This is a genomic window from Pseudomonas sp. PDM01 (assembly GCF_014852325.1).
In the GTDB taxonomy this organism is placed as follows: Bacteria; Pseudomonadota; Gammaproteobacteria; order Pseudomonadales; family Pseudomonadaceae; genus Aquipseudomonas; species Aquipseudomonas migulae.
On record NZ_JACVBK010000015.1, the window covers coordinates 1 to 57,671 of the forward strand.

The 57,671-nt window shown below is 57.6% G+C and carries 41 protein-coding genes and 3 pseudogenes (1 of these 44 running past the window's edge); 35 read left to right on the forward strand and 9 right to left on the reverse strand.

What is annotated here, in order from left to right; all coding sequences use genetic code 11:
• The first annotated feature begins 221 nt into the window (after window positions 1-221).
• From recC to IB246_RS27780, 7 genes are all read left to right on the forward strand, one after another.
• Window positions 222-3,674, forward strand: a complete 3,453-nt coding sequence (gene recC, locus IB246_RS27750) for an exodeoxyribonuclease V subunit gamma (protein WP_008040801.1) — start codon at window positions 222-224, stop codon at window positions 3,672-3,674.
• Window positions 3,671-7,363 (forward strand): exodeoxyribonuclease V subunit beta, encoded by a 3,693-nt coding sequence (gene recB / locus IB246_RS27755; protein WP_008040805.1) that lies wholly within the window; start codon window positions 3,671-3,673, stop codon window positions 7,361-7,363. The genes recC and recB overlap by 4 nt, the downstream gene beginning before the upstream one ends.
• A complete protein-coding gene (gene recD / locus IB246_RS27760) occupies window positions 7,360-9,468 on the forward strand; it encodes an exodeoxyribonuclease V subunit alpha (protein WP_008040807.1) in 2,109 nt (702 codons plus the stop codon). The genes recB and recD overlap by 4 nt, the downstream gene beginning before the upstream one ends.
• Window positions 9,469-9,588: 120 nt before the next feature.
• The gene (locus IB246_RS27765) at window positions 9,589-10,164 is read left to right on the forward strand and encodes a YfiR family protein (RefSeq protein ID WP_008040808.1); all 576 of its coding nucleotides are present in this window, start codon (window positions 9,589-9,591) and stop codon (window positions 10,162-10,164) included.
• The gene (locus tag IB246_RS27770; protein ID WP_008040810.1) at window positions 10,161-11,429 is read left to right on the forward strand and encodes a diguanylate cyclase domain-containing protein; all 1,269 of its coding nucleotides are present in this window, start codon (window positions 10,161-10,163) and stop codon (window positions 11,427-11,429) included. Before IB246_RS27765 ends, IB246_RS27770 begins: the two co-directional genes overlap by 4 nt.
• The gene (locus IB246_RS27775) at window positions 11,429-11,929 is read left to right on the forward strand and encodes an OmpA family protein (protein ID WP_008040811.1); all 501 of its coding nucleotides are present in this window, start codon (window positions 11,429-11,431) and stop codon (window positions 11,927-11,929) included. Before IB246_RS27770 ends, IB246_RS27775 begins: the two co-directional genes overlap by 1 nt.
• 78 nt (window positions 11,930-12,007) lie before the next feature.
• Complete coding sequence (locus IB246_RS27780; protein ID WP_008040812.1) at window positions 12,008-12,799, forward strand: CatB-related O-acetyltransferase; 792 nt, start codon at window positions 12,008-12,010, stop codon at window positions 12,797-12,799.
• Here IB246_RS27780 and IB246_RS27785 read toward each other — a convergent pair.
• On the reverse strand, window positions 12,738-13,685 hold the full coding sequence (locus tag IB246_RS27785; protein WP_008040813.1) for a LysR family transcriptional regulator: 948 nt from the start codon (window positions 13,683-13,685) through the stop codon (window positions 12,738-12,740). The genes IB246_RS27780 and IB246_RS27785 overlap by 62 nt on opposite strands.
• Window positions 13,686-13,834: 149 nt before the next feature.
• On the opposite strand from IB246_RS27785, the gene IB246_RS27790 reads away from it, so the two are divergent.
• A complete protein-coding gene (locus IB246_RS27790; protein ID WP_008024085.1) occupies window positions 13,835-15,361 on the forward strand; it encodes a CoA-acylating methylmalonate-semialdehyde dehydrogenase in 1,527 nt (508 codons plus the stop codon).
• A gap of 10 nt (window positions 15,362-15,371) precedes the next feature.
• Window positions 15,372-16,259: a 3-hydroxyisobutyrate dehydrogenase gene (gene mmsB / locus IB246_RS27795; RefSeq protein ID WP_008040816.1), complete on the forward strand. Its 888-nt coding sequence runs from the start codon at window positions 15,372-15,374 to the stop codon at window positions 16,257-16,259.
• A gap of 100 nt (window positions 16,260-16,359) precedes the next feature.
• Here the strand turns inward: mmsB and IB246_RS27800 are convergent, their stop codons facing one another.
• The 3 genes from IB246_RS27800 to IB246_RS27810 all read right to left on the reverse strand — a co-directional run bounded on the left by IB246_RS27800 (window position 16,360) and on the right by IB246_RS27810 (window position 19,280).
• Window positions 16,360-16,704, reverse strand: coding sequence for a cupin domain-containing protein (locus IB246_RS27800; protein WP_008024653.1), 345 nt, complete (start codon window positions 16,702-16,704; stop codon window positions 16,360-16,362).
• Window positions 16,705-16,870: 166 nt separating this feature from the next.
• Complete coding sequence (locus IB246_RS27805) at window positions 16,871-18,274, reverse strand: amino acid permease (protein WP_008024654.1); 1,404 nt, start codon at window positions 18,272-18,274, stop codon at window positions 16,871-16,873.
• A 103-nt stretch (window positions 18,275-18,377) separates the two neighbouring features.
• Complete coding sequence (locus IB246_RS27810; RefSeq protein WP_008040817.1) at window positions 18,378-19,280, reverse strand: LysR substrate-binding domain-containing protein; 903 nt, start codon at window positions 19,278-19,280, stop codon at window positions 18,378-18,380.
• Between the two features lie 222 nt (window positions 19,281-19,502).
• On the opposite strand from IB246_RS27810, the gene IB246_RS27815 reads away from it, so the two are divergent.
• A complete protein-coding gene (locus tag IB246_RS27815; RefSeq protein WP_008040819.1) occupies window positions 19,503-20,267 on the forward strand; it encodes a sulfite exporter TauE/SafE family protein in 765 nt (254 codons plus the stop codon).
• Here the strand turns inward: IB246_RS27815 and IB246_RS27820 are convergent.
• Window positions 20,257-20,571: a putative quinol monooxygenase gene (locus IB246_RS27820; RefSeq protein ID WP_008024657.1), complete on the reverse strand. Its 315-nt coding sequence runs from the start codon at window positions 20,569-20,571 to the stop codon at window positions 20,257-20,259. The genes IB246_RS27815 and IB246_RS27820 overlap by 11 nt on opposite strands.
• A gap of 162 nt (window positions 20,572-20,733) precedes the next feature.
• Between IB246_RS27820 and IB246_RS27825 the strand changes: the two genes are divergently transcribed.
• The 9 genes from IB246_RS27825 to IB246_RS27865 all read left to right on the forward strand — a co-directional run bounded on the left by IB246_RS27825 (window position 20,734) and on the right by IB246_RS27865 (window position 29,822).
• Entirely contained in the window at window positions 20,734-21,324 is a 591-nt protein-coding gene (locus IB246_RS27825) for an NAD(P)H-dependent oxidoreductase (RefSeq protein WP_008040820.1), read from the forward strand.
• 120 nt (window positions 21,325-21,444) lie between these two features.
• Complete coding sequence (locus IB246_RS27830; RefSeq protein WP_008040821.1) at window positions 21,445-22,356, forward strand: LysR family transcriptional regulator; 912 nt, start codon at window positions 21,445-21,447, stop codon at window positions 22,354-22,356.
• Between the two features lie 103 nt (window positions 22,357-22,459).
• Window positions 22,460-23,353 (forward strand): NAD-dependent epimerase/dehydratase family protein, encoded by an 894-nt coding sequence (locus IB246_RS27835; RefSeq protein WP_008040822.1) that lies wholly within the window; start codon window positions 22,460-22,462, stop codon window positions 23,351-23,353.
• A gap of 218 nt (window positions 23,354-23,571) precedes the next feature.
• A complete protein-coding gene (locus IB246_RS27840; RefSeq protein ID WP_008040823.1) occupies window positions 23,572-25,017 on the forward strand; it encodes a SulP family inorganic anion transporter in 1,446 nt (481 codons plus the stop codon).
• 311 nt (window positions 25,018-25,328) lie between these two features.
• A complete protein-coding gene (locus IB246_RS27845) occupies window positions 25,329-26,678 on the forward strand; it encodes a gluconate:H+ symporter (protein ID WP_192227665.1) in 1,350 nt (449 codons plus the stop codon).
• Window positions 26,679-26,693: 15 nt separating this feature from the next.
• Window positions 26,694-27,554 carry a MurR/RpiR family transcriptional regulator gene (locus tag IB246_RS27850; protein WP_008029861.1) on the forward strand — a complete coding sequence of 287 codons (861 nt, stop codon included), beginning with the start codon at window positions 26,694-26,696 and terminating at the stop codon, window positions 27,552-27,554.
• A 1-nt stretch (window position 27,555) separates the two neighbouring features.
• Window positions 27,556-29,031 (forward strand): N-acyl-D-amino-acid deacylase family protein, encoded by a 1,476-nt coding sequence (locus IB246_RS27855; RefSeq protein ID WP_008036567.1) that lies wholly within the window; start codon window positions 27,556-27,558, stop codon window positions 29,029-29,031.
• 156 nt (window positions 29,032-29,187) lie between these two features.
• Window positions 29,188-29,556 carry a glyoxalase superfamily protein gene (locus IB246_RS27860; RefSeq protein ID WP_008036566.1) on the forward strand — a complete coding sequence of 123 codons (369 nt, stop codon included), beginning with the start codon at window positions 29,188-29,190 and terminating at the stop codon, window positions 29,554-29,556.
• Window positions 29,557-29,624: 68 nt separating this feature from the next.
• Entirely contained in the window at window positions 29,625-29,822 is a 198-nt protein-coding gene (locus tag IB246_RS27865; protein ID WP_008036564.1) for a FitA-like ribbon-helix-helix domain-containing protein, read from the forward strand.
• Between the two features lie 178 nt (window positions 29,823-30,000).
• On the opposite strand, the gene IB246_RS29140 is transcribed toward IB246_RS27865, so the two are convergent.
• Together IB246_RS29140 and IB246_RS29145 are read right to left on the reverse strand one after the other, a co-directional pair.
• Entirely contained in the window at window positions 30,001-30,864 is an 864-nt protein-coding gene (locus IB246_RS29140) for a methyl-accepting chemotaxis protein (RefSeq protein ID WP_411736724.1), read from the reverse strand.
• A 42-nt stretch (window positions 30,865-30,906) separates the two neighbouring features.
• Window positions 30,907-31,920: pseudogene (locus tag IB246_RS29145) on the reverse strand (methyl-accepting chemotaxis protein); the annotation flags it as partial.
• 258 nt (window positions 31,921-32,178) lie between these two features.
• Here IB246_RS29145 and IB246_RS27875 point away from each other — a divergent pair.
• Window positions 32,179-32,850 carry a histidine phosphatase family protein gene (locus IB246_RS27875; protein WP_008036560.1) on the forward strand — a complete coding sequence of 224 codons (672 nt, stop codon included), beginning with the start codon at window positions 32,179-32,181 and terminating at the stop codon, window positions 32,848-32,850.
• 8 nt (window positions 32,851-32,858) lie between these two features.
• Window positions 32,859-33,722, forward strand: a complete 864-nt coding sequence (locus IB246_RS27880; protein ID WP_008036558.1) for a phosphatase PAP2 family protein — start codon at window positions 32,859-32,861, stop codon at window positions 33,720-33,722.
• Window positions 33,723-33,742: 20 nt separating this feature from the next.
• Here IB246_RS27880 and IB246_RS27885 read toward each other — a convergent pair whose 3' ends face one another.
• Both IB246_RS27885 and IB246_RS27890 read right to left on the reverse strand, forming a co-directional pair.
• Window positions 33,743-34,003, reverse strand: a complete 261-nt coding sequence (locus IB246_RS27885; protein WP_008029850.1) for a DUF6124 family protein — start codon at window positions 34,001-34,003, stop codon at window positions 33,743-33,745.
• Window positions 34,004-34,636: 633 nt separating this feature from the next.
• Window positions 34,637-36,043 (reverse strand): DUF2252 domain-containing protein, encoded by a 1,407-nt coding sequence (locus IB246_RS27890; RefSeq protein WP_008036555.1) that lies wholly within the window; start codon window positions 36,041-36,043, stop codon window positions 34,637-34,639.
• An 83-nt stretch (window positions 36,044-36,126) separates the two neighbouring features.
• On the opposite strand from IB246_RS27890, the pseudogene IB246_RS28810 reads away from it, so the two are divergent.
• The 14 genes and pseudogenes from IB246_RS28810 to IB246_RS27950 all read left to right on the forward strand — a co-directional run.
• A pseudogene (locus tag IB246_RS28810) lies at window positions 36,127-36,234 on the forward strand (transcriptional regulator); the annotation flags it as partial.
• Window positions 36,235-36,252: 18 nt separating this feature from the next.
• Window positions 36,253-36,367 (forward strand): annotated as a pseudogene (locus tag IB246_RS28815) (hypothetical protein); the annotation flags it as partial.
• A gap of 320 nt (window positions 36,368-36,687) precedes the next feature.
• Entirely contained in the window at window positions 36,688-38,298 is a 1,611-nt protein-coding gene (locus IB246_RS27895; protein ID WP_157222752.1) for a hypothetical protein, read from the forward strand.
• Between the two features lie 953 nt (window positions 38,299-39,251).
• Complete coding sequence (locus tag IB246_RS27900; RefSeq protein WP_192230223.1) at window positions 39,252-40,079, forward strand: NUDIX hydrolase; 828 nt, start codon at window positions 39,252-39,254, stop codon at window positions 40,077-40,079.
• 356 nt (window positions 40,080-40,435) lie between these two features.
• Window positions 40,436-42,628, forward strand: coding sequence for a type I Zorya anti-phage system protein ZorA1 (gene zorA1 / locus IB246_RS27905; RefSeq protein ID WP_047579510.1), 2,193 nt, complete (start codon window positions 40,436-40,438; stop codon window positions 42,626-42,628).
• Window positions 42,629-42,641: 13 nt separating this feature from the next.
• Complete coding sequence (gene zorB1 / locus IB246_RS27910; protein ID WP_154863532.1) at window positions 42,642-43,385, forward strand: type I Zorya anti-phage system protein ZorB1; 744 nt, start codon at window positions 42,642-42,644, stop codon at window positions 43,383-43,385.
• Window positions 43,382-45,010 (forward strand): type I Zorya anti-phage system protein ZorC, encoded by a 1,629-nt coding sequence (zorC, locus tag IB246_RS27915; RefSeq protein WP_192230225.1) that lies wholly within the window; start codon window positions 43,382-43,384, stop codon window positions 45,008-45,010. The genes zorB1 and zorC overlap by 4 nt, the downstream gene beginning before the upstream one ends.
• Window positions 45,010-48,258: a type I Zorya anti-phage system protein ZorD gene (gene zorD / locus IB246_RS27920; RefSeq protein ID WP_192230227.1), complete on the forward strand. Its 3,249-nt coding sequence runs from the start codon at window positions 45,010-45,012 to the stop codon at window positions 48,256-48,258. Before zorC ends, zorD begins: the two co-directional genes overlap by 1 nt.
• Window positions 48,259-48,459: 201 nt before the next feature.
• Window positions 48,460-49,743, forward strand: a complete 1,284-nt coding sequence (locus IB246_RS27925) for an HNH endonuclease (protein ID WP_192230229.1) — start codon at window positions 48,460-48,462, stop codon at window positions 49,741-49,743.
• A 375-nt stretch (window positions 49,744-50,118) separates the two neighbouring features.
• A complete protein-coding gene (locus IB246_RS27930) occupies window positions 50,119-52,887 on the forward strand; it encodes a class I SAM-dependent DNA methyltransferase (RefSeq protein WP_106116479.1) in 2,769 nt (922 codons plus the stop codon).
• Complete coding sequence (locus tag IB246_RS27935; RefSeq protein ID WP_192230231.1) at window positions 52,884-53,945, forward strand: PDDEXK nuclease domain-containing protein; 1,062 nt, start codon at window positions 52,884-52,886, stop codon at window positions 53,943-53,945. The genes IB246_RS27930 and IB246_RS27935 overlap by 4 nt, the downstream gene beginning before the upstream one ends.
• Complete coding sequence (locus tag IB246_RS27940) at window positions 53,942-56,059, forward strand: DEAD/DEAH box helicase (protein WP_070413325.1); 2,118 nt, start codon at window positions 53,942-53,944, stop codon at window positions 56,057-56,059. The genes IB246_RS27935 and IB246_RS27940 overlap by 4 nt, the downstream gene beginning before the upstream one ends.
• Window positions 56,052-57,242, forward strand: coding sequence for a GIY-YIG nuclease family protein (locus IB246_RS27945; RefSeq protein WP_192230233.1), 1,191 nt, complete (start codon window positions 56,052-56,054; stop codon window positions 57,240-57,242). The genes IB246_RS27940 and IB246_RS27945 overlap by 8 nt, the downstream gene beginning before the upstream one ends.
• 396 nt (window positions 57,243-57,638) lie before the next feature.
• A protein-coding gene (locus tag IB246_RS27950) for a P-loop NTPase fold protein (protein WP_192230235.1) crosses the window boundary here: on the forward strand, window positions 57,639-57,671 show its beginning. The gene runs 1,764 nt beyond the window's last position; 33 of the gene's 1,797 nt are visible here — the first part of the coding sequence; it begins with the start codon at window positions 57,639-57,641; the stop codon falls past the right edge of the window.

Below are 57,671 nucleotides of genomic sequence, written 5' to 3' on the forward strand. Positions count from 1 at the left end.
CAGTGAAACGATGCATCGCCGATGGTAGTGTGGGGTTTCCCCATGTGAGAGTAGGTCATCGTCAAGATTAAATTCCGAAACCCCAATTGCGAAAGCAGTTGGGGTTTTGTTTTGCCCGCAGGAAAGTTCGTACAGCATTACCGGACAGCTCCCGGCTGTCACAGTCCCCCGACAATGCTAAGGTTCGGCCCTAGCTTTTGTATTTCTCCAAGGAAGCCTTTATGCCGGACGCGACGTCCCTCAGTGCTGGTTTTATGGTGGTTCACGGTAACCGCCTGGACGAGCTGCGCAGCCTGGTGGTCAGCTGGATGCGGCGATACCCGCTGGCTCCCTTGGAAAATGAAATCGCTCTGGTGCAGAGCAACGGCATCGCCCAGTGGCTAAAGCTGGCACTGGCGGAAGACCCGGAAGAGGACGATATGGGCGGCTGCGGAATCGCCGCAGCCATCGACGTGCAGTTGCCGGGCAGCTTCATGTGGCAGCTCTATCGCATGGTGCTTGGTCGAGATGAAATTCCCGCCAAGTCATTGCTCGATAAGGCCCCGCTGACCTGGCGACTCATGCGGCTGCTTCCGCAGTTGATAGGTCAGCCCCACTTCGAACCTCTGCAACGCTTTCTGACCAATGACACCGATCTGCGCAAACGCTATCAATTGGCCGAGCGACTGGCAGACCTGTTCGACCAGTATCAGGTGTACCGAGCCGACTGGCTTGAAGACTGGGCTGAAGGTCGTCATCAATTACGCAACGGTCGGGGTGAAGCCAAACCCCTGACCCCGGCCAACTGCTGGCAGGCGGAATTGTGGCGTGCGTTGTTGCTGGATGTGGGGGAGCAAGGCATGTCGCAAAGTCGTGCTGGCGTCCATCAACGATTTATCGAGCGCATTAACAACCTCGATGTCGCCCCCGACGGATTACCATCCCGAGTGATCGTTTTCGGGATTTCTTCGCTTCCCGCTCAGGCTCTGGAAGCACTCGCCGGACTGGCCCGTTTCAGCCAGGTTCTGCTTTGCGTGCACAACCCGTGTCGTCACCATTGGGCGGACATCGTCGCTGATAAAGACCTGTTACGGCATCAATACAAACGTCAGGCTCGCAAGAGTGGCATGCCGGTCGTGCTGGATTCTCAAACCCTGCATCAGCATGCACATCCGCTGTTGGCAGCGTGGGGTAAACAAGGGCGGGACTACATTAATCTGCTAGACAGCTATGACGATCCCAACAGCTATCGCTCGGCGTTTCGTGATGGGCGCATTGATCTGTTCAGTGACAGCCAGCCACAGAACCTGCTGAACCAGCTGCAGGACGACATCCTCGAATTGCGTCCTCTGAATGAAACGCGCGAACGCTGGCCGGCAGTCGATACAGACGCGGATCAATCGATCCGTTTTCACATTGCCCACAGTGCTCAGCGCGAAGTAGAGATACTTCACGATCAGTTGCTCGCACGCTTCAGTGCTGATCCTGGGTTAAGACCGCGCGACATTATCGTGATGGTTCCGGACATCGACAGTTATGCACCGCATATTCGTGCCGTGTTCGGCCAGCTTGAACGCCATGACCCACGCTTCATTCCATTCACGCTCGCAGATCAAGGCCAGCGCGGTCGTGACCCGTTGCTGATTGCTGTCGAACACCTGCTCAAACTGCCCGACAGTCGCTTCCCCGTCAGTGAGATCCTTGATCTGCTGGACGTTCCAGCGTTGCGCGCTCGCTTCGGTGTAGAGGAACGTGACCTGCCGACCCTGCATCGCTGGATCGAAGGCGCGGGCATCCGCTGGGGCATGAGCGCCGAGCAACGAGCGGGGCTTGGATTGCCGCAGGAACTGGAGCAAAACAGTTGGCGATTCGGCTTGCGGCGGATGTTGCTTGGGTATGCAGTCGGCAGCGCCGGTGCCTGCCAAGGTATCGAGCCCTACGATGAGATTGGTGGTCTGGACGCCGCGCTCATAGGTCCATTAGTGGCGCTCCTGGATGCGCTTGAAATTGCTCACCAGGAACTCACCCGACCTGCGCCGCCCCTGCAATGGGGGATGCGCCTGCAAGCGTTGGTGCAGTTGTTTTTCCAGGCCAGTAATGAGCACGACGACTACTTGCTTGCCCAGCTCGAAGAGTTGCGTGAAACCTGGCTTGAGACCTGTGAGTCTGTCGGTCTGCATGACGAGTTGCCGTTGACCGTTGTTCGTGAAGCCTGGCTCGCCGGTCTCGATCAGGGGCGCTTGTCCCAACGTTTTCTCGCCGGTGCAGTTAACTTCTGTACCCTGATGCCCATGCGCGCGATCCCGTTCAAGCTGGTCTGCCTGCTCGGGATGAATGATGGCGATTATCCGCGTGCGCAACCGCCACTGGACTTCGACCTGATGGGCAGCGATTACCGTCCGGGTGATCGCTCCCGGCGCGAAGATGACCGCTATCTGTTGTTGGAAGCGCTATTGTCAGCGCGTAACCAGCTCTACATCAGTTGGGTTGGCCGCAGCATTCGCGATAACAGCGAGCGCCCGGCTTCTGTGCTGATTGGCCAACTGCGCGACCATCTGGCCAGCGGATGGCGACTGCAAAATGCCGATGAAGACTTGCTTGAGGCAATGACTCAGGAGCACCCGTTACAGCCGTTCAGTGCCCGCTATTTCCACGAAGGCGATGACTTGTTCAGCTACGCCAGCGAATGGCAGGTGCTTCATCATGCTGTTGAGTCGGCAGCCGATAACGGCATCCTCGCCCCCTATGTTCAGGAAGAGCCGCTAAGCCTTGGCCAACTGCAGGACTTTCTGCGCAACCCGGTGCGGCACTTCTTCAGTCAGCGGCTGAAGGTGTTCTTTGAAGCGGCTGAAGTGCCGCTTGCCGATGAGGAGCCATTTGTCCTCGACGCGCTGCAACGCTACAGCCTCAGCGACAGTTTGCTCGACGCCGCGCTGGAGCATCTGGATCAGTCCGATCAGGCGTTGGAGGCGCAGGCCAAGCGTCTGCAAAACAGCGGCCTGCTGCCCATGGCCGGCTTTGGCGAATGCCTGCAACGGGAATTGATCGAGCCATTGCCGGATCTGCTGCAGCGTTATCAACAGCTTTTGGCCCTATGGCCGACACCGCTCACCAGCGCTTTACCTGTGAGTCTTGAGCTGCAAGGGCTGCGCCTCGAAGGTTGGCTCAGCGGTCTGCATCAGCGAGCTGACGGTGGTTTGCTGTCGGTCACCACGATTCCCAACAGCATCGGCTCGATCAAGTCTCGCAAATGGCATCGTCTGACACGGTCATGGGTCAATCATCTGGTTGCCAGCGCCAGTGGAATGGCCATGACCACTGCGCTGGTGGCCAGTGACGACAGCCTGTTGCTCGGCCCAATGGAAAAGGATGTTGCATTCCGAACCTTGAGCGACCTGCTGATGGCCTGGCAAGCAGGCATGCGCCAACCTCTACCCATTGCAGTAAAAACGGCGTTTGCCTGGCTGGCCCAGACTGATCCTGCCAAAGCCGACGCCGCTGCTCGTAAGGCCTATGAAGGCGACGGCCTGACCACTGACGGCGAGCGCCGCGAAAGTCCCGCGCTCGCCCGGCAGTTTGCTGACTATGACGCACTGATTGCCGACGAGACCTTCGCCGATTGGTGCAACGCCTTGTACAAGCCAATGCTGGAAGCCCCTTGGCGCTCATTGACCAACGAGGAGCCGCGCTCATGACCAGCCAGACACCGTTGGCCCTGGCGTTCCCGCTGCGCGGCAGTCAACTGATCGAGGCCAGTGCCGGGACCGGCAAGACCTTCACTATTTCCGCGTTGTACCTGCGTCTGGTCTTGGGCCACGGCGGGGAATCGAGCGGATTTGGACGTGAACTGTTACCGCCGCAAATCCTCGTAGTGACGTTCACCGACGCCGCGACCAAAGAGCTGCGCGAACGTATTCGAACGCGTCTTGCCGAAGCCGCACGATTTTTCCGCGATGAAACACCGGCGCCGGATGCCCTGATTGCAGAGCTGCGTGAACAGTACCTTCCCGAGCAGTGGTCCGGATGCGCAAACCGTCTGGACATCGCTGCTCAGTGGATGGACGAAGCGGCTGTCTCGACCATCCACAGTTGGTGTCAGCGCATGTTGCGCGAGCACGCGTTCGACAGTGGCAGCCTGTTTACCCAGACCCTGGAAACCGATCACAGTGATTTGCTCGGCGAGGTTCTGCGCGATTACTGGCGATTGTTTTGTTACCCGATGCAAGGCGATGCGCTGAATTGGGTGCGCGGTAATTGGGGCGGGCCCGCAGCCCTGTTGCCGCGAGTTCGTGGTTTGTTCGCCAGTGAGCGCCACAGCGCTGAAGGCAAAGAGCCTGTCGAGCTGATCACTGAGTGTCTGCAAGAGCGACGAGCCGCATTGCTCGAACTCAAAATGCCTTGGCGTCAATGGGCGGACGAGTTGCTTGCCATCTGTCATGAGGGCGTCGCGAGTAAAAACGTCGACGGTCGGAAGATGCAGGCACGCTATTTCGAACCCTGGTTCGAAAAGATAAAAGCCTGGGCCGAAGATGAATTGCTTGAGCAGTTGGATATTGGCACCGGCTTCACTCGCCTGACGCCTGATGGCATGGCTGAGGCGTGGAAAAAAGGCGAAGTGCCCAATCACCCGGGACTGGACGCAATGCCTGGCCTCAAGGCCAGTCTCGACAGTTTGCCGACCCCCGATGCGGCAGTCCTGCAACACGCCGCTCAGTGGGTAGGCGCGCGGTTCGAGGAGGAAAAACGTCGCCGCGCGGAAATGGGTTTCGATGACATGCTGCTGCGCCTCGATGCCGCGTTGCAAGCCGAGGGTGGCGAACGTTTGGCAACCCTGATCCGCGAGCAATTTCCGGTAGCGTTGATCGACGAGTTCCAGGATACCGACCCGGTTCAGTACCAGATCTTCGAAAGCATCTATCGTATCGAGGACAACAATCCTGAATGCGGCCTGTTCCTGATCGGCGACCCGAAGCAGGCGATCTACGCCTTCCGTGGTGCCGACATCTATACCTACCTGCGTGCCCGCCAGGCCACCACTGGCCGGCTGCATACCCTGGGCACCAACTTCCGTTCCAGCCATGGCATGGTCGATGCGGTGAACCATGTGTTCGAGCGCGCCGAGTCGCGGGAAGCGGGGCGGGGCGCATTTCTGTTCCGTGAAAAAAGTGGCGAAAATCCGGTGCCGTTCCTGCCGGTCGCCTCCCAGGGCCGCAAAGAAGTTTTGCAGGTTAAGGGTCAGGTTGTACCCGCTCTGAACATCTGGCATCTGCCCGCCGAACAACCATTGTCCGGCGCCGTTTACCGACAGCAATTAGCCGCTGCTTGCGCCAGCGAAATCACCGCTTTGCTCAATGGCGGGCAACAAGGCCTGGCGGGTTTCATCCAGGACGGCAAGGACTTCAAAGGTTTGCTGCCAGCGGATATTGCGATCCTGGTACGTGACGGCAAAGAGGCTCAGGCCGTACGCGCCGAACTCACGGCCCGGGGCGTGCGCAGCGTGTATCTGTCGGACAAGGACTCGGTGTTCGCCGCACAGGAAGCTCACGACCTGCTGACCTGGCTCAAGGCTTGCGCCGAGCCGGATGTAGAGCGTCCGCTGCGAGCGGCGTTGGCCTGTATCACGCTGAATCTGTCGCTGGCTGAGCTGGAGCGCTTGAATCAGGACGAGTTGGCGTGGGAAGCGCGGGTCATGCAGTTCCGCGGTTATCGCGAACTCTGGCGCAAACAGGGTGTGCTGCCGATGCTGCGTCGCTTGCTGCATGACTTCCAGCTACCTCAGGCACTGATCGCGCGAAGCGACGGCGAGCGTGTGCTGACCAACCTGTTGCACTTGTCCGAACTGTTGCAACAGGCGGCCGCCGAACTCGATGGCGAGCAAGCGTTGATCCGGCATTTATCCGAACACCTGGCGTTGTCCGGTCAGGCTGGTGAAGAGCAGATACTGCGTCTGGAGAGCGACGAGCAACTGGTCAAGGTCGTGACGATTCACAAGTCCAAGGGGCTTGAGTATCCGTTGGTGTTCCTGCCGTTCGTGTGTTCGGCGAAGCCGGTCGACGGCAGCCGCTTGCCGCTGCATTACCACGACGAGACCGGCAAGGCCCAGGTGACGTTGAAGCCGACACCCGAGTTGATCGCGCTGGCCGATCATGAGCGCCTGGCCGAGGATCTGCGCTTGTTGTATGTGGCCTTGACCCGTGCACAACATGCCTGTTGGCTCGGTGTTACGGACCTCAAGCGCGGCAATAACAACAGCTCGGTGCTGCACCTTTCGGCACTGGGTTATTTGCTGGGCGGTGGTGCGCCATTGACCGAATCGGCGGGGTTGACGCGTTGGCTTGAAGACTTGCAGCAGGACTGTCCGGCGCTGAACTACAGTGAAATGCCTGAAGAAACCGTCGAGCATTACCACCCGCCGCAAAACGATGCGACGTTGCTTGCCCCGCTGATACCCAAACGCAAGGCCAGCGAAAACTGGTGGATTGCCTCCTACAGCGCCCTGCGCATTGGCGACAGCCTGAGCGTGGGCAGTGACGAAGCACCGGAAAACCCGCAAGCGCAAAAGCTGTTTGACGACGAGCGCCTTGACCCGGAAGCGCCGAGAGAAGTGGTCGCTGGCGGTGCCGATATCCATCGCTTCCCTCGGGGTCCGAATCCCGGCACCTTTCTCCATGGTTTGCTTGAATGGGCCGGTAACGAAGGTTTTGCCGCCACACCACAAGCCGTGGAAGATGCCATTGCCCGCCGCTGCAACCGTCGTGGCTGGGAAGGCTGGATCACCACGCTGAGCGATTGGCTGCAGCACCTGCTCAAGTCCCCGCTGCACATCGGTGCCGGACAGGCGCCAGTGATATTCGAGCAATTGACCCAGTACCGCGTCGAGATGGAATTCTGGTTCGCCAGCCATAAAGTCGATGTGCTCAAACTCGACGAACTGGTCCGCCAATACACCCACAACGGCGTTGCCCGTGTTGCAGCCGAACCGGTGTTGCTCAATGGCATGTTCAAAGGTTTCATCGATCTGACGTTCGAGCATGATGGTCGCTATTACGTCGCCGATTACAAATCCAATTGGCTGGGCGTCGATGACATGGCTTATACCGAGCAAGCCATGGAGCAGTCGATTCTGGACAATCGCTACGACCTGCAATACGTGCTGTACCTGTTGGCCCTGCACCGCCAACTCAAGGCGCGGCTTGCCGATTACGATTACGACCGGCACGTCGGTGGGGCGCTGTATCTGTTCCTGCGTGGCACCCGCGCATCCAGTCAGGGCGTGTATTTCGCCCGTCCGCCAAGAGAACTGATCGAGCGTCTTGACCGGCTGTTCCAGGGCAAGCCAGAACCCAAGGCCGAACCCGCTTGGGAACAGGGAGTACTGCTATGAGTCGCACCTTCGCCGATTTGCTGCCGACGCCATTGGCAGCGGAAAGTCTGGCGAGTCTGGCACCGTTGAGTCGCGCCGATGACTTGTTGCTGCTGCTCACCCGTTGGGTAGAGCGGGGCTGGTTGCGAGCGCTGGACAAGGCCTTCGTTGCGTTCTTGCACGAACTCGCTCCCGACGATGACCCTCTGGTGCTGCTGGCTGCGGCGTTGACCAGTCACCAATTGGGCCACGGCCATGTCTGCCTGGACCTGTTCGAGACCCTGAAAGAGCCGGACTTCGCGTTGTCATTGCCGCCGGAAGGCGATCTGCAAAGTGGCGCGATGCTGCTGCCATCACAATTGCTCGAGGCGCTGGACGGTGCCCATTGGTGCAAGGTGCTGGCCGCCAGCAATCTGGTCGCATTGGCAGCAGACAGGAGTGAAACGGCTCAACAAAGGCCGTTGGTACTGTCGGGAAAACGCCTTTATCTGCGCCGCTATTGGGCTTACGAGCGGCGCATCGATGACGCCCTGCGTGTGCGTCTGGCCGAACACGAAACCACGCCGAGTGATCTGCCCCAGCGTCTTGTCGGCCTGTTCGGTCCGGCCAAGCCTGGCGAGCTGATCGACTGGCAGAAACTCGCGTGTGCCTTGGCGACCCGCAGTGCCTTCAGCATCGTCACCGGCGGCCCGGGGACGGGGAAGACCACTACGGTCGTGCGCTTGCTGGCATTGCTTCAGGCGCCAGCGGTGGAGGCTGGCAAACCCTTGCGCATCCGTCTCGCCGCCCCCACCGGGAAAGCTGCGGCACGGTTGACGGAGTCCATCAGCCAACAAGTCCGCACGCTGGAAGTCGCTGAAGCCGTGCGAGATAAAATTCCGTCAGACGTGACCACCGTGCACCGTCTGCTCGGCAGTCGGCCCGGTACGCGACATTTCCGGCACCACGCCGGTAACCGTTTGCCGCTGGATGTGCTGGTGGTGGATGAAGCTTCGATGATCGACCTGGAGATGATGGCCAATCTTCTCGACGCGATGCCGGCCCATGCACGACTGATTCTGCTGGGTGACAAGGACCAACTGGCCTCGGTGGAGGCCGGCGCTGTGCTGGGTGATCTGTGCCGCGACGCCGAGGCTGGTTGGTATAGCCCGCAGACGCGTCAGTGGCTGGAAACGGTCAGTGGTGAAAATCTCGCAGCCAGTGGTTTGCAAGAAGACACTCAGGGGACTCATCCACTGGCCCAGCAAGTGGTAATGCTGCGTCACTCGCGCCGGTTCGGCGAGGGAAGCGGCATTGGCCAACTGGCGCGCTGGGTCAACCGGCAACAACCCGAAGAGGCTCGGCAGCTTCTGGCGACTGGAAGCCACAGCGATGTATTTTCCCTGCCCCTCAAGGGTGAACAGGACCGGGCGCTGGAGCGCCTATTGCTCGAAGGCCATGGTGATGGGCCGCAAGGCTACCGGCATTACCTCAGCCTGCTGCGCCACCTGCGGCCATCGCCCGACAGCTCGCTTGAGGATTCACGCTGGACCGATTGGGCACGCCAGGTGCTGCAAGCCTTTGACGCCTTCCAGTTGTTGTGTGCCGTTCGCAAAGGGCCATGGGGGGTGGAGGGCTTGAATCAGCGCGTGACCGATGCGTTGCTCAAGGCCCGGTTGATCGACAGCAATCAGCAGTGGTACGAAGGCCGGCCGGTGCTGATGACCCGTAACGACTATGGCTTGGGTTTGATGAACGGCGACATCGGCATTGCCCTCAAGCTGCCAGAGCGCGATGGCCCCGAGGCGGGTCGTCAGGTATTGCGCGTGGCCTTTCCGCGCAATGATGGCCAGGGTGGCGTGCGTTTTGTCCTGCCGAGCCGGCTCAATGATGTCGAAACCGTGTACGCCATGACCGTGCACAAATCCCAGGGCTCCGAGTTTGCCCATACGGCGCTGATTTTGCCGGACGCCCTGAACCCGGTTCTGACCAAGGAGCTGATCTATACCGGCATTACCCGGGCCAAGGACTGGTTCACATTGATCGAGCCACGTGCCGGAGTGTTTGAAGAGGCGGTGCGACGCAAGGTCAAGCGGTTGAGCGGGTTGATGCTGGAGTTGGACGAGGCAGTCCAGCCGAGGCAATAAATGGCGGCGGCACCGGACGCCGGAAACTGTCCGAAGTGCCGTCGTACGTGGCCTCGCTGGTGTTTCAGCGCTGTGCTATCGTTGCGGCACCCTCCCGTTACGATCGAAGAGAATCCCTGCATGAAGGTGGCTGTCTGGATGACAGAGTGCGTTGCTGGCTGCAAGCAGGCCGTACTTGCAGGCTTTCTCTGTTTGCTGAGCGGCTTCGTTTTCGCTCAAGCGCAAACCCCACCAGGCATGGCCGACCAGCGCGCCAAATCGGTCACGCAGGTTGTACTTGGGATACTCAGCTATGCCCGCTGGCCAGTCGAGCCCGCACAACTTCGTTTGTGCATCGTCGGCCCTACCGAATACACCGACGACCTGGTCAAGGGCACCACCCAGGCCACCGGCCGACCCGTTACCGTGCGCCGCCTGCTGGCCGACAACCCATCCATTGTCAGTGAGTGCGACGCGGTGTACATCGGCAAACTGACAAGCGAAGAGCGCAGCCGTTTGTTCGCTTCGCTGAGCGGGCATCCGGTGTTGAGCATCAGCGAAAGCGACGATCAATGCACCGTCGGCAGTCTGTTCTGTTTGCGTGTCGGCGATGAACAAGTGTCCTTTGAGGTCAACCTCGATTCCGTCGCCCGTAGCGGCGTGCGAATTCACCCAAGTGTGCTGCAACTGTCCCGCCGTAAACCGGCGGCGCCATGAGTCTACTCAAGCCGGGCAGTCGTCCGACCTTGCGTTCGGTCATTGGCCGCGGTCATTTGATCGTCGCGCTGGTCGGCGTGGCCATGGCCAGCATCTCGCTGACGCTGCTCGGCGTCCTGGCGTTGCGGGTCTATGCCGACCACAACCTGCACCTGATCGCACGATCCATCAACTACACCGTGGAAGCTGCCGTGGTGTTCAACGACAAAGCCGCCGCCACTGAAGCGCTGGCGCTGATCGCTTCTACCGAGGAAGTGGCGGATGCCCAAGTACTGGATGAGCAAGGCAAGTTGTTGGCGCGTTGGCAGCGGCCAGAAACCGGATTGTTCTCTGATCTCGAAATGCAGATGGCCAAAGCCTTTCTGGAAGAGCCCATCAGCATGCCGATCATCCATCAAGGTCAGGAAATCGGCAGCACTCTGCTGATCGGCCACGGCGGCAGCCTGATGCGCTTCTTGCTCAGCGGTCTGGTGGGCATCGTTCTGTGCACCGCCGCCAGTGCCTGGGTAGCGCTTTATCTGGCTCGCCGACAACTGAGCGGGATCACCGGTCCGCTGCGCAGTCTGGCGTTCGTGGCGCACGCTGCGCGCAGCGAACGAGCCTTCGACCAGCGTGTGCCGCCTGCCGACATCGCCGAACTCGATAACCTGGGCAATGACTTCAATGCCCTGCTCGATGAACTCGAATCCTGGCAAACCCACCTGCAAAGCGAGAATGAAACCCTCGCCCACCAGGCCAGTCATGACAGCCTCACCGGGTTGCCGAACCGGGCGTTTTTCGAAGGACGATTGATTCGTGCACTACGCAACGCCAACAAGCTCAACGAGCGGGTAGCGGTGCTGTTTCTCGACAGTGACCGGTTCAAGGAAATCAACGACACCTTCGGTCATGCCGCTGGCGATGCAGTGTTGGTCGCAGTCGCCAATCGGGTTCGCGCGCAACTGCGCGAAGAGGATCTGGTGGCGCGTCTTGGGGGGGACGAGTTTGCTGTCCTGCTGACACCGCTGCACAAGACCGAAGACGCCGAGCGGATCGCCGATAAAATCATTGCCAGCATGGAAGTGCCGATCCCGTTGCCGGGTCATACTCAGGTTTTGACTTCTCTGAGCATCGGCATTGCCGTGTACCCGGATCATGGTGCTACACCGGGTGCTCTGCTCAATGCTGCCGATGCGGCCATGTACCAGGCCAAACGCTTTTCCAGAGGTGCACAGCACACGTCAGGGTCGGAGCACCCTGTCGCCGATGTTCAAACCAGGAGCTAATGTTCGTGTTCTCATTCAATCTGCGATTTCTTGCGATCCCCTTGTTCATGGCTTTGCTGGCACTGACCGGTTGCCAGACGGCACCACAAAAAGGTTTGAGTCCGGCACAGGTTGCAGTGCTGCAACAGCAAGGTTTCGAGTTGACCGACGAGGGCTGGGCGTTTGGCTTGTCCGGCAAAGTGTTGTTTGGCAGTGATGTCGAAAGCCTGAATCCGCAGAGCACCGAGATCGTCGAGCGCATTGGCAAGGCGTTGCTGGGTGTCGGGATCGATCGGGTGCGGGTTGATGGTCACACCGATGCGTCAGGCAAAGAGACCTACAACGAACAGCTGTCCCTGCGCCGCTCGAACAGCGTCGGCAAGGTCCTGACCGCGGTTGGCATGAAAGAACAGAATATCGAGCTAAGGGGCTTTGGCAGCAGTGAGCCGGTAGCCTCCAACGATAACGCGGCCGGTCGAACCGAAAACCGCCGGGTGTCGATTGTGGTGAGCGCCGATTGATCGGCTGACCCTCTTTTTAACTATTCTTTTTGGGGGAATACATACCCCCGTAGATGAACGGAACACGACGACTGCCACATGGAAAAAATAATAAATTACTGCCGCAACCACTTCTGGAAAAAATGGCTTCGCCAGCATAAATGCAAGATCGCTGGCGGGGTGTCATCGCTTAACGCCAAAACCACGTTGCTGGTGGAAGAGAATGTTTCGCTCGGCCATGTGGTGGTCGGCACCAAACGGTTAAGCATTGGTGCCCACACTTACATTCGAAGTGGTTGCGTGCTGTCCGCGGTGTCCTCGATAGGACGGTTTTGTTCGATTGGAAATGACTGCTACATCGGGCAAGACAAAAATACCCACCCGTCCGATTGGGTCAGTTCGCACCCCTTCCAATTTACCCGTACAAAACTGTCCTTCGAACCAGAGATCGTTGATGTAACGATCGGCGACGACGTCTGGATCGGACATGGCGCCATGATCATGGAAGGTGTCACGGTGGGCACGGGGGCCATCATCGCCACCCGCGCACTGGTTGCCCACGATGTGCCGCCCTATGCGGTTGTCGCCGGGATTCCGGCGAAGGTCATCAAGTATCGGCACCCGCCAGAGGTGGTGGCGCAGTTACTTGATAGCCGATGGTGGGAATGTAATGTCGATTTCCTTCTGACCTTGCGCCTGGACGATCCCCGTTCTGCTTTGCCGATCATTGCCGATTCGCGCAGCGCCAATCAGGTTGTTTACAAGCAGGTGGAAGTCACCCGCAAAGGCTGCCAATTAGTCAGCACTCTTGGATTGGCCGCTCCGACGCTCAGTCTGCAAACCGAAGATCCCGCGTCTCGCCCAGTAACAACGGGCCATTCAGTTCAGTGACCTCCCTGATGTAATCCCACAACAGGGTGATCCGCTTGAGCTTGCGCAGGTCTTCGCGGCAGTACATCCAGAACTGCCGGGTGATGTTGATTTCCTCCGGCAGCACCGGCAGCAACCGCGGATCCTGAGCCGCGAGGAAGCACGGCAGAATCGCCAGCGAACGCCCTTGCTGCGCAGCCACGAACTGCGCAATCACGCTGGTGCTGCGCAAGTTGGCGCTGGCGCCGGGCAGCACGTTCGCCAGGTACAACAGCTCCGAGCTGAAGGCCAGGTCGTCGACATAACTGATAAATGAATGCTTGCCCAAGTCTGTCGGGCGGCGGATCGGTGGGTGTTTGTCCAGATAGTCCTGGGTCGCGTACAGCTGCAACCGGTAGTCGCAGAGTTTGCAGCAGACGTACGGGCCATGCTCCGGGCGCTCCAGGGCGATGACGATGTCCGCCTCGCGTTTGGACAGACTGATGAAGTGCGGCAGCGGCAGAATGTCCACCGAGATCGCCGGGTAGGCGTCGACGAAATGGCTCAGCTGCGGGGTGATGAAAAAGCTGCCGAACCCTTCGGTGCAACCCATCCGCACATGACCGGACAGCGCCACGCCGGAACCGGAAACCTGTTCGCACGCCATGTGCAGCGTGCTCTCGATCGACTCGGCGTAACCCAATAAACGCTGGCCCTCAGCGGTCAGGACAAAACCGCTGGTCCGGGACTTCTCGAACAACAACGTGCCCAATGCCGCTTCCAGCGAGCTGATACGCCGCGACACCGTGGTGTAGTCCACCGCCAGGCGCTTGGCCGCGGTGCTGGCCTTGCGGGTGCGGGCCACTTCGAGGAAAAACTTGAGGTCATCCCAGTTCAGCGAACCTAAAGACGTGATGTTTTTTTGCATGATGGACCGGCTTTTATGTGCGTTCTTATTAGAAGTTTGCACATCTATACTCCAAAAACAGTCCGACAACCAATTCGCGACACACGCCTCATCTCAAGGCGACTTATCCGCCTTGGCTCCCTGCATAACAACAAGTCCAGGAGACCAGCATGAACGCATCGCTCACGCCCAACGAAACCACTGTCCAGAACGTCAAACTGTTGATCGACGGTGAGTGGGTCGAGTCCCAGACCACTGAGTGGCACGACATCGTCAACCCGGCGACTCAGCAAGTACTGGCCAAGGTTCCGTTTGCCACAGCCTCGGAAGTCGACGCCGCGATCAGCGCCGCCCATCGCGCCTTCCAGACCTGGAAGCTGACGCCGATCGGCGCCCGCATGCGCATCATGCTCAAGCTCCAGGCGTTGATTCGCGAACACTCCAAGCGTATCGCCGTGGTGCTCAGCAATGAACAGGGCAAAACCATTGCCGACGCTGAAGGCGATATTTTCCGTGGCCTGGAAGTCGTCGAACACGCGTGCTCCATCGGCAGCCTGCAAATGGGCGAGTTCGCCGAGAACGTCGCGGGCGGCGTCGATACCTACACCCTGCGTCAGCCAATCGGTGTTTGCGCCGGTATCACCCCGTTCAACTTCCCGGCGATGATTCCTCTGTGGATGTTCCCGATGGCTATCGCCTGCGGCAACACCTTCGTGCTCAAGCCGTCCGAACAGGACCCGATGTCGACCATGCTGCTGGTGGAGCTGGCGATTGAAGCGGGCGTTCCGGCGGGCGTGCTCAACGTGGTTCACGGCGGCAAGGACGTGGTGGACGCGCTCTGCACCCACAAAGACATCAAGGCGGTTTCCTTCGTCGGTTCGACTGCCGTCGGTACTCACGTTTATGACCTGGCCGGTAAGCACGGCAAGCGCGTGCAATCGATGATGGGCGCTAAAAACCACGCCGTGGTGCTGCCGGATGCCAACCGCGAACAAGCGCTGAATGCGCTGGTCGGTGCCGGTTTCGGTGCGGCCGGTCAACGCTGCATGGCAACGTCGGTGGTGGTATTGGTCGGCGCGGCCAAGCAATGGCTGCCGGACCTGAAAGCGCTGGCGCAGAAACTCAAGGTCAACGCTGGCAGCGAGCCGGGCACGGACGTTGGTCCGGTGATCTCCAAACGTGCCAAAGCGCGGATTCTGGATCTGATCGAAAGCGGCATCAAGGAAGGCGCCAAGCTTGAGCTGGATGGTCGTGACATCACGGTTCCCGGCTACGAGAAGGGCAACTTTGTCGGTCCGACCCTGTTCTCTGGCGTGACCCCCGAGATGCAGATCTACACCCAGGAAATCTTCGGCCCGGTACTGGTAGTGCTGGAAGTGAATACGCTCGACGAGGCCATTGCCCTGGTCAACGCCAACCCGTTCGGCAACGGCACGGGCCTGTTCACCCAAAGCGGTGCGGCGGCGCGCAAATTCCAGAACGAAATCGACGTGGGTCAGGTCGGCATCAACATTCCGATTCCTGTGCCGGTCCCGTTCTTCAGCTTCACCGGTTCGCGCGGTTCCAAGCTCGGTGACCTCGGCCCGTATGGCAAGCAAGTGGTGCAGTTCTACACTCAGACCAAGACCGTCACCAGTCGCTGGTTCGATGACGACAGCGTCAACGACGGTGTGAACACCACCATCAACTTGCGTTAAGGAGCCGGACATGAAAATCGCTTTTATCGGTCTCGGCAACATGGGCGCGCCGATGGCGCGCAACCTGATCAAGGCCGGCCACGCGCTGCGACTGGTTGATTTGAACAAAACCGTTCTGGCCGAACTGGAGCAACTGGGCGGCAGCATCAGCGCGACGGCTCGTGAAGCGGCTCAAGGCGCAGAACTGGTGATCACCATGCTGCCCGCCGCTGTGCATGTGCGCAGCGTGTGGCTGGGTGAAGACGGCGTGCTGGCGGGGATCGCCAAAGGCGTGCCGGCCGTGGATTGCAGCACCATCGACCCGCAAACCGCGCGTGATGTGGCGGCGGCCGCAGCCAAGCAAGGCGTGGCCATGGCCGACGCGCCGGTGTCGGGTGGCACTGGCGGAGCAGCGGCCGGGACCCTGACCTTCATGGTCGGCGCCACGCCTGAACTGTTCGCCACCCTGCAACCGGTGCTGGCGCAGATGGGTCGCAACATCGTCCATTGCGGCGAAGTCGGCACCGGGCAAATCGCCAAGATCTGCAACAACCTGCTGCTGGCGATCTCCATGGTTGGCGTCAGCGAAGCCATGGCGCTGGGTGATGCACTGGGGATCGACACTGGCGTGCTGGCCGGGATCATCAACAGTTCCACGGGACGTTGCTGGAGTTCGGAGATGTACAACCCGTGGCCGGGCATCGTCGAAACGGCACCTGCGTCGCGAGGTTATACCGGTGGTTTTGGTGCCGAATTGATGCTCAAGGATCTGGGACTTGCCACGGAAGCGGCACGTCAGGCGCACCAACCGGTGGTGCTTGGCGCGGTGGCCCAGCAGTTGTATCAGGCGATGAGCCAGCGTGGGGAGGGGGGTAAAGACTTCTCGGCGATCATCAACAGCTATCGCAAACCGCAATAACGACCTGCTTCAACCTGTGGGAGCAAGCCGGCTCCTACAGGTGTGTGCGCATCGACATTTACCGGGAAATCACGTCGGGTGATCTCCCGGTTTTTTTGCATCAGGCAAACACGAAATACTTGCGCACGGTTTCAACCACTTCCCACGTGCCTTTCATCCCCGGCTCGATGACGAAAATATCACCGGCACGCAGATGGATCGGCTCCTTTCCTTCCGGGGTGATGATGCAGTAACCCTCGCGGAAATCGCAGTATTCCCACTTCACGTATTCCACATACCACTTGCCCGGCGTGCAGATCCAGGTGCCCATGATCTTGCTGCCGTCTTCGCTGGTGTAGGCGTTGAGGTTGACGGTGTGCGGATCGCCTTCGAGTTTTTCCCATTTGCAGGCGTCGAGCACTGGCAGCGGGTGGGTGTCGCGAAGAACGGTAATCGGTGCGGACATGATGACTCCGAGCGTGATGGAGAACTGAAGTCGCACCCTATCGGGCTTGGTGCGGCGTCAGTTGTCTGTGCTCGACATCGGGGTATCCAGAAACGCTGGATTCACTGTGCTCGCCATAAAAAACGCCCCGGCATTCATCGAATGCCGGGGCGTTTTTTTTACGCGATTACTGAGTCACTGACAGCTTTCGGTGCCTGGCCATGCGCAACCGATAGCAACCGTAGATGAGCAACACCCACACCGGCATGGCGTACACCGAGGCGCGCACCGGCGGGATCATCCAGATAACGCAGATGATCACGGCCATGAACGCCAGGCACAGGTAGTTGGTATACGGCGACCAGAACGCCTTGAAGCCTGGCACGATGCCGCGCTGGACCATGGCCTTGCGGAACTTCAAATGCGTGAGGCTGATCAGCGCCCAGTTGATCATCAAGGACGCGACCACCAGGGCAAACAACAACTCAAGCGCTTCATGCGGCGCGACGTAGTTGACCAGCACCGCCAGCATCGTGATCAACGCCGAAACGCCCAGTGCCAGCAATGGAACGCCCTGCTTGTTCAACTTCATCAGCACTTTGGGGGCGTCGCCTTGCTCGGCCAGGCCGTAGAGCATGCGGCTGTTGCAGTACACGCCGCTGTTGTAGACCGAGAGCGCGGCGGTGAGCACCACGAAGTTGAGGATCTGCGCGGCGGTGTCGCTGCCGATCAGGGCGAAAATCTGCACGAACGGACTGCCGCTGTAGGCGTCGCCCGAAGCGCCCAGTGTCTGCAACAGTTGGTCCCATGGGTACAGCGACAGCAACACGGTGAGGGCGCCGACGTAGAAGATCAGCACTCGGTAAACCACCTGGTTGATGGCCTTGGGAATGACCTTGCGCGGTTCGCTGGCTTCAGCGGCGGTGATGCCGACCAGTTCCAGGCCGCCGAAGGAGAACATGATGAACGCCATCGCCATCAGCAAACCGTTGGTGCCATTGGGGAAGAAACCGCCGTGGCTCCACAGGTTGCTCACCGATGCTTGCGGGCCGCCGGTGCCGCTGAACAGCATGTAGCAGCCCAGGAGGATCATGCCGATGATGGCCACGACCTTGATGATCGCGAACCAGAACTCCATCTCGCCGAACACTTTGACGTTCAGCGTATTGATCAGGTTGACCAGCACAAAGAACACCGCCGCGCTGACCCAGGTCGGCACCTCCGGCCACCAGAACTGCACGTACTTGCCGACGGCGGTCAGCTCGGCCATGCCCACCAGCACATACAGGACCCAGTAGTTCCAGCCGGACAGGAAACCGGCAAAGCCGCCCCAGTAGTTGTGCGCGAAGTGGCTGAACGAGCCGGCCACGGGTTCCTCGACAATCATTTCGCCCAGTTGGCGCATGATCAGGAACGCGATGAAACCGGCAATCGCATAGCCGAGGATCATCGACGGTCCGGCGGACTTGAGCACTCCGGCGGAGCCCAGGAACAGCCCCGTACCAATGGCGCCGCCCAATGCGATCAGTTGAATGTGCCGATTTTTCAACCCCCGCTTGAGCGTTGCCTGTTGCAAGATTTCATCCGCCATCTGGTTCCCTTTTGGTTGTTGTGGCCAGGCTTGATTTGAAAGGGCAGATATTACTCTTCGCAGCCTTCGTCATACAGGTGCCTGTTGGGCCAAACACTGGTTTTCAAAGGCTCCCGGCCCGGTTTGCAGCGCACAACGCGTCGAGCAAGGCTCTGGCGTAACCGGGCAGGCCAGCAAACGAGCGGGCGCACAGCAGCAGTTTGCGCTGCGCCCAGGCTTCCTGCAGGGCAACGTATTTGAACGGTTGATCGACGGCCCGGCGCTCGATCGCCGCCAGCGGCACGATCGCCAGCCCCGCGCCGCGAGCGACCATGCGAATCACCCCGTCGAAGCCTTCCGCACGGATGCGGATCTGCATGCGCACGCCCGCGTGCAGCGCCTGTTCTTCGAGGTACACCGCCAGTGCGCTGTTGGCGCTCAGGCCGACGTAATCGTGATGCAGCGTCTCGCTGAAGCTCGGTGTTGCGCCGTCAGCCAATGGATGCCCGGGCGGCATGATCAGCACCAGCGGATCGTCGCGAAAGGGTAGGGTTTCGAGGGCGTGGGTGTCGACGGCGTCAGAGACGATGCCAAGGTCCGCCGCACCCTGACGCAGAGCATGGACGATGCGCAGGCTCGGCAATTCCTGCAGATCAATGTCGAGGTTGGGATGGCGGCAGAGGAAGTCCGCCAGCACTTCCGGCAGGTACTCGGTGATTGCTGTGGTGTTGCATAACAAACGCACCTGACCTTTGACGCCTTTGGCGTATTCGGCCAGGTCCTGCTGCATGCGGTCGGCGTGTTGCAGTAGTAGTCGGGCGTGTTGCGCGAGGGCTTTTCCGGCGGGCGTGGGGGTGACGCCGCGACGACCGCGTTCCAGAAAGTCGATGCCGAGCGAAGCCTCCATCGCACGGATTCGCGCGCTCGCCGCCGCCAGGGATAAATGGCTGCGCACGGCGCCGGCGGTGATGTTGCCGGTGTCGAGGATGTTCAGGTAGAGGCGCAGGTCGGTCAGGTCGAAGTGCATGGGTACAGCCTCGGGAGGTGTGTTGACTGGGCAGCCGCCTTCGCGGGCAAGCCTCGCTCCTACAGGGTCACAACAGTGCAAATACCGCATTAACTGTAGGAGCGAGGCTTGCCCGCGAAGGCGTCAGCAGCAACAACGAAATCATCAGCCTCTATCAAAACAAGAGACACCCTCAGTATATGGCGAATTTTCACGCGGCCAATCCAGGCGCAGGATCAGCCCATGAATACACTCGCCACGTTCTACCAAAACCTTGGTCTGGCCCTTTCTCTGCTGGTCATCGCCACCTTCCTCCTGGCCGGCATGATCAAAGGCGTGATCGGCCTAGGCCTGCCAACCATCGCCATGGGTCTGCTCGGTCTGGCTATGGCGCCGTCGCAGGCTGCGGCGCTGCTGATCATTCCGGCGACCCTGACCAACGTCTGGCAATTGGCATTCGGCGGGCATTTGCATGGGTTGGTCAGGCGGCTGTGGCCGATGCTGCTGGCAATCTTCATCGGCACCGGTGCCGGGACGGTCTGGATCGGCATGACGGGTGGTCATTGGGTGGTGCGGGGGTTGGGCGCGGCATTGCTGCTTTATGCGTTGAGCGGTTTGTTCCTGCCGACTTTGCGCGTCAGCCGTCAGACCGAGCGCTGGCTCGGTCCACTGTGCGGCGTGCTGACCGGCGTCATCACCTCCGCCACTGGCGTGTTCGTGATTCCGGCGGTGCCGTATCTGCAAGCACTGGGTTTGAACAAGGATGAGCTGGTGCAGGCGCTGGGCCTGTCGTTCACCGTATCGACCCTCGCCCTCGCTGCCGGCCTGTTGTGGCGCGGCGCGCTGGGCGGTGGCGAATTAAGCGCGTCATTGCTGGCGCTGATCCCGGCGGTGCTCGGCATGTTGCTCGGGCAATGGCTGCGCCAGCGGATCAGCGCCGTGCTGTTCAAACGCGTGTTCTTCATCGGCCTCGGTGTGCTCGGCGGCCACTTGCTGATCAGCGGGTAGCGGACGACGGGCTGAGCATCTCGATGGCACGGATATCGAAATCCTGTTCCAGGAATTCGTCGCGCTGTTCGAGGAACTGCTTCATGTGCGGCAGGTTCGAGTGCACGTCGAGGTGCGCCTGGGATTGCCAGATCTCGAAGAAAATAAACAGCGTCGGGTCCTGTTTGTCGCGCAGCATGTGGTACTCGATGCAGCCCGGCTCGGCACGACTCGCTTCGACATAGCCGCGGAAGAACGCTTCGAAGGCGTCGGATTTTTCCGGGCGGGTTTTGGCGTGCAGGATGAAGCCTTGTATTTCACTCATCAGGAGTCTCCTCAAAGTCAGAATCGGCGCCAGTTTATGGCAACAATCGCCTGTTGATTCGTGCGTATAGGTCAAATGAATTTTGCGAATTCAGGACTTATTCCGCGCGAGGCCGGTCGCTAACCTGCCGCCATCCACTTTCTGACCCTTCCGAGATTCCTCATGAAAAAAGTACTGTTGCTCAATGGCGGCAAAAAGTTTGCGCACTCCGATGGCCGCTACAACACCACCCTGCATGAAGCTGCGTTGAGCGTGCTGGATCGTGGCGGCGTTGACATGAAAACCACGTTCATCGACGAGGGCTATGACGTCGCTGAAGAAGTTGCCAAATTCCTCTGGGCCGACGTGATCATTTATCAAATGCCGGGCTGGTGGATGGGCGCGCCGTGGACGGTGAAAAAGTACATCGACGAAGTCTTCACCGAAGGCTACGGCAGCCTCTACGCCAGTGACGGCCGCACCCGTTCCGATGCTTCGCAAAAGTACGGCAGCGGTGGTTTGGTGCAGGGCAAGCAATACATGTTGTCGCTGACCTGGAACGCGCCGCAGCAAGCTTTCGACGACCCGACCGATTTCTTCGAAGGCAAGGGCGTGGACGCGGTGTACTTCCCGTTCCACAAGGCCAACGAATTCCTTGGCATGACCGGTTTGCCGACATTCCTGGCCGTTGATGTGATGAAACGCCCGAACATCGAAGGTGATGTGGCGCGTTATGAGCAGCACCTGACCGAGGTGTTCGGCCTGAAGGCGTAAGGTTCGGCTACTATCGTCATCTGGAATCCGAACCTGTAGGAGCCGGCTTGCCGGCGATAGCAATCCTGAGGACGCCATCGCCATCAAGCTGGCTCCTACAAAAAGCGATAGGGAACACAGGTGAAAGCCAGATCCGATGAGTTGCAGATTTTCGTCTGCGTGATTGAGTGCGGATCGATTTCCGCTGCGGCCGAACAGGTCGGGCAGACGCCTTCGGCGGTCAGCCGCACGCTGTCGCGGCTGGAGGCCAAGCTCGATACCACGCTGATCAACCGCACCACGCGGCGCATGGACCTGACGGAGGAGGGCAAGTATTTCTTCGAGCACGCCAAACTGATTCTCGATCAGATGGAGGAACTTGAAGAACGCCTCAGTACACGTCAGCAAACCCCGTCCGGGCGTCTGCGGATCAACGCCGCCTCGCCGTTCATGCTGCACGCCATCGTGCCGTACATCGACGAGTTCCGTCGGCTCTACCCGGACATCCAGCTCGAACTCAACAGCAACGACCTGATCATCGACCTGCTCGAACAAAGCACCGACATTGCCATCCGCATCGGCACGCTGGCCGACTCGACCCTGCACGCCCGTTCGTTGGGTTGCAGCCCGCTGCACATCGTCGCCAGCCCGGCTTACCTTGAGCAACACGGCACACCGTTGGTGGTCGAGGACCTGAGCGGGCACGCGCTGTTGGGCTTCACCCACAATGAAGGCCTCAACCAATGGCCGCTGCGTTATGTGCATGGCGATCGCTGGCCGATTCAGGCGTCGATCAGCGCGTCCAGTGGCGAGACGATCAGGCACCTGGCGCTGGAAGGTCAGGGCATTGCCAGCCTGTCGCATTTCATGACCATCGAAGACATCCGTGCCGGGCGCCTGAAAGTGCTGCTGGCGGATTTCAACAGCGGTTATCGCCAGCCGATCAACGCGGTGTATTACCGCAACTCGCAACTGGCCCTGCGGATTCAGTGCTTCCTGGACTTTATCCAGGGCAAATTGGCGGTGTACGCGAATGCGGATTTTGAAGGTTGATTCATGATTCCTGCGCAAGAGTGAATTGGGTCAACGGGGATTTTTCAGTCGTGATGACTGCTTGATACTCGTTGCATCACTTATTCAGGCAGGGAGTTTCTCCATGAACGTATTCGTTACCGGCGCTGCAGGTTTCATCGGTGGCTCCATCGCTACGGGCCTGGTTCGCGCTGGCCACAAGGTCACCGGCCTGGTGCGCAGCAGCGAACAAGCCAATGAACTGAGCGCGTTGGGCATCACGGCGGTGATCGGCACTCTTGACGACAGCGCACTACTGGCCGAACAGGCCCGCGCTGCCGACGCCGTGATCAACGCCGCCAGCAGCGACCATCGCGGCGCGGTGGAAGCCTTGGTCAATGCCTTGCGCGGTTCCAACAAGGTGTTCCTGCACACCAGTGGTTCGAGCATCGTCGGCGATGCGTCGGGCGGCCAGTTCGGCGACGCCATTTATTACGAAGACACGCTGCCGGAGCCTACTGTCGACAAGGCGGCCCGCGTGGCCATCGACAACCTGATCCTCGACGCGGCGAACGACGGGGTGAACTCGGCGGTCATCTGTAACACGCTGATCTACGGCCACAGCCTGGGCGTCAATCGCGACAGCGTGCAGTTGCCGCGCCTGCTGAAACAGGCTCGCAAAAGTGGCGTGGTTCGGCATGTCGGCACCGGCCAGAACATCTGGTCCAACGTGCACATCGAAGACGTGGTGTCCCTGTACTTGCTGGCGCTGACCAAAAACGTACCGGGCACGTTCTATTTCGTTGAGAGCGGTGAAGCGTCGTTCGTCGACATGACCACGGCGATTGCCCAGGCGTTGAATCTCGCTGAGCCGCAAGACTGGCCGCTGAAAGAGGCCGAAGCCGAGTGGGGTTATGAAATGGCCAACTACGGTTTGGGTTCCAACAGCCGGGTGCGCGGCAAGCATGCGCGGGAGTTGCTGGGTTGGGTGCCGAAGCGGACTTCGGTGGTTGAGTGGATTCTTAACGAGATGGTGTGAGTTCGCTTTAGACCGCGTCATCGTTCTTCGCGGGCAAGTCGGATCGCCGCACCGCTCGCTCCTACAGGGGTTGTGTCGCTCACAAAATGGGTGAACGACACAACCCCTGTAGGAGCGAGGCTTGCCCGCGAAGGCGTCTTCAGCACCACCACAACTGGCCGGGTCACCCTCAATTCCGTACCATCCGCCCCCTCTTTCCCAGTTGTGTCAGCTCCCCCATGAAAGCAAACCGTCTGCGCGCCGATGTCCTGGCCGGGCTCACCACATCCTTCGCCTTATTGCCAGAATGCATCGCCTTCGCGCTGGTGGCTCACCTCAATCCGCTGATGGGCCTGTACGGCGCGTTCATCATTTGCACCCTGACCGCGCTGTTCGGTGGTCGGCCGGGCATGGTGTCGGGCGCGGCCGGTTCGATGGCCGTGGTGATCGTCGCGCTGGTGGTGCAGCACGGTGTGCAGTACTTGCTCGCGACGGTGTTGCTGGGCGGGTTGATCATGCTGGCGTTCGGGTTGCTGAAGCTCGGCAAACTGGTGCGGATGGTGCCGCATCCGGTGATGCTCGGCTTCGTCAACGGCCTGGCGATCATCATCGCGCTGGCGCAACTGGAACACTTCAAGAGTGGTGACAACTGGCTCAGCGGCTCACCGCTTTATGTGATGAGCGGATTGGTGGCGCTGACGATGGCGATCGTCTATCTGCTGCCGCGCCTGACCCGCGCCGTGCCGCCAGCGCTGGTGGCGATTCTGGGCGTCGGGCTGGCGGTGTATCTGCTCGGTTTGCCGACTCGCACCCTGGGCGACATGGCGCACATCGCCGGTGGCTTGCCGACGCTGGCCTTGCCAGACATTCCATGGACGCTGGACACCCTGCGCATCATCGCCCCCTACGCGATATTGATGGCGCTGGTCGGCCTGCTGGAAACCCTGTTGACCCTGAACCTGACCGACGAAATCACCGAGAGCCGTGGCTTCCCGGATCGTGAGTGTGTGGCGCTGGGCGCGGCCAACATGGTCTCCGGTGTGTTTGGCGGCATGGGCGGCTGCGCGATGATCGGCCAGACCGTGATCAACCTCAGCTCCGGCGGCCGAGGTCGGCTTTCCGGCGTGGTGGCCGGCGTGCTGATTCTGCTGTTCATTTTGTTTTTGTCGCCGCTGATCGAGCGCATTCCGCTGGCCGCACTGGTCGGGGTGATGTTCGTGGTGTCACAGCAAACCTTCGCCTGGGCTTCGCTGCGGGTGGTCAACAAGGTGCCGCTGAACGATGTGCTGGTGATCGTCGCCGTGACGGTCATCACGGTGTTCACCGACCTGGCCACCGCCGTGCTTTGCGGGATCATCATTGCAGCGCTCAACTTTGCCTGGCAGCAGGCCCGCGAGCTGTATGCCGACAGTCACCTCGAAACCGACGGCAGCAAACTTTACCTGCTGCATGGCACGCTGTTTTTTGCCTCGACTACACCGTTTCTCAACCAGTTCGATCCTGCCAACGACCCGTCCGTGGTGACGATTGATTGTCGTCACCTGAGCTTCGTCGACTACTCGGCCATCGCGGCGCTGAAGACCCTGCGCGAACGTTACGCCAAGGCGGGCAAGCATCTGCGGGTGTTGCACCTGTCCGAACGCTGCAAGAAGTTGCTTAAGCGCGCTCGGGTGAGTCACGACTGATCTATCAACCCTCTGGGCTGCGGCCATTCCCTGTAGGAGCGAGCCTGCTCGCGAAAAACGTTCAGACAACGCGTTGATTCAGGAAGTGCGCGTTATCGTTGACGGCCATCGCCGGCAAGCCGGTCTCGCTCCTACAGGGGAATGGATGAAAGTTCGCCTGCCTGATTTTCATATTCACCGACCTCGCATACCTCTGCGCGACATCCCTTACCCCTGCACGAAAATTACTTTCACCTCGTTTGAGTTTCGCGCTTCGAAATGTTTTAAGAGTTTCACAAAACTGTCGACGTGACCCTTTCGAGGAGTACCGCATGACCCTGTCCTTCGGCTATTGGCTGCTGGTATATGCCGCCATCGCCATCATCGCGCTGATCGTTCTGATCGCCCGTTACCGGCTTAATCCCTTCATCGTCATCACCCTGGTCTCCATCGGCCTGGCGCTGCTGGCCGGCATGCCGCCGTCCGGCGTGGTTGGCGCCTACGAGGCCGGTGTCGGCAAGACCCTGGGGCATATCGCGCTGGTGGTGGCGCTGGGCACGATGCTCGGCAAGATGATGGCCGAGTCCGGCGGCGCCGAGCAGGTGGCGCGCACCTTGATCGACCGTTTTGGCGAGAAGAACGCGCATTGGGCCATGGTGTGCATCGCGTTTCTGGTCGGGCTGCCGCTGTTCTTCGAAGTCGGTTTTGTGTTGCTGGTGCCGATTGCCTTTACCGTGGCGCGCCGGGTCGGCGTGTCGATTCTGATGGTCGGTTTGCCGATGGTCGCCGGGCTGTCGGTGGTGCATGCGCTGGTGCCGCCGCACCCGGCGGCGATGCTGGCGGTGCAGGTGTATCAGGCGTCGGTCGGGCAGACGTTGATGTATGCGATTTTGATCGGCATTCCAACCGCGATCATCGCCGGTCCGCTGTACGCCAAATTCATCGTGCCGCGCATTCAACTGCCGGCGGAAAACCCGCTGGAACGGCAGTTCCTTGAGCGCGAACCGCGCGACAGTCTGCCGGGTTTCGGCATCACCATGGCGACCATTCTGTTGCCGGTGCTGTTGATGCTGATCGGCGGCTGGGCCAACCTGATCTCCACGCCGGGCAGCGGTTTCAACCAGTTTTTGCTGTTCATCGGCAACTCGGTGATCGCGCTGTTGCTGGCGACCCTGCTGAGCTTCTGGACCCTCGGCCTCGCCCAAGGCTTCAACCGCGAATCGATCCTCAAGTTCACCAACGAATGCCTGGCACCGACCGCCAGCATCACCTTGCTGGTCGGCGCCGGCGGCGGCTTGAACCGGATCCTGGTGGACGCCGGGGTCACCGACCAGATCGTCAGCCTGGCCCACGAATTTCACCTGTCGCCGCTGCTGATGGGCTGGCTGTTCGCCGCGCTGATGCGCATCGCCACCGGTTCCGCCACCGTGGCCATGACCACCGCCTCCGGCATTGTCGCGCCGGTGGCCATTGGTCTGGGTTATCCGCATCCGGAGTTGCTGGTGCTGGCGACGGGCGCCGGGTCGGTGATCTTTTCCCACGTCAACGACGGCGGCTTCTGGTTGATCAAGGAATACTTCAACATGAGCGTTACCCAGACGTTCAAGACCTGGACCGTGCTGGAGACCATTATTTCGTTGGTCGCCTTCGCGCTGACCGTGGGTCTTTCTTACCTGATTTAATCGGAGCCGCCTGCCATGGACATCCTCTACCAGATCCGCGCCCGTCAGGATTCCTTCAGCGCCGGCGAAGGGCGCATCGCGCGGCTGATGCTCGACGACGTAGGATTTGCCTCTGCTGCCAGCCTCGACGAGCTGGCGCTGAGAGCGGAAGTCAGCACCGCCACGCTGTCGCGTTTCGCCCGCACGGTGGGTTGCCGCGACTTGCGCGACCTGCGCCTGCAACTGGCGCAGGCCAGCGGCGTCGGCAGCCGTTTTCTCGACCCGGCGGGCACGCCCGATCAGTCGGCGTTCTATGGGCAGATTGTGGGCGATATCGAGTCGACGTTGCGTCAGCACTTGTCGGCGTTCGACGAGTCGCGCTTCGCCGACGCGGTGAAACTGTTGGGCAAGGCGCGGATGATTCATGCCTTCGGCATGGGCGGTTGCTCGACCTTGTGCAGCGATGAACTGCAAGTGCGGCTGGTGCGCTTCGGCTACCCGATTTCGGTGTGTCACGACCCGGTGATGATGCGGGTCACCGCAGCCAGCCTCAGTGCCGAGCACGTGGTCATCGTCTGTTCGCTGACCGGCATCACCCCCGAGTTGCTCGAAACGGTGGAACTGGCCCGCAACTACGGCGCAAGAATTTTGGCCATCACACGCAGCGACTCGCCGTTGGCGCAACTGGCCGACATCGTGCTGCCACTGCAAAGTGCGGAAACCTCGTTCATCTACAAACCCACGGCGGCGCGCTACGGCATGCTGCTGGCCATCGACGTGCTCGCAACCGAGCTGGCGCTGGCCAATCCTGAAGACAATCAAGAACGTCTGCGGCGGATCAAACTCGCCCTCGACGATTACCGCGGCGGCGACGATCACTTGCCGCTGGGAGACTGACATGATGTACGACACGCTGATTCGCAACGCCCTGATCATCGACGGCAGCAACGCCCCCGGTTACCCCGCCGACGTGGCGATTCTGCATGGCCGCATCGAGCGCATCGGCGACCTGCACGACGCCACCGCCACCGAAGAAATCGACGCCGCTGGCCGAGTGCTGGCGCCGGGTTTCATCGACGTGCACACCCACGACGACACGGTGGTGATCCGCCAGCCGCAAATGCTGCCCAAGCTCAGCCAGGGCGTGACCACGGTGATCGTCGGCAACTGCGGGATCAGCGCTTCGCCGGTGAGTTTGAAGGGCGATCCGCCAGACCCGATGAACCTGCTCGGCACCTCGGCGGCCTTTGTTTACCCAACATTCCGCGACTACCGCGCGGCGGTCGAAGCGGCAAACACCACGTTGAACGTCGCCGCTCTGGTCGGCCACACCGCGTTGCGCAGTAATCACCTCGACGACCTGTTTCGCACGGCCACGCCGGATGAAATCAGCGCGATGCGTGAGCAACTGCGCGAAAGCCTTGAAGCCGGCGCGTTGGGTCTGTCCACTGGTCTGGCGTACGCCAGCGCGTTCTCGGCGTCCACCGATGAAGTGATGCAACTGACCGAAGAACTGACCGCGTTCGGCGCGGTGTACACCACCCATTTGCGCAGCGAATTCGAGCCCGTGCTGGAGGCCATGGACGAGGCGTTCCAGATCGGCCGTCATGCGCAATCACCGGTGATCATTTCCCACCTCAAATGTGCCGGCGCCGGTAACTGGGGGCGGAGTCCGCAACTGCTGGCCTCACTTGAAGAGGCCGCGAAAACCCACCCGGTGGGCTGCGATTGCTATCCCTACGCGGCGAGCTCTTCGACCCTGGACCTCAAGCAAGTTACCGATGCGCACCGCATCACCATCACTTGGTCCACGCCGCACCCGGAACTCGGTGGCCGCGACCTGATGGATATCGCCGCCGAGTGGAACGTTCCGCTGCTGGAAGCCGCTCGCCGGCTGCAACCGGCTGGCGCGGTGTACTACGGAATGGACGAGTCGGACGTACGAAGCATCCTCGCGCATCCGCTGTCGATGGTCGGCTCCGACGGCTTGCCGGAAGACCCGTTCCCGCATCCACGTTTGTGGGGCGCTTTCCCACGCGTCCTCGGACATTTCAGTCGCGATGTCGGGCTGTTTCCGCTGCACACCGCGGTACACAAAATGACCGGGTTGTCCGCAGCGCGATTCGGCTTGAAGAAGCGCGGCGAAATCCGTGAAGGGCATTGGGCGGACCTGGTGCTGTTCGATCCTGCAACGATTCGTGATGTCGCGGATTTCAACGATCCGCAGCGGGCGGCAGAAGGCATCGACGGGGTGTGGGTCAACGGTGTGTTGAGTTACAGCGAAGGGCTGGCGAACGGGAAACGGGAAGGGCGGTTCCTGGCGCGGGAAGGCGATTTGCGTGACGGTTTTCAGAGCCTCCACAAACCCCTGTAGGAGCCAGGCTTGCCGGCGAAAGCGATCAGCCAGTCGACAAATCTTTTGAACTGCTTCACGTGGTGGCACATTGCAATTAAAGAAAGCCATCGCCAAGCCGAAGCGCTGACACTAGCCCGGCTACACTCTGGGCCTTACCAGTCTGGGAGCAACTTGATGAGCTTCGGCAAAACCACCCCGATCCTGCGGATTTTCGACGAAAACAAGGCCGTGGAGTTCTACGTCGACTTCCTCGGTTTCAAGATCGACTGGCAGCACCGTTTCGAGCCGAATTTCCCGCTGTACCTGCAAGTCTCCCGCGGCGAATGCGTGTTGCACCTGTCGGAACATCACGGCGACAGCACACCGGGCTCGGCGCTGCGCATCGAGACCGATGAGCTGGAGGCGTTTCAGCAGCAATTGCTGGCCAAGGACTACACGTTTTCGCACCCACAGATTCAGGCCATGCCGTGGGGCAGCCAGGACATGACCATCGCTGATCCGTTCGGGAATCGGTTGGTGTTTACCAATGCGATTAGTGTGTAACGCGGCAGGAAAAATCACGCCTCGTGATAGTGTCGTCCGTTCAATTTCGACGAGCACAGGAGGCGCTTATGGCCAGCATTACCATTGGCAATCTTGATTCGCAGCTCTACGAGCAATTGCGAATCGCGGCAGAGAGTAATTGCCGTTCAGTTGAAGAGGAGGCTCTCTTCATCTTGAGGAAAGCGCTCGACTGCGGTTTGGGGACTCGAATCAATAATCGATTCAGAGAGAGTGGCGGTATCGAATTAAATCTACCCCTTCGTTAAGGCGGTGAAGGCGAGGCTAGGGGCTGACCCCAGGTATCCGTTGTCTCTTCGATTGCATTCGCGGGCAAGCCTCGCTCCTACAGGGTTGATGTTGTTCAGATGATTTTCCGAACGACATCAATCCTGTAGGAGCGAGGCTTGCCCGCGAATGGGCCTTTGCTTCACCGCAAAGTGAACGTCAAACCCTGAAGTGACTCACCATCATCTGCAACTGATTACCCAACCGCGCCAGTTCAACACTGGATTTAGCGGTTTCGTCGCTGGCAGCGGCGGTCTGTTCGGACACGTCGCGTACGTTGATGATGCTGCGGCTGATCTCTTCGGCCACGGCGCTTTGCTGTTCGGCGGCGGCAGCGATCTGCTGGTTCATCGACTGGATGTTGGACACCGTGCGGGTGATGTTTTCCAGTGACACACCGGCCTTGCGGGTCAGGGCGACGCTGCTGTCGGTGAGGGCGCGGCTGTTGTTCATCACGGCGGACACTTGTTGCGTGCCGTTCTGCAAACCGGCCACCAGGCCTTCGATTTCCTCGGTGGATTTCTGCGTGCGCTGGGCCAGGCCACGCACTTCGTCGGCCACCACGGCAAAACCGCGACCGGCTTCACCGGCACGTGCCGCTTCAATGGCAGCGTTGAGCGCCAGCAGGTTGGTCTGTTCGGCCACGGCCTTGATCACGTCCATGACGCTGCCGATCTTGTCGCTTTCGTGTTGCAGCACGCTCATGGCTTCGGTGGAACGCACCACTTCGCTGGCCAGGCGCTCGATCTGGGCGATGGCTTCGTTGACCACTTTGTCGCCTTCGCGGGCTTCGCCGTCGGCGGCGGCCGCTGCTTGTGAAGCTTCTTCGGCATTGCGCGCGACTTCCTGCACGGTGGCGGTCATCTCGTGCATGGCGGTGGCCACCTGATCGGTCTCGATCTTCTGGCTGTTAACGCCGGCGCTGGTCTGGCCGGTCACGGCGGATAACTCTTCGGCGGCGCTGGCGATCTGGGTAACGCCGTCGCGGATACCGCTGATCAGGTCACGCAGGGTCACGCCCATGCGCGCGATGCCTTGTTGCAAGACGCCGAGTTCATCGCGGCGCGTCACTTTGACATCCTGGGACAGGTCGCCGCCGGCGATGCGCTCGACCACTGCCAGCGTGTCGCGCAGCGGGCGGGTGATCTGACGGGTGATGATGACGGCGGCAATGATCCCGACCAGCAACGCCAGCAAGGTGCTGATCAGTTGCAAGGTGCGCGCCTGGGCGCTTTCGGCGTCACGACGGTCGAGCTGGATCTGATACAGCTGCTCACTCAGGGTCACGATGGCGGCGCCCTGATCGGTCATTTCCTTGCGCGCCTGCACAGCATCGTTGCTCGCGGCCTTATAGGCCTGCAAAGCGCTGCGGTAATTGCTCAATGCCGTTTCCAGCTGACGCAACTCGTCCAGCATGGTGTCGGCGAATTGCACGTTGAGTTGTTTCAGGCTGGCGATGGCCGCGTCCAGTTGGCCGACGGCTTTCTGCTCGGTCTCGGCGTTGGTGGTCGCGGTATAACCGCGCACTTCGTAGCGGGCCAGCATGAACGCTTCCTTGGCGGCGGTGATGGCCTGGAATTGTTCGAAGCGCTGATCGCTCAACGGCATTTGTTGTACGCGGGTACTGATGGCGTTGATCAGCGAATTCGCGTTTTCCGCGTTGGCGCCCATGGCGTCGCGCGCGCTGTTGCCGGCGCGGTAGGCGCTGCGCATTTTGTTCAGGGACGTTTTGTACGCGTCAATTTGCGTACCTTGCTCTTTGAGCAGCTTGAGGTTTTCCGGGCTCTTGAACTTCACCAGCAGCGCTTGTTGCTGAGCGGCAAACGCATCCAGGGTGGTCTGGACGTTCTGCGCGGTGGTTTCATCGCCGTTGGTCAGCATGTATTGCAAGCGAACCACACGCAGTTTGGTCAGGCCGGCATTGAGCTGGGTGATGTCGCTCATCCAGTTGCTGCGGTCAATCAGGCTGCCCAGGCTCGTCCAGCCGGTCAGGGCGAGGACGCAGGTCAGTGCCAGGACCAGGCCAAACCCCAGGCCCAGTTTCATGTTCACGCTGATGTTTCCGAACCAGCTATTCATCAAATTCCTCCAGGAACGTTGCGCTTTTGGTCGTCGGTTGGCTGGAAGATTGTTGTTTTTGGTAGCCAAGGGTGTGTAGCAGGTCTGTATCGGCAGCAATCGCGAGAGCTGAAAGGATTTTGTCAGACGGTTCTGTAACAAAAGTTTTTGCAGGGGGCTTAAGCTTTTTTTCACATGGGTTTCACCGGCTGCCGACGCGAGCCTCTCTACCCTCGCGGCATCGAATGTAAGTGATGCATGCCGGTGAGGCGGCCTGATGTGGAATTGAGACTGAGTCTGTTCGGGGTCAAACGCTCGATTGATCTGAGCCGTTTTACCCGCTATCGAAACACCGCAGTGGTACTCGCCTCGGCGCTGTTGGTGATCCCGTTGACCGTCTGGCTGTTGCGGCCTGCCGCCGTTCCGGACCTGGCCCATGGCAATGTCTCGGGCGCCCGGGCGTTGTTATCCGGTTGGGCCAAGGGCGACATGATTGTGCTGGTGCGCCATGTCGAGCGCTGCGATCACTCGACGGCCGCGTGTCTGACGGGCAATGACGGCATCACGGATCGTTCGCGCAGCGTCGCCGTGAGTGTCGGTGCGCAATTCGAAAGGCTCGGCCTGGGCGAGGCTGACATTTACAACAGCCCGATGATGCGGACCGCACAGACGGCCTCCTACATGTTCAACAAGGTGAGTACTCATGAGGAGTGGTTGATCAATTGCAAGGGCACTATGTTGCGTGACGCGCTGGCGCACAAAGTGCCAGGGCGTAATCTGATTTTGGTGACCCACAGTGAATGCATGGCGCAGATCGAAAAAGGCCTCAAGCTGCCGACGGCCACTCTTGGCTATGGCTCCTCTTTGTTTATCTCCGCCGAATCGCTACAGGCGCCGCGAATGCTTGGTTACATCGAAGCTTCCGACTGGCGCTCGGTGACCAGCCAATGAGTAATCCCATGCGTTTTTACTACTTCAACTTCGGTATCCCACTGGCCTGCGCAGCCGTCGTTTTTCTGATGTTCGACATGACCAAAATCGACATCGCGTTCAGTAATCTTTTTTTTGATCCGCTGACCCAGACCTTCCCGCTTGACCAGATTCACTTCTTTGAAAAACTCACCCATAAATGGGCGCGCATCATTCCGAACTGGACTGCTGAAATTGCCTTGATCGGCGCGATGCTGTCGTTTGTCTGGCCGCTGATCAACCCGCAAAAGCGTCCGCGTCTTGGCCTATTCCTGGAGCGGAGCAAAGCCGCTCCGGTGCTGAAGTTTGCCTATGACCATCGTCGGGATTTTCTGTTTGTGGTGTTCGCGTTTGCCATTTGCACCGGGGTGATCCATTTCCTCAAGGCGCACACCAGCGTGTATTGCCCAATTGAAACGACCCTGTATGGCGGGAAAATTGCCCACATGGAGTGGTACGAAAACTTCCAACTGTTCAGGGAAGCGGGTGAGGGGCGCTGCTGGCCGGGCGGGCATGCTTCGGGCGGGTTCACCATGCTGGCGTTGTACTTCGTGGCGCGCCGCTATCGCTGGCGCTATTCGAAAGCGCTGATGTACGGCTCGCTGCTGCTCGGTTTTGTCTACGGCACGACGCGGGTCCTGCAAGGCTGGCACTACATGTCCCACACGTTCTGGGCCGGGATCTTCGTGTGGCTGGCGTGTTTGCTGACGGCGTTGGCGTTTTATGGGCGAGCGCGGCTGGATGTGCCGGTGGATCAGATGACATCACTGTCGGCTGGCCGTCCGTCATCGCGAGCAGGCTCGCTCCCGCAAGGGAACGCGGTCCAGTGTGGGAGCGAGCCTGCTCGCGATTAACGATGACGCGGTATGCCTGCCTACTCCTGCGGATCAACGTTATCCAGTGCCTGGTTCACTGCCAGCTCCGCCAGCATGATGATCTGCGCAATGGCCAGCGCGGTGTTGCGCTGTGAACCGTCGAGGTAGGTGGCTAAATCGCTGGTCATGACGCTGGCGGATGCCAATGACTCGCAGGCATGGGCGAGGAGGTTTTCAGTGCCGATGTCGGGAAGGATCGTGAAGAAGGGGCTGGGGCGGTATGGGGAGGTAGTCGGGGGATCGGGGATTAATTTGTCCATACAAATTTTCCTTTTGCGTTGGAGCCGCCGCTTGCCGTTTCTCACGCGGCTAAGAGGTGGCAGCTATGTGCGGGGTGAGAAAACCGGTCATGGACACCCGGGCCAGACCAAAGTCTGCCCGCACACAGCCGCCATAACGCATTTGCGGACAGCGGATAAGCTGGCGCGATTATGCGGTTACAGGCTCTGTATGACCATAAGTTGCCAGGTTCTCACACCCGATCACTGAGTTTTCAGTGACAAGCAAAGACTAAAGAGCCCGCTTCCGAGCAACAACCTTAAAAATCTGTGGGCGTTTTCTTCGTTTTTGGTAGGAGATGTCCTGCAATGACGACGACATTTTTATCGACAGTGAAGCCGCCATCGCGAGCAGGCTCGCTCCTACAGGCGACTGCGGTCGTACGCGTAATCCGTGAGCAAAGTCATCAAGCGGATGGCGTACGGCTACCGGGACAGCGAATTCTTTTTCATGAAGACCAAGAGCGTCTTTCCCGGTAATCCGTGAAGAACCAAAAAAAAGCCCGCGGGAGGGCGGGCAAACCGTAGTTTCTTGAATGAGCGAGCGCAATGTACCGGTTGCCGGGGCGCGATGGGGTGAAGAAAAATTCATCTGCGCCGCGGCAAAGTCGGGGCTTACGGCAAATGATCGGCCGCAAAGTCCGCCTCCGACCGTGCCCGCAAACGCCCCTTGCGACAGGCTTGCTGGAAGCGTTCGAAGTCTTGGTCATTCTGTTCGGTATAGGATTTCGCATACTTGAACAGCGCATCGGCCAGTGCATCGCTTTTGCCGATATAACCGCTGATCTGCGCGGCATGCCCGGACGATTTGGCATGTGCACGGGCGAGGGCGCGGCCGCAGATTCGGCCATAGGCGGCAAAGGCTTCGGCGTCGAAGGTTTCCAGTTCGGCGGAGATTTTCATGTCGCGCAACTGACGCACGTAAAAATGGCGACCGTTGGGGCCGGTGGTCCAACCGAGGAACAGATCACTGGCGGACTGCATCAGCCGTTGGCCATCGACCACGCGCTGACCGTTATGCCGCACGCGAGACTTGGCCTTCACGTAATCGGCGAGCACCGACCGCCGTGCTTCCTTGAATTGCAGGAACAACGGGAACTCTTGCTCGTCAGTCAGCAGCGCCACCAGGCAGCGCGTGCCGACACTGCCGACGCCGACCACTTTGAACGCCAGGTCCTGAACATTGAAGCGCGACAGCAGCCCGCGCCGGTCGGCTTGCAGGGTCATCCGATATTCATTCATGAACGTCTCGTAGAGCGGTCGCCAGTCCGCGAGCCGCAGCCAGTCATCGTCGGCATCCAGCAGCGTGGTGTTTTTGTGCAGATGGAAAATTTCCGGCAGGTCATCGCGAATGATCAGACGGCCTGCGGCGTCACGTTCACTGATTTTCGGCAACAATTCGGCATGGGTGCGGCGTTCGGCTTTGGCGATGGCGCGCTCCACGTGCTCCAGCGTGGCTTTACTCGCCTGTTGCCGCAGATCGTCATAACTGATGGACTCGTACCAAGTCTCCAACGCACTTTGCTCCGCGCACTCGAGCATCGTTTGCTGATACGCGGCGACCACTTCGCGGCAGACGTTTTCTTCCACGGTTTCGCCATGGCGCAGGTCACGGGCGGCCACCATGAAACTCGCCACCAGACGTTTGACATCCCACTCCCAGGGGCCGGGATGGACCTCATCGAAGTCATTGACGCTGAACAGCAGGTTGCGCTCTGGCGTGGCGAAACCGCCGAAGTTCATCAAGTGACTGTCACCGCAGATCGTCGACACCAGACCCATGTTCGCCGTGCCGGCCAGGTCGTGAGCCTGCAACAGCGCGTTGCCGCGATAAAAGGTGAATGGCGACACCAGCATGCGGCCGTAGCGCAACTCGACCAGAGAATTGACCCGTCCCTCGCTGGAGCGCTTGATCAGTGGCAGCGGGTCACGATTGGTTTTTCCGGTGGCCGCTTGAGCACTGCGAGGGCAGTTTTTTCGAGCGTCCTTGCCTTGCTTCAAGCGGTCTTTGAGGGTGGTCATGGCGACTCTGCGTTGTGGGCTTGTGCGGATTGAGTGTAGGAGGGCCATGAAACTTCGTTCATAGAAAAAAACGCGGAAAGCGTATGAATCGTGGCCTCACGCAAGCGAAACTCGCCGAACTTGCCCGATTGACGCGGCGCAAAGTCATTGCTGTGGAGAAGGGCGCTCTTTCGGTGAGCATGCTTGCTTACTGAAGGGCGGTAATTCGCCTTGGCCGAGGCTTCTTTGGTTACGGGTTCACGCTGTCGTTGCTGGTGTGCGTTGTTGGGGCTGCAACGACTGTCCACGGCGCTGGAAGACCTGGAGTACGACACGTTGATGTAGTCTCGTTGGCGATTCTACTGGCACAAAAAAAGGCACTGGGAAAACCACCAGGAGCCTTTTTCTGAGCCAGGACATTACGTCGACCGAGAGTGGTGGGAGCTCAACAAAAAACACGACCAGTATGAGTAGACGTCCGGATCGTGGTACTGTTTTAACAGCCGGCTGATACCGAAATATTTTAGAAAAACAATAGGTGGAGTGCAGGGCTTTATTGTAAAGTATCGTCTAATTTAATAGTTGTTAAAAAAATAACAGTGGTCGAATTGCAGCAAAGGATGTCGTCATGCTGGTTGTCTTTGTGGAAGAAATGGTGGAAGTTTGTGATTGATTTTAAAGTTAAGCCAGTCATGAATTCGAAGTGCCTGATTTTAGCCGGCTCTTTCGCTCTGGTCACTTGTTTTGTATTGTTGCTTTGTTCATTGTTGTTTCCGATATGGGAAACAAATGATGATGTTGCAATGTCGATGATCGCTCATGGTTACGGTATTGCATCCAGTGGTTCTCCACCGACTCTTATGTTTTCAAACGTTTTGTGGGGGTACTTTGTACGATTTATTCCGGAAGTTAATGGTGTATTAGGTTATTCCATTGCTACCATGGGGACTCTGGTTGTAGTTGGGGCGTTTATTGTTAATGGGCTGTTCCGGCTTGGCGTGAGTTACTTGGGTTGTTTGTCTGTTTTGATACTTTTGCTTGCGCGCCCAACACTTTTTCCTCAATTCACCATTAACTCTGGTTTTTTGATGGTGGCCGCATTTGTCTGCTGGCATTTGTATGAGAGGGAACGTGATTTTCGAATGTTGGTGTACGGCTGTGTTCTAGCCTTTTTTAGCTATATGATTAGAAGTCATGAATTTTTGCTGGTGCTTCTCGTTGCATGGCCGCTACTTCGCTGGAAAAAAATACTTTTACTAAAACAGGCGAAAATTTCTTTTGTTGTTCTCGCTTTGGCGGTGGCAGTAGCAGCCTTCATCGACCACCGAGCCTATCAGGGCGACGAATGGGGAGCATTCAGTGAGCTTAACCCGGCGCGCGCCCCTTTTACGGATTTTGGTGCTGCAGAAAACCTTAAGCAGCGGCAGGATATTCTATCGCACCATGGTTACAGTTCTAATGATGTAAGCCTGATAGAAAACTGGTTTTTTGTGGATTCAGTTGTTGCAAAGCCACAAGTATTACAGGCAATGCTGGACGAGTTGGGTGCCGTGCCGACTCAGGACATTGCACTGGGTAACGGTTGGCTAGGAATCCAGGTCTTGTGGCATCCTGTGCTCTTGGTTTCTGTATTGGCTGCGTTATCGTTGCTATTAATCAGGCCAAGTTGGCGATTGGCGGTAAGTTGGGGTTTGTGTGTTTCTGCGATGTTTGCATTTGGGTTGTTGGGGCGCCCTGGGATCTTGCGGGTATATGTTCCACTTGTCGGCTTGCTGTTAATTGCTCCGTTTTTTACTGTGATGGCTTCGGGGTGGCGCAAGAAGTTGAGTGTCGCTATCCCGCTTGTGGCTGCGTTGATCACGGTGGTAAATTTATATCCGGAAGTTGAAGGCTCAAAAAATAGAATAGTAGCAGCCAGTGAATCTTTTCACGACTTCCCTGATTACCCGATAGTTGTATGGGGGGTTGGCGTACCCTTTGAAGCTATTTATCCTGTAATGGGCGCTGCAACGACGGCGATGCAGTATCAGTTTTACGGTCTGGGCGTTTCTACGCTTGCGCCTTTTTCAGTCGCTTTTTCAGAGACTGCAGGAGGCCGAGGGATGGTTGATAAACTCCTGGATAAGGCTGGAGTGCCCGTGATATCCAGTGAAAAGATGCTTGAGTATCTTGATATTTATTGCGGTGAGCATCATGGAGGTGTCTTGAAATATTTAAGCACACAACAGTTCGGTCCTTATGTACTGAATAGGGTCCGATGCGAAATCCTGAAGTAGTCGTGGGTCATGTACTCATCAAGTCGTTTGCTATGGCGCACCGCGTATGGAGGTGTGGCGTTTTAGGTGGTTGGCCGAATCGAATGGAGAGCGCCCAGGTAAAAAAGCCGTAAAAATTCAATTTCCCGAGGATTTACGGCTTTCTTTTTTTTCAGCGACAACGCGTGATCAAGGCGTTGCTATAGCCAACCATTGTGACTGATGGCGATGTGGGGGGGAGATGTTGCAGCGAATGCGCGATCCTGAAGAGGCGCTGCTCCTTTCGTCAGGCTGCCTGGCGACTGATCAACGAGCGAAGCCCAACCATGCGGACACAAAAAAGGCACTTGCGATAATCGCCAAGTGCCTTTTTTGTCTAGCTTGTTTGGTGGAGCCGGGGTAATCTGAATTGATTCTGTATCGTATTGATTTTTATTGATTATTTTTGGTTAGATTTTCTATTGGAATACCTTATGGAATACCATTCGCGAATCTTTTTAAATTCCTGCCTTTACGTCGACCAAAGCTCAATTCCACAGCTGTACTTCGGATTTCGCCTTTGAGCGGAACCAACGGCTACTGATAGCGATTGCTGGCGCTTGGTTCATTCCTTCACTCGCTCTGGCGAGTCGGCGCGTGCCTTATTGCTGTCGCTTACGGCAAACTGCGCTCGTGCTCCAACTCCTCAACCCAATCCTCGCCATCGGGAGACGCCTCGGCGTAAGCGAGCCTACGATTCTGACGCAGAGTCGTCAGGGAAGCCTGCTTGAATTGTTTACCTGTGCGCACGTCCAGCCTTGGCGACGGCGGCTCAGGGGCTTAATGTGCGCGGAAATTCGCAAACACGGGGCTGACCGTAGCTCAATGAAGGGCTGGAACTTGGATGTAAAAAGTGCTCTGGCCGATTGATGCCAATGCGACATAGAAGGATCCGGCAAATTGTATGAAACCTTCAAAGAACTCGAGGAGCAATCATGACATGGGTCATCCCTGAGGCCACCGCTTACGGCGGCATCCTCTTGAACTCCGGTGGTCAGGTTCTCCTGCGCGAGCCAGCCAATCATTACGATGGGTATGTCTGGACATTCGCCAAAACGCGGCCCGAGGGTGATGAGAAACCGGAGCAAACGGCTCGTCGTGGAGTGCGCGGAGAGGTTGGGCACGATGCGAAGGTTATAGGCGTACTACCAGGTGTCTATAGGGGTGGGACCACGACCAACGCATATTTCTTGATGATTTCCGACCATGGGCATGGTTCGGTCAGTCAAGAGACCCAAAGCATTCGCTGGGCAAGCTACGAAGAAGCACGGGTGTTGATAAAAATGACCACCAACCACGTAGGCCGGCAGCGTGACCTGCAGATACTCGAGGCCACTCAGCGGTGGCTGGAGGTCAATTACAAAGGTGTGATTGCGTTTGAGCAAAGCGGCTCAAGCGGGTGGGTCATCAAAGGAGACTGGATGACCGAGGAAATGCCGGATCGTTTTGTGACCTTGCCCTTGGATTTCTATCTTGGGCCTAAGGACGCTGAGGCGATCCGCAAAGGTTACATTCCGTCTGCGATGGAAGAGAAATGGTTTAGCTATTTTGTGGACAACAAGCTTTACCAGCACCGGAGCTGGACAGGCTTCTTGATTGATAGCATCAGTTTTGTCGAGGAGCGGGGGGGATTGCGCGCGGTGCAGGCGGATGTGAATAGGCAGCGCGAGCAGTACTCACAAACAGACGATGCAGAAGATGTCGCTCGGATTGAACTGATGGTTCGCAAATTGGCTGAGCAGAATCAAAGTTTTCGACACTGATCAAATCGCAGAGGGGCTGGAGGGGATTTGTACAGTAGTCGAAGAGCACACACCCGATAAGCCTATCGGATCTTTCAGGTCAGGGATCCATTGATCGCGTCCGGCTTTACGACGGTCAAGGCTCAGGCTAAGGTGCTGGCATAAGGACATGATTTTCTAACATTTGTCCACGGAAGGTTCCTGTATCAGTCGTAGTGAAACTACCGCCCTTCCTTTCCGACTTTGTTGTGCCCTGAAAAACGCGTGCCGAGCAAGGTGCTGTCATCGATCACCAACGGGATTGGCGATTGACGCATCAATGTGGTTGTTGCATGCGTCCCGAACATCAAAAAATTGCTAAATTGAAGGCGGAAAGTATGGATTTTTCGACGCTGTTGCATCTATGGGGTGCAGCAAGCTCCGAGCAGCTGATCGCGCCAATAACGGTAGTTGGCTTCGTTTTCATTTTGTGCGCTTGGTACTTTGTCCGTTATTTTTGTCCATCTTTCAAACTTAGCAGTCAGCTGAAAAAACTGACTAAACGTGTGCACGGTGTGAAAGCGCTCGCCCCGTCTCAACGGCGCTCTGAATTGGAGCAACTGTTCAATGGAAGCAAGCTGGAGCACTCCTGGCACGAATACGCTGAAACGCTGCACGACCAGTTTGAGTTTCAAGAAGGCGAACAGGTTCTTGTCCGGTCGCGCGCCACCGCCGGAGCCGCGCATTTTTTCTCACCTCAAAGCGTGGTTGATACCCCGCTGGGAACCGAGTTTTATAAACACCTGCCTGGTATTTTGACCGGCATCGGTATTGTCGGAACCTTCTTCGGCTTGATGCTAGGCCTACAGCATTTTGATCCAAGCACCCCTGAGCAGGTAAATGCCAGCGTCGATAAGCTGCTCAAGGACGTGTTGTTTGCGTTCATCGGCTCCTTTATTTCAATCATGGCCTCTATAGCCGTCACGATTACTGAAAAGTGGCGTCTGGGCCAATGCTACAGGCTTCTTGAAGCGTTCAACGAAACCATCGACGGGCTTTTCGACAGCGGTGTCGGTGAGGAATATCTAGCGGAGCTTGTGCGCTCGAGTGCTGAAAGCTCCGTGCAAACCCGTCAGCTCAAGGACAGCCTGGTAACCGATCTGCGGGAAATGCTGCAGAACCTCGTTGATACCCAAGTCCGCGAAAGCCTCAAATTAGCGGATACCTTGTCAACGACCTACCGTGACTCTGGGCAGTTGTTGGCCGATCAGGTAAGCAGTGCGATTGAGAACAGTCTCAAATCCCCCCTTGAAGCTATCGCGGGTGCGGTTCAGGCCGCCAGTGGCGACCAGTCAGGGCAAGTACAGAACCTTCTTCAGGATGTTCTAGTTGCCTTCATGAACAAGCTGGAAGGTACGTTCGGCCAACAGTTCAACGGTCTACACGAACTGATGGGGCAGTCCGTTGCCGCCATGCAGTCGATGCAGCAAGGCTTTTCGACGCTGATCCAAGATATGCGTTCGGCTAGCGAGTCCTCGACCCAAAACAGCTCGACTATGATCGCTCAGTTACTCTCCGATATGCAGGCCGGACAGAACGCCATGCAAGCGGGGATGAACGAGATGCTCGCCAATCTCCAGGCTTCGGTTGCCCGTATCGGCAACGAAGGGGAGGGGGCAGGTGCTCGAATGGCCGAGCAGTTGGAGAAGTTGTTTGCTCAAAGCGAGGCTCGCCAACAGGCAATGGCTGAGAATCTCCAGGCTTTTGTTGAGTCGATCAAGCAGAACATCGGCCAAGGTCAACAGGAAACCATGGCGAAAATTGCGGGCTCCGTTGAGGTGCTGGGTGAGCAACTCTCGGCAGTCTTCAAGCAATTGGAGCACGGCCAGCAGCAGATGGATCAAACCACCCGCGCTGCACAGGCTGACCTGCATCAAGGCACCCGTGACTTGGTGGGCGGTCTTGACGAACAGGTCAAGGCGTTGCTGCAAACAGTGTCAGAGCAACAGAAATCTGCGCAGGACACCGTTAAGGCATTGAGTGCCCAAACAGAGCAGCATTTGCAGAGCATGCAGCTAGGCGCAGACAAGATGCGGGCGGCGGCTGAGCGGTTTGAAACGGCCGGACAAAGCGTTGCGCGTGCCAGTGAGTCGACTGCGGGGCTGATGGGCACAGTCCAGGGCGCAGGTACTGAGCTTGCACAGGCATCACGTGAGTTGAACACCGTGGTCGCGGACTATCGAAACAATCGTGAAGCGCTGGCGAAAACTCTCGCGGTCATCGAAGGGGTTGTCGCAAGCGCGCAAGGGGAGGCCAGCGGCCGCAGCCAGTATCTCCAGGACCTGAAGGTGCAAAGCGAGCGGATGCAGGCGCTTAACCGTGAAGTTTATGAATACCTGGAAAACATCAGTGGTGTGTTGGGTAACGGCTTTAAAGAGTTCGGTGATGGTATGGATCGGACCTTGAGACAAACGCTGGGTAGTCTGGATGCCGAGCTCGATAAAGCAGTCAAGAGCCTCGCTGGCGGTGTAGAAGGGGTCAAGGAAAGTCTCGAAGACTTCGGCGACATCATGGAACGAATCAGGCAGTAACGGAGGCTAGTCGATGTTTGGTAAGCAAATGCCTTCGGCTGCCCGTTCAAAAGACGAGGGAGAGAAGCCTTTCTGGATCTCCTTCGCTGATTTGATGACCGCGATGATGATTCTGTTCCTCGTGGTCATGGTGGCAGCTTTGAGCTCTGTGACGCAGCGTATAAATCAAGCGGAGCAAGGAGAGAAGCAGCGCAGTAAGGACATTAGTCAGATCTGTGAGCATCTGAGCCTTAAGGCGAAGACTGCCAGTAAGACCATCGTGGTGGATTGCAAAGACAACCGGATTAGCTTCGGCGATGCTGGCCGCTTTGGGCATAACCAGTACGCGCTGAGCAACGATGGTCAGTCGGCGCTTCAAGAGGTTGTGCCGATGATTCTGGACGCGGCCAACAGTGAAGTAGGCCGTAAATGGTTCAAACAGGTTGTGATTGAGGGATCGACAGACACTGATGGCTCCTACCTTTATAACCTGCACCTTTCACTGCAACGTTCAGAATGGGTGATGTGCAGTCTGCTCGATAGCCGCAGTCCACTCCAAGTTGGATTGTCGCCAGAGCACCAACAGCAAATCAGGTCGATGTTCCTGGCGGGCGGTGTGTCCTTTAACAATGCGAAGGACACTAAGGAAGAAAGCCGGCGAGTGGAGTTGCGCATGCAGTTCTTTGGCTTGAAGGAAAAAGAAGACAACCTCAAGCCAGAGGTGCCGGTGTTCAATAACACTGATATGGAAAAGTGTCAGTTGGCAATGAACCGATGACCAGCCCAATCGCGCGGCTTTCCGCGGCTATCAACCTGAGTCTTTCCGCGCATCGAACGGGGCCGGCGCCTGAACCGTTGGCGCGATTCCCCCGTCTGGGTGCTGCGGGAATTGATCTTTACGAAAGATTCGAGCGCGCTGAAAAGGCTTTGCCGCCACCTCAGGAAAAGCGCCGCGCTGCGATAAGCAAATTCCGCAATGTACTCCCACTCAACGCCTCAGAATGGCGCTTGGTTTTCGCCGGCCTCTCGGACAAGAGTGAGCGAGTCGGGCCGATACTGGACGATGACCAGCTCTTTGACCGAGTGCACAAAGAAATCTATCACCGTATCGAAAAACGAAAGCTTAGCCGCCGCGATTGGTTGGCGCTGTGCTTTAGCTACTTTGGGTACGAGGCCGCCACGCCTGATCAGAACGCCAATTGGTGTGTGTTGCGGGCAGACGTTCAGCTTGGCTTCGATTGCGTCAGAGGTCAGCAAAAACGCGAGAAGGAATGGGTGCATATCGTCCAGCAACATCAGGAGCTTTTTTCCGAGCAGGCAGGTGCCAGGCTGGGCGACCAGATGTTCAATGGTGAAATCAGCGACCTTTCAGCGTTGCAGACGATTGCGCAGATCCCTGACAGCAGTTGGCTGTGGCGAAGGATCTTTAACGTACTGATCTCTCGTATTTTCATGTTGGATGACGCCGAGTTTTCTCAGCGCTTAGCCGACCTTGTCGACATCGGCCGGCAGCATCCGCGCTACATGAACGACATTCTGAGTGCGTGTCTGTCGCGCTATCACGTAGCTGCTTATCGAGAAAAGCCGTCGTCGCTGCTCAAACAGGTTGCACTCGACAATTGGGGCAGCCCTCAGATCCGTTCCAGGCAAAACAGCTGGCTGCAGTATGTTGAAAAAGATGTCTGTGCAATGGTCGTTGCATGGTTTGCGAAGGAGGACCTTGAGCACTTCTTTAACCTATTGAAGGGAGACTCCGAGGTTGATCAATCGCGTCTGCACTACTGGCTGCGATTTGCCAACCAAATGAGTTACACCCGAATTGTTATGGGGTCGGATGCGTGGAATGACCGCGCGCGGGACTTCGTTCATTTCCGTGAGAAAAACAAAGGGCGCTTGAGCAAGCTAGTAGGCGGCCCTGGGCACAACAATGCTGTAGTCATGCAAATTGGGAATTACTTTTTCGTGGAGTTCTCCGGCACAGGCAATGCCTGCTATGTGTACAAAGCAGATGATTCGCCATTCAACCCAGACAAATCCCAGCTTGAGCTTACTGCAGAGTTGAAGCAGGCAAATCGTGCGCTGGATCGAATGCGGCATTCACCGGCACCTAGCCGCCCAAACCGTATAGAGGGTTGGCTGAGCAAATTCGATGACTCTCTAGGGAAATTGGGCATTCACGTGCAGGGTCAAACCGGCACGCCCGGGTCATCCAAGCCCATGGCTTTTGAAGACCAAGTCCGCGACGCTCTAAAGTCGGTCAAACACAAAGTCTATGACCAACGCGCGCGCGGCGGCGCGTTTCAGGTCCAGCTTGATGACAATGATCAGTCTGCCGTTGCAGCGCTCCAACGCCTGGGCTTCAAGCCCGTCAATCACCAGCCACTCAGGTTCTGGAGGCAGTAATGCTCAAGCGTTTCCTCAAAGGCATTGGCCTGCAGCCGGATACGGCGGTAGTAAATACTGAGCCTGCTTTTTCCATTGAGGAGCAGGGCATTTGTTATCCCCTGAGCTTGGCGGAGAATGCACAGTCCTGGCCGCTGGCAAGCTATCTGGATCAGTTGGAAGAAGAGGAGTTCGTCTCCCAACTCAGCGATCGCTGGCTGCTGACGTGGGATGAACTCTATCGGCTTCTAGATGAGCCAGAGCACTTAACAAGTCTGCCGCTATTGGGGTTGCCGCCAAAGACAGCTCTCATTCCTCAACTGAGCAGCCAGGGCAGTATTGCCTCCGACGACTTCAAGGTCGCTGTCAGTGGATGGCGTGATCCACAATCCAACTCAAATGTGCAGGTGCAGCGCATGGGCGCCATCGTCCAGCACCACGGAAAAATGGAGATTTTGCCTGAGTCGTGCTGGAAGCTGACCGGCGCGGTACGGCAACTTTACCTGGCTCAACAAAATGAGCCGGGTGAAGTAACCAACCAGATCGGCTGGGCCAGCATCAGGAAGTTGGCACGCAAGGCTGGTGCCGGTATGGATGGCTTCCTGGATAAGACCGTCGTTATCAAACCTGAAAGCCTGCGGCTCAACCCGCGAAAATCGACAGTAGGTAATACGCCTGTTATCGAGCTGGAACCAAGCTTCGAAGGCCAGCCGGCAAACTGGCTTGAAAGTTTCGACGGTGTCAATCAGGTTCAGGATCGATATCGGGTGACTGGTGATGATGGATCGCTGACACACGTCCTGATTGATCCCGAAGTCAAATCTGTATTGGACTACGTGCGCTCGTTGCCCGGGCGTCGGGTCGCTGGCGACGATGCTCTTTCTTTCGTCCGCAACCCTTACAGCGCACTCGGCGAAAGTGCCGCGCAAGTGTTGGATGCCGAGACTTATGAAAACGACCTGGCCGAGGCTGGGATTTTCTTTCATCGCTTTCATCTGGAGCCCAAACTGGATGAAGCGGGACAGCGCATCGAGCAGGTAAATCTGACGCTCGAACCGATCTCGCCAACGCCGCAAGCGCCCATCGAAGTTGAATTCAAAGCGGCCTATGAGCTCGCGCCGTTCGTGCATGAACTGCAACTGAAGTTGGCCGCTGGAATGCCAGCTGGTTTCTGGCAGGGCTATGAGCTGGAACTCAGCGATTTTGATTTGCGCCAGTTGGCAGGTATCAGCGACCTGCTTAAGCGTTGGCAAAACGAAGCGGCCGGTATTGAGTTCGACTCAGTCCTGGACCTGTCTCTTTACGGCGACCGTGTGACTGGCATCGGGGAAGCGGAAAGAATTACTTCGCCTTTCCTCGTCAAAGAGGCGACCGAGAACTGGTTGCCGAAGGATGTGGCGGCACTGGGCATTGACGCAGAAATCCTTGGGCGTTGGGATCCTTCCGACCGAGCTCAATTTGAAGCGTTTGAGCAGCGACTGGACGAAGCTCGCGCTGCTGGTGATGAAACGGTCTGTTTGCCAGAGTCCGAAACACCGCTCTCGATTGCCGCTGCCGAGCAACTTTTTGATGCCTGGTCAAAGAAGATCGCCCCTGTCGAGACCTGTCTGGTCCAGCCGCTGGAAAAGGTTGGCCGCGCCGTACTGCAAATCGGCCACAATATCGACGAGCCGACCTACGTTCAGATACGCCAGGCAGCATTACGCGGCGCTTTGGACGCAACGCCAGAGCTGCCCAGCTTGCTCAAGCCTGAGGTCGTATTGCGTGAGCACCAGCTTCAAGGCGTCGCGTGGTTGCAGCATTTGTTCCGCTTGTCCCCCGCGGACGTGTCAGGTTGCTTGCTCGCTGATGACATGGGGCTTGGGAAAACGATCCAGTTGCTCACCTTCCTTGTCTGGTACCTGGAAAAATATCCACAAGACAAACCGACACTTATCGTCGCCCCAGTTTCGTTGCTTGATAACTGGGAGCGTGAGCTTCATCGGTTCTTCTTCGCTGATGCGCTACCAGTGTTGAAGCTGTATGGCTCAGCCTTGAGTGCAGTGAAGTTCAAGAAGGAAGAAATCCCTGCTGACTTGAAAGCAAAAGGCATCAAGAATTTGCTGCGCCCAGGTTGGATGGGCGGCGCCCGAATCGTCCTGACGACTTACGAGACACTTCGCGATCAGGAGTTTTCCCTGGCGCGCCAGCAGTGGTCAATCGTCGTGTGCGATGAAGCACAGAAGCTGAAGAACCCCGCGGCACTGGTGACTCAGGCGATAAAAGCCATTCCTGCGAGATTTCGAGTGGCGTGCACCGGTACGCCTGTCGAAAACACCCTGATAGATCTCTGGTGCCTCTTCGACTTCATTCAACCAGGTTTTCTAGGTGGTTTGAACCAGTTCGGTCGCGAGTATCAGCGCCCAATCGAAGCCGCGTTGGAGCGTGACACGGTTGCCCTGGAGCGCCTTCGAGGGCTTATCGATCCGCAGACTTTGCGCCGAACCAAGCAGGACATTGCCAAAGACCTGCCCGCCAAAATCGAAGACACAGCATGCCGTTCACTTAGCATGCATGCCTTGCAACGCAATTTGTACCTGTCCGAAATATCCGCGTACAGCCAGAAGCAGCAGATTGAAGAACAGCTCGATCAAAAGACCTCCGGCATGCTCGGGTTGCTGCACAAGCTCAAGCTCATTTGTGCTCATCCTTACAGCGTTCAGCCAGACAAGCGATTGCGCGACAACTCGCCGAAGCTGCAATGGTTGATGCAGGCCCTTGAGTCGATCAAAAGAGCTGGAAATGGCGACAAGGTCATTGTCTTTACCGAGTTGCGTGATGTTCAGCGGGAGTTGCAGCACTCGATCCAGGAGCATTTCGGGTTTCGGGCAACCGTCATCAACGGCGATACCAGTACCAGCAGCCAGAGTGCGAATAGCCGGCAGCGGCTGATCGACCAATTCCAGGAGCTGCCGGGATTCGCAGTCATCATTCTGTCGACCATCGCTGTCGGGTTTGGGGTGAACGTGCAGGCAGCCAACCACGTCATTCACTTCACCCGTTGCTGGAATCCGGCCAAGGAAGATCAAGCAACTGACAGGGCTTATCGGATTGGGCAGGAGAAGGATGTCTATGTGTACTACCCGACGGTTCGTGATGCGCAGATGCCGACGTTCGAAGCGACACTCGATGAGTTGCTGAGTAAGCGGCGGGCGTTGGCGCGGGACATGTTGAGTGGGGCTTCGGATATTCAGGCTTCGGACTTTGAGGCGCTGCTGAAAACACGCTGAGCCCGACTTGCAGGAAAACGTTGCTTGGCGATATGTCAAATATAAGTACAGGTAAGTTCCTGCTCGGGTTTGCAAATAGGCAAAAACCAGCCAAGTGGCGCTTGTCTGGTACAACCTGTGAGCGGATTGCTTACCTGTAGACGTTTGTAGCTGGATTGCTTAGGGTGTGGCCATTCGATATTGCCCTTTCAGGGAACGAAAATGAGTACGTCATTGCAAGATGTTGTCAAAAAATTCGAGCGCAGCTCACCCTTTTCAATTCTTGCCGCAGACTGGCCTACGGCCGTCCGTAATGATTTCGCCGAGTTTGTACTGGCGGTGCATGACTCAGGTCTCGACCTATGGATCATCGCAGATGGCCAGATACGCTTGGGCAACAAGAGCGGTACCCGTGATCGCGCAGAAGCCTGTCTCGCCTGGATAATTGCGCAGAAAAACGGGCCCATCATCAGCTTCTCACGCCTCGTTGCTGGCGCTGACACCCCTTGGGAGGTAGTCGGAAAACCCGTGCTGGCGCGTTTGCAAGCGCCAGGCTTTTTGAAGACATATCCAATCAAGAGCCGTGTTGTCAAATGGCCCAACGAGTACTCGCTTGATCAATCCGAGAATGGAGAGCCGTTCTCAACGGCCTCACCTGTGCCTGGCCAGTTCAACGGGCATGCTCTAACCGTTGAACAAATCGTAAGCGGTCTCGAACAAGCGGGATTTGTTTTGACACCCTTGCCGGGAAACAAAGTATTCCGCCTGATGCATCCAGCGTTGGATGAGCCGATTTATGTCAAGAGGGGGGCAGGTCAATCGACGCGTGCACCGTTGGTGCTGCATCCCATGCATGCTTCAAAGCTTGTCGAATGGTCCGAAATAACCGGTGTCGAGCGTCCAGCGGAGCTTTACTACCACAATAGCAACCTGCGTGGTTTTCCCAAGCGTCTCCATAGCGGCACTACGCCCATAAACTATGGGATTGCTTTTGGCTTTCGTGACACTGCAGCAATGGATGCTCTTGTCCAATCTCTGCTTGGTCACGAGTCCCTTCCTGACGAAGTGCCAGCTATGCCGGCTGCGATGACTATCGATCTGGGTGAGGTAGCTCTGACTGACACAGAGCGAGACGCTTTGATCAAAGCTCGTATCGGTCAAAGCCGTTATCGCGATTCCCTTGTGGCTTATTGGGGCGGTTGCTCAGTAACCGAGTGCTCCATTCCCCAATTGCTGCGTGCCTCGCATATTAAGCCTTGGCGGTCAGCGAACCATGCCGAGCGACTTGATCAGTTCAATGGACTGCTTCTGACCCCTAACCTCGACTTGGCCTTTGATCAAGGCTTGATCAGCTTTGATGACGATGGCGACATTTTGCTGAGCCCTGAAGTAGATGCAGCGACAGCGGCGGCGCTCCATTTGAGCCCTGCATTGAGGTTACGACAGATCGAGCCGCGCCATCGCTCCTATCTGACATGGCACCGTGAAAACCTATTCCGGAATTGATCCGCTCTAACCCGATGTGTGACCACCTCCTAAATTTTCTGCCCTGAATCACCGGATGGCTGGCCATGAACGAACTACTGCATCACCGTGGCTCGCTCTGCGCTTAGCCTAAACGTGCTGTCCCCACTAAACTCCAGAATTGGGTTAAGTTTTTCTTCTGTCACTGCTGTGATCCAGCTGCAATGCTGCCATCGCCGCTCTAGTAGTTCCGCTGTCGCCACACGCGATACGACCTTGTTCGAGGCTATCGGGGTTATCATGTCAGACCGTGGCCGGCACGAAGGTTGAAGCACTCAAGTGGCCTAGTCATCATCCGCAAAATTAACGGCTTAATTCGCCGTACTCGTTCATACGCGATCTGGGCAGTGGTAAATCATGAATGCAGTAGAAATTGAGTCCGCTATTTCGGACCTGGCCCTTGAGCCCTTTGACGCGGTGGAATTTCCGTTTGTCTTCCTGGCCGCTTTTGGCAATAAGGAAACAGCCCTCAAACGCTTGCGTGCCGGCAACAACAACGCTTCCGACGTGCCCGGCGGTGTGCTACTGCGCAGCAACATCCATATCGCCGCATGCGAATCTGGTAGCGTAGGCGAAACACTCAAGGCATTGCGCGCCAGCCCTGCCACCACAAAAGCCAAAGCCAAGTTCATCCTTGCCACCGACGGGCAAACGCTTGAGGCCGAAGAGCTAATCACGGGTGAAACCATCACCTGCGATTACCCGGACCTCCCCAACCACTTCGGCTTCCTGTTGCCCTTGGCCGGTATCTCCACTATTAAGGAGATCAAGGACAACCCCATCGACGTGCGCGCCACCAGCCGCCTGAACAAGCTATATATCGAGCTGCTGAACGAGGACCCTGACTGGGCCAAGGACGAGCGCCGCGCCGACATGAACCATTTTATGGCGCGGCTGGTGTTCTGCTTTTTTGCGGAAGACACCGACATTTTTAATGGCGATGGCCTGTTTACCAAAACGGTTGAGCAGTACAGCGAACGCGATGGCTCCAACACCCATCAGGTGCTGTCTGAAATTTTCCGAGCCATGAACATCAAGCTGGCCGAGCGTGCCACTGTTCAGCCCCGGCTGCCCAATTGGGCCAACGGCTTCCCCTATGTGAATGGCGGCCTTTTTTCCGGCAGTACCGAGGTGCCGCGCTTCACACGCATGGCGCGTACTTATCTACTGCACGCCGGCAACCTGAACTGGAAGAAAATCAACCCAGACATCTTCGGCAGCATGATTCAGGCCGTAGCCGATGATGAAGAGCGTGGCGCATTGGGCATGCACTACACCAGCGTGCCCAATATCCTGAAGGTGTTGAACCCACTGCTACTGGATGATCTGCGCGCCCAATTGGATGCGGCTGGCGATAACAAGGCCAAGCTGCATAATCTGCGCAAACGCATGGCGCGCATCCGCGTATTCGACCCAGCTTGCGGTTCCGGAAATTTCCTGGTCATTGCCTACAAGCAAATGCGCGAAATCGAGGCGGAAATTAATCGTCGTCGGGGAGAACCTCATCTAGGCAGCGATATTCCGTTGACCAATTTCCGTGGCATCGAGTTGCGAGATTTTCCGGCGGAAATTGCCCGCCTGGCGCTCATCATTGCCGAGTACCAGTGCGACGTGCTGTATCGTGGCCAGAAGGATGCACTAGAAGAGTTTCTGCCGCTGGATTCGCAAAACTGGATCGTTTGCGGTAATGCGCTACGGCTGGACTGGCTGAATATCTGCCCGCCAACGGGCACGGGCGTGAAACTTCACGCCAATGATTTGTTTGCAACCCCACTGGATCAGGCTCAGATCGATTTTGAGAATGAGGGAGGGGAAACGTATATCTGTGGTAACCCGCCGTACAAAGGAAACGCAAAAAAAACTGCCGAGCAAAAGAAAGACATGGGCGATTTGCTCGATAAGAAGGTTGATGGATGGGGCTTACTTGACTATGTGTGTGGCTGGTTCTTCAAAGCTCACGAATATGCAAAGCAAACACGGGCGAAATTTGCTTTTGTGGCAACGAACAGCGTTTCTCAAGGACAACACGTAACAGGCTTTTGGAAGCCGCTTTTCGACGACGGATTGAAATTCAATTTTGCAGTTCGTTCTTTCAAGTGGAGCAACCTGGCGACAAACGATGCTGGAGTTACCGTTGTCTGCATCGGTGCTGGGGTACAAGCGGCGTCCGCAGACCTTTACGACGATGACAAAAAACTTTCGACTAAGAACATCAATGCGTACCTGATGCCGGCAGATGACTATTGGGTTATGCCATCATCCCGCCCGATTTCGGTCATCCCCCCGATGCTGAAGGGCAACTACTACGGCATGTCAGAGCATTTGATTTTTGATACGGAAGGAAAGAATAAATATTTGAATGCAGGGTTGGATGCTGCGTTTATACGAAAATTCTATGGTGCATCAGAAGTTACCAAAGCCAGACCGCGTGCTTGCTTCTGGTTTCCTGATGATCCGGCAGCGGAAATTCTTGAGATTGCAGATATCAAGAAGAAGCTGGAACAAGGCAAGGCTGCGCGGCAGACATCAAAAGATGCCGTATCCAATGGCATGGTTAAAAGGCCGCATCAGTTTCGTGAGATGCGAAGCTGTGAAAACTATTTCTTCGCCATTCCTGTTGTATCTTCGGAGAACAGAAGCTACTTGCCAGTTGATTTATTAGACAACCAATCCATCATTTCTAATAAATGCTTCGCCCTTTACGACGCCCCGCTCTGGAACATGGCCCTCATCGCCTCACGCTTGCATTGGGCCTGGATTGGTGCGGTCTGCGTGCGAATGCGTACCGATTTTTCGTACTCGAACACCCTCGGTTGGAATACTTTCCCCGTGCCATTGCTCACCGAGCAGAATAAAGCCGACCTGACCGCCTGCGCCGAAGCCATCCTGCTGGCCCGCGAAGCGCATTTCCCCGCCGCCATCGCCGACCTGTACGACCCGGATAATATGCCGGATAACCTGCGTCGAGCTCACGAGTGCAACGATGAAGTGCTGGAGCGCATCTATATTGGTCGTCGTTTCAAGAACGACACCGAACGGCTGGAAAAGCTGTTTGACCTCTATACCAAGATGGCGGCAAACGCAGCGAAGGCCGCGCCGAAAAAGCCACGAGGGAGAAAGGCATGAGCGACACCCCTATTAGCCTGAGCATGCCACCCGAGGGCTACAGCGACTGGCTGATCGACCTCAAAGGCCGTATTCATAATGCCCAGCAGCGCGCCACACTGGCGGTTAACCGCGAATTAGTGCTGCTCTACTGGCAGATCGGTCACGATATTTTGACCCGGCAAGCACAACAGGGCTGGGGTGCCAAGGTTATCGAGCGCTTGGCGCAGGATTTGCGCGCAGCCTTTCCCGATATGAAAGGGTTTTCGCCACGCAACCTCAAGTACATGCGCGCCTTTGCCGAGGCGTGGCCGGATGCGGAATTTGTGCAGCAGGCTGCTGCACAATTGCCTTGGGGTCACAATCTGGTGCTGCTGGACAAACTGCCTGGCCCCGAAACCCGCCGCTGGTATGCCGCCAAGGCCATCGAGCACAACTGGTCGCGCAACATTCTGGTGATGCAGATCGAGACTCGTCTGCTGGAGCGCAGTGGCAAGGCAGTCAGTAACTTCGAGAACCACCTGCCCAAACCGCAGTCCGACCTGGCCCGCGAGTCGCTGAAGGATCCTTACCGCTTCGACTTCCTCGGCCTGACCTTTGATGCGCAGGAGCGTGAGATCGAAAACGCTCTGGTCAAGCATGTCACCGAGTTCCTGCTGGAACTGGGCGCAGGTTTTGCCTTCGTTGGCCAGCAAGTGTTGCTGGATGTGGGCGGTGACGAGTTCTTCATCGACCTACTGTTCTATCACCTCAAGCTGCGCTGTTATGTGGTGATCGAACTCAAGGCCGGCAAGTTCAAGCCCGAGCACCTGGGCCAGTTAAGTTTTTACCTCACCGCAGTGGATGCCCAGCTCAAGCACCCACAGGACGGTCCCACCATCGGCCTGCTGCTGTGCAAGAGTAAGAACAAGGTAGTGGCCGAATACGCCCTGCGTGATAACGCCCGCCCCATCGGTGTGGCCGAATACCAATTGGTGGAGTCCCTGCCGGCAGAGCTGCAAACCAGCCTGCCCAGCATCGAACAGATCGAGCGCGAGCTGGCAAGTGATGACGCATCCATGGACGACGACTCGCAATGACCGAACAGAACCACAACCCAACCAACACTTACACGGTGCCATCGGTATCCATCACCACGGCGCACACCGGGGCTTCCAGCAAAGCCAATGAGCTGGGCATGCGTACCATGCAAGAGCGCGCCTATACCAAGCGCGGCGAACAGTACCTGCTGATCAAGTCGCCCCCTGCATCAGGTAAGTCGCGCGCCCTGATGTTTATCGCGCTGGACAAGCTGCATAACCAGGGCTTGCAACAGGTAATTGTCGTGGTGCCGGAGCGCTCCATTGGCGGCAGCTTCGCCGATGAGCCGCTGAGCAAGTTTGGTTTTTACTGGGACTGGCAAGTGGCTCCGCAGTGGAACCTATGTAATGCTCCTGGCATCGATGAGCCGCGCGTGGCCAAATCCAAGGTGGAAGCCGTACGCGCTTTCCTGAAAAGCACCGACAAGACACTGGTTTGCACCCATGCCACCTTCCGTTTTGCCGTAGAAGAGCTAGGTATCGAAGCTTTCGACAACCGCCTAATCGCCATCGACGAATTCCACCACGTTTCCGCCAACCCGGACAACAAGTTGGGCGGCCAACTGAGTGCGTTTATCGGCCGCGATAAAGTGCATTTGGTGGCCATGACTGGCTCTTATTTCCGTGGCGACAGCGAGGCCGTGCTGGCCCCGGCGGAAGAAGCCAAGTTTGAGACGGTGACTTACACCTACTACGAGCAGCTCAACGGCTACCGCTGGCTCAAGTCGCTGGACATCGGGTACTTCTTCTATACCGGCAAGTATGTGGATGCCGTCGCCAAGGTGCTGGACCCAGCACTGAAAACCATCATCCATATCCCCAATGTGAATGCCCGCGAAAGCCTCAAAGACAAGGAGCGCGAGGTCAACGAAATCATGAGTGCGCTGGGCGATTGGCAGGGTGTCGACCCGGCCACCGGCTTCCACCTCATCAAAGCCAAGGACGGTCGCACGCTGAAAGTGGCAGACCTGGTGGATGACAGCGACGCGTCCAGGCGCTCCAAAGTGCTCAGTGCACTGAAAGACCCTGCGCAGAAGAACAACCGCGACAACGTGGATGTGATCATCGCACTGGGCATGGCGAAGGAAGGCTTCGACTGGATCTGGTGCGAGCATGCGCTGACCATCGGCTACCGTTCGAGCCTGACCGAAATTGTACAAATCATTGGCCGCGCCACGCGTGATGCCGAGGGCAAGGAGCGCTCGCGCTTCACCAACCTGATCGCTGAGCCTATGGCCGACCAAGCGGCTGTAGCCGAAGCAGTGAACGATATGCTTAAGGCCATTTCCGCCAGCCTGCTGATGGAACAGGTGCTCGCCCCGCGCTATGAGTTCAGTCCGAAAGATACCGGGCCGAAAGACGGTTTCATTTACAACGGTGGCGAGGGCTATCAATCAGGTGGCACCAATCTGGGCGTGAATGAAGCCACAGGCCAGTACCATGTCGAAATCAACGGTCTGACCACGCCGCAAAGCACAGAAGCCTCGCGCATCTGCAAAGAAGATTTGAACGAAGTGGTAACCAGCTTCCTGCAGGACAAAACCGTGCTGGAACGCGGCCTATTCGACAAGGAAAACACCCTACCCGAAGAGCTGACCCAACTGCGCATGGGCAAGATCGTGCGCGAGCGTTACCCCGACTTGAGCGACGTCGACCAGGAAGCAATCCGTCAGCATGCCATCGCAGCCATGAACATTACCCAACAGGCCAAATTGATGTTGGCTCAGACCGATGCCAGCGAGAGTGGCGCCTTACAAGGCAGTACGTCTCTGCTGGAAGGCGTGCGCAAATTCGTCAACGTGCGCGAGCTAGATATTGATCTGATCGACCGCATCAACCCTTTTGAAGCCGCCTATGCGGTGCTGGCTAAGGCGATGGATGAAAAATCCCTGCGCCAGGTGCAGGCCAGCATTGCAGCCAAGAAGGTGAGCATTCCTGAAAGCGAAGCACGAGACTTAGCAATGCGCGCCCTGCAGTTCAAAAACGAGCGTGGCCGGCTGCCAGACATCAACTCCGCCGATGTCTGGGAGAAACGAATGGCTGAAGGCGTGGTTGCGTTCGCACGTTACCGTGCCCAAGCCAAAGCGGCACAGGGAGAATCCACTAATGGCTAAGATGAACGATGACGACCTACTGGATGCGCTAGGGGTAGAAGTACCCTCGCTAAATACAGCCACTCGAACCCCTCGCGAAGAACGCATCTTCGCTGGCTTTGAGGACATTCGGCGCTTCTATCAGACCCATGGCCGAGCCCCACTACATGGCGAAGACCGCGACATTTTCGAGCGCTTGTACGCCGTGCGATTGGATCAGCTTCGCAAGTTACCGGAAGCACAAGCCCTACTGGCAGGCTTGGATAGTCACGGCCTACTGTCAGGTTCTGTGGTAGCCACGGTAAATGTAAATGACCTGGATGAGGACGCCTTGCTCGCCGAGCTGGGCATCGGCAGTGAGTCCGTCGACCAGGACGATATCACCGTGCTGCGGCATGTGCGTTCCAGTGCGGCAATAAAAGCGGCAGAAGAAATTGCCGCCCGGAACCCATGTAAAGACTTCGAGAGATTTAAGCCACTGTTTGACGAGGTGGAAGCAGGCCTCAAGCAAAAACTATGGGTAACCAAGCCCTTTGGCAAGAACGCCAGCATCGAGGTCGGGGACTTCTTCATTCTGAGCGGACTCATTGCCTATGTCGCCGAGGTGGGAGACACCTACAAGACGCCGAATGCGGAGACGAATGGTCGTTTGCGGGTCATCTACTCCAATGAGACAGAAAGCGATCTGCTACTACGATCCTTGCAGCGGGCGCTCTACAAAGACGGTGACGGGCGTGCAGGGTCTCGGATCATCAAGGTAGACTCTGGCCCACTGTTCAGCGACATAACCGAGCCGGACGACATCGAGACTGGCACCATTTATGTGTTACGCAGCCGGTCCAACCATCCCTACGTAGCCGAGCACCGCGAGCTGATCCACAAGATCGGCGTAACCGGTGGCCGAGTGGAAACGCGTATCGCGGCGGCGGCGAAAGATGCCACCTACCTGCTGGCCGATGTGGAAGTGGTCGCAACTTACAAGCTTCACAACCTGAACCGCACCCGGCTGGAAAACATCTTCCACCGCCTGTTCGGCGCAGCGCAGCTGGACTTGACCATCGAAGACCGCTTCGGCCATCCAGTCAGACCTAGGGAGTGGTTCCTGGTGCCGCTGCATGTGATTGATGAAGCGGTTGAGCGCATCCGAGATGGGTCAATTACCGAAATGGTCTACGATCCCCACTCGGCTCGCCTGGTCAGCTAAAGACACTGATGAGGTAAACGATGACTAGATCGATGTCGCGCGCTTGCACGCGACATCGATCTAGTCTGATCCCGAAACTCCTCTGGGCGTCCGCTAAATTGTTCTGCTTACTGCAAGTGGCGCTACTGCCGATGTCAGTATGGTATGCACGATATCTACAGATCCCGGCTTTCATGCCGCCGCTCGTTCTGCTTTACGTTTTCTCTTTCCTGAGCTTTTGCCTACGACTATACGGCCCGACGGACTTATAGGAAGGGGTGTTATTCACTAGATGTCGAAATAGTGGCATTGAATCGCTTTTTAACGAATGATGGCGGTTATGAAAGCGATGCTGCGTGTCTGTGGCAGTAAGTCCAGCTCGTAAGCAAGGGATGCTCCGCAAGCAAGGAAGCTCAGATGTGGGCTGATGTCGATACAAAAAGCGATTTT

What these genes read in the sequence shown, in the direction of transcription:
- recC (WP_008040801.1), top strand. Translation starts at nt 222, where the DNA reads ATGCCGGACGCGACGTCCCTCAGTGCTGGTTTTATGGTGGTTCACGGT.
- recB (WP_008040805.1), top strand. Translation starts at nt 3,671, where the DNA reads ATGACCAGCCAGACACCGTTGGCCCTGGCGTTCCCGCTGCGCGGCAGT.
- recD (WP_008040807.1), top strand. Translation starts at nt 7,360, where the DNA reads ATGAGTCGCACCTTCGCCGATTTGCTGCCGACGCCATTGGCAGCGGAA.
- IB246_RS27765 (WP_008040808.1), top strand. Translation starts at nt 9,589, where the DNA reads ATGAAGGTGGCTGTCTGGATGACAGAGTGCGTTGCTGGCTGCAAGCAG.
- IB246_RS27770 (WP_008040810.1), top strand. Translation starts at nt 10,161, where the DNA reads ATGAGTCTACTCAAGCCGGGCAGTCGTCCGACCTTGCGTTCGGTCATT.
- IB246_RS27775 (WP_008040811.1), top strand. Translation starts at nt 11,429, where the DNA reads ATGTTCGTGTTCTCATTCAATCTGCGATTTCTTGCGATCCCCTTGTTC.
- IB246_RS27780 (WP_008040812.1), top strand. Translation starts at nt 12,008, where the DNA reads ATGGAAAAAATAATAAATTACTGCCGCAACCACTTCTGGAAAAAATGG.
- IB246_RS27785 (WP_008040813.1), bottom strand. Translation starts at nt 13,685, where the DNA reads ATGCAAAAAAACATCACGTCTTTAGGTTCGCTGAACTGGGATGACCTC.
- IB246_RS27790 (WP_008024085.1), top strand. Translation starts at nt 13,835, where the DNA reads ATGAACGCATCGCTCACGCCCAACGAAACCACTGTCCAGAACGTCAAA.
- mmsB (WP_008040816.1), top strand. Translation starts at nt 15,372, where the DNA reads ATGAAAATCGCTTTTATCGGTCTCGGCAACATGGGCGCGCCGATGGCG.
- IB246_RS27800 (WP_008024653.1), bottom strand. Translation starts at nt 16,704, where the DNA reads ATGTCCGCACCGATTACCGTTCTTCGCGACACCCACCCGCTGCCAGTG.
- IB246_RS27805 (WP_008024654.1), bottom strand. Translation starts at nt 18,274, where the DNA reads ATGGCGGATGAAATCTTGCAACAGGCAACGCTCAAGCGGGGGTTGAAA.
- IB246_RS27810 (WP_008040817.1), bottom strand. Translation starts at nt 19,280, where the DNA reads ATGCACTTCGACCTGACCGACCTGCGCCTCTACCTGAACATCCTCGAC.
- IB246_RS27815 (WP_008040819.1), top strand. Translation starts at nt 19,503, where the DNA reads ATGAATACACTCGCCACGTTCTACCAAAACCTTGGTCTGGCCCTTTCT.
- IB246_RS27820 (WP_008024657.1), bottom strand. Translation starts at nt 20,571, where the DNA reads ATGAGTGAAATACAAGGCTTCATCCTGCACGCCAAAACCCGCCCGGAA.
- IB246_RS27825 (WP_008040820.1), top strand. Translation starts at nt 20,734, where the DNA reads ATGAAAAAAGTACTGTTGCTCAATGGCGGCAAAAAGTTTGCGCACTCC.
- IB246_RS27835 (WP_008040822.1), top strand. Translation starts at nt 22,460, where the DNA reads ATGAACGTATTCGTTACCGGCGCTGCAGGTTTCATCGGTGGCTCCATC.
- IB246_RS27840 (WP_008040823.1), top strand. Translation starts at nt 23,572, where the DNA reads ATGAAAGCAAACCGTCTGCGCGCCGATGTCCTGGCCGGGCTCACCACA.
- IB246_RS27845 (WP_192227665.1), top strand. Translation starts at nt 25,329, where the DNA reads ATGACCCTGTCCTTCGGCTATTGGCTGCTGGTATATGCCGCCATCGCC.
- IB246_RS27850 (WP_008029861.1), top strand. Translation starts at nt 26,694, where the DNA reads ATGGACATCCTCTACCAGATCCGCGCCCGTCAGGATTCCTTCAGCGCC.
- IB246_RS27855 (WP_008036567.1), top strand. Translation starts at nt 27,556, where the DNA reads ATGATGTACGACACGCTGATTCGCAACGCCCTGATCATCGACGGCAGC.
- IB246_RS27860 (WP_008036566.1), top strand. Translation starts at nt 29,188, where the DNA reads ATGAGCTTCGGCAAAACCACCCCGATCCTGCGGATTTTCGACGAAAAC.
- IB246_RS27865 (WP_008036564.1), top strand. Translation starts at nt 29,625, where the DNA reads ATGGCCAGCATTACCATTGGCAATCTTGATTCGCAGCTCTACGAGCAA.
- IB246_RS29140 (WP_411736724.1), bottom strand. Translation starts at nt 30,864, where the DNA reads ATGGGCGTGACCCTGCGTGACCTGATCAGCGGTATCCGCGACGGCGTT.
- IB246_RS27880 (WP_008036558.1), top strand. Translation starts at nt 32,859, where the DNA reads ATGCGTTTTTACTACTTCAACTTCGGTATCCCACTGGCCTGCGCAGCC.
- IB246_RS27885 (WP_008029850.1), bottom strand. Translation starts at nt 34,003, where the DNA reads ATGGACAAATTAATCCCCGATCCCCCGACTACCTCCCCATACCGCCCC.
- IB246_RS27890 (WP_008036555.1), bottom strand. Translation starts at nt 36,043, where the DNA reads ATGACCACCCTCAAAGACCGCTTGAAGCAAGGCAAGGACGCTCGAAAA.
- IB246_RS27900 (WP_192230223.1), top strand. Translation starts at nt 39,252, where the DNA reads ATGACATGGGTCATCCCTGAGGCCACCGCTTACGGCGGCATCCTCTTG.
- zorA1 (WP_047579510.1), top strand. Translation starts at nt 40,436, where the DNA reads ATGGATTTTTCGACGCTGTTGCATCTATGGGGTGCAGCAAGCTCCGAG.
- zorB1 (WP_154863532.1), top strand. Translation starts at nt 42,642, where the DNA reads ATGTTTGGTAAGCAAATGCCTTCGGCTGCCCGTTCAAAAGACGAGGGA.
- zorC (WP_192230225.1), top strand. Translation starts at nt 43,382, where the DNA reads ATGACCAGCCCAATCGCGCGGCTTTCCGCGGCTATCAACCTGAGTCTT.
- zorD (WP_192230227.1), top strand. Translation starts at nt 45,010, where the DNA reads ATGCTCAAGCGTTTCCTCAAAGGCATTGGCCTGCAGCCGGATACGGCG.
- IB246_RS27925 (WP_192230229.1), top strand. Translation starts at nt 48,460, where the DNA reads ATGAGTACGTCATTGCAAGATGTTGTCAAAAAATTCGAGCGCAGCTCA.
- IB246_RS27930 (WP_106116479.1), top strand. Translation starts at nt 50,119, where the DNA reads ATGAATGCAGTAGAAATTGAGTCCGCTATTTCGGACCTGGCCCTTGAG.
- IB246_RS27935 (WP_192230231.1), top strand. Translation starts at nt 52,884, where the DNA reads ATGAGCGACACCCCTATTAGCCTGAGCATGCCACCCGAGGGCTACAGC.
- IB246_RS27940 (WP_070413325.1), top strand. Translation starts at nt 53,942, where the DNA reads ATGACCGAACAGAACCACAACCCAACCAACACTTACACGGTGCCATCG.
- IB246_RS27945 (WP_192230233.1), top strand. Translation starts at nt 56,052, where the DNA reads ATGGCTAAGATGAACGATGACGACCTACTGGATGCGCTAGGGGTAGAA.